Source organism: Pseudonocardia kujensis, from assembly GCF_021283305.1.
Taxonomy (GTDB): Bacteria; Actinomycetota; Actinomycetes; order Mycobacteriales; family Pseudonocardiaceae; genus Pseudonocardia; species Pseudonocardia kujensis.
This window is the reverse complement of the sequence record NZ_JAJSOK010000006.1, coordinates 1-55,890: the sequence shown is the minus strand read 5'-3', so window position 1 is coordinate 55,890 and position 55,890 is coordinate 1. Positions and strand designations below refer to the sequence as shown.

60 protein-coding genes (1 of these 60 only partly in view) are annotated in these 55,890 nt (G+C 71.3%); 54 read left to right on the top strand and 6 right to left on the bottom strand.

Translation table 11 applies throughout. The annotated features are described in order from the left end of the window. The 10 genes from LWC35_RS06555 to rplL form a co-directional block, all read left to right on the top strand. Positions 1 to 731, top strand: partial view of an MCE family protein gene (locus LWC35_RS06555; protein ID WP_232868984.1) — the 3' portion only. 661 nt of this gene lie to the left of the window's left edge; the window shows 731 of its 1,392 coding nt (coding positions 662-1,392); its start codon lies off the left edge, out of view; the stop codon is at positions 729 to 731. Continuing rightward, positions 728 to 1,909 carry an MCE family protein gene (locus LWC35_RS06550; RefSeq protein WP_232868983.1) on the top strand — a complete coding sequence of 394 codons (1,182 nt, stop codon included), beginning with the start codon at positions 728 to 730 and terminating at the stop codon, positions 1,907 to 1,909. The genes LWC35_RS06555 and LWC35_RS06550 overlap by 4 nt, the downstream gene beginning before the upstream one ends. Further along, positions 1,909 to 2,880: an MCE family protein gene (locus tag LWC35_RS06545; RefSeq protein ID WP_232868982.1), complete on the top strand. Its 972-nt coding sequence runs from the start codon at positions 1,909 to 1,911 to the stop codon at positions 2,878 to 2,880. Before LWC35_RS06550 ends, LWC35_RS06545 begins: the two co-directional genes overlap by 1 nt. Then, positions 2,880 to 4,223, top strand: a complete 1,344-nt coding sequence (locus LWC35_RS06540; protein WP_232868981.1) for an MCE family protein — start codon at positions 2,880 to 2,882, stop codon at positions 4,221 to 4,223. Before LWC35_RS06545 ends, LWC35_RS06540 begins: the two co-directional genes overlap by 1 nt. Beyond that, entirely contained in the window at positions 4,220 to 5,524 is a 1,305-nt protein-coding gene (locus LWC35_RS06535) for an MCE family protein (RefSeq protein WP_232868980.1), read from the top strand. Before LWC35_RS06540 ends, LWC35_RS06535 begins: the two co-directional genes overlap by 4 nt. After that, the gene (locus LWC35_RS06530) at positions 5,521 to 6,762 is read left to right on the top strand and encodes an MCE family protein (RefSeq protein ID WP_232868979.1); all 1,242 of its coding nucleotides are present in this window, start codon (positions 5,521 to 5,523) and stop codon (positions 6,760 to 6,762) included. Before LWC35_RS06535 ends, LWC35_RS06530 begins: the two co-directional genes overlap by 4 nt. Before the next feature lie 63 nt (positions 6,763 to 6,825). Next, a complete protein-coding gene (locus LWC35_RS06525; protein ID WP_232868978.1) occupies positions 6,826 to 7,416 on the top strand; it encodes an Rv1363c family protein in 591 nt (196 codons plus the stop codon). A gap of 136 nt (positions 7,417 to 7,552) precedes the next feature. After that, positions 7,553 to 8,569: a hypothetical protein gene (locus LWC35_RS06520; RefSeq protein ID WP_232868977.1), complete on the top strand. Its 1,017-nt coding sequence runs from the start codon at positions 7,553 to 7,555 to the stop codon at positions 8,567 to 8,569. 384 nt (positions 8,570 to 8,953) lie between these two features. After that, positions 8,954 to 9,508 (top strand): 50S ribosomal protein L10, encoded by a 555-nt coding sequence (gene rplJ / locus LWC35_RS06515; protein ID WP_232868976.1) that lies wholly within the window; start codon positions 8,954 to 8,956, stop codon positions 9,506 to 9,508. Between the two features lie 48 nt (positions 9,509 to 9,556). Further along, complete coding sequence (rplL, locus tag LWC35_RS06510; RefSeq protein WP_232868975.1) at positions 9,557 to 9,952, top strand: 50S ribosomal protein L7/L12; 396 nt, start codon at positions 9,557 to 9,559, stop codon at positions 9,950 to 9,952. 109 nt (positions 9,953 to 10,061) lie between these two features. Here the strand turns inward: rplL and LWC35_RS06505 are convergent, their stop codons facing one another. Then, a complete protein-coding gene (locus LWC35_RS06505) occupies positions 10,062 to 11,726 on the bottom strand; it encodes a class I adenylate-forming enzyme family protein (RefSeq protein ID WP_232868974.1) in 1,665 nt (554 codons plus the stop codon). Between the two features lie 8 nt (positions 11,727 to 11,734). Continuing rightward, positions 11,735 to 12,709, bottom strand: a complete 975-nt coding sequence (locus LWC35_RS06500) for a cyclase family protein (protein WP_232868973.1) — start codon at positions 12,707 to 12,709, stop codon at positions 11,735 to 11,737. 662 nt (positions 12,710 to 13,371) lie between these two features. Between LWC35_RS06500 and rpoB the strand changes: the two genes are divergently transcribed. Both rpoB and LWC35_RS06490 read left to right on the top strand, forming a co-directional pair. Next, positions 13,372 to 16,881 (top strand): DNA-directed RNA polymerase subunit beta, encoded by a 3,510-nt coding sequence (gene rpoB, locus LWC35_RS06495; protein ID WP_232868972.1) that lies wholly within the window; start codon positions 13,372 to 13,374, stop codon positions 16,879 to 16,881. A gap of 87 nt (positions 16,882 to 16,968) precedes the next feature. Further along, a complete protein-coding gene (locus tag LWC35_RS06490; protein WP_232868971.1) occupies positions 16,969 to 20,871 on the top strand; it encodes a DNA-directed RNA polymerase subunit beta' in 3,903 nt (1,300 codons plus the stop codon). Positions 20,872 to 21,497: 626 nt separating this feature from the next. On the opposite strand, the gene LWC35_RS06485 is transcribed toward LWC35_RS06490, so the two are convergent. Next, positions 21,498 to 23,831, bottom strand: coding sequence for an alpha/beta hydrolase fold domain-containing protein (locus LWC35_RS06485; protein ID WP_232868970.1), 2,334 nt, complete (start codon positions 23,829 to 23,831; stop codon positions 21,498 to 21,500). A gap of 511 nt (positions 23,832 to 24,342) precedes the next feature. On the opposite strand from LWC35_RS06485, the gene rpsL reads away from it, so the two are divergent. The 39 genes from rpsL to truA all read left to right on the top strand — a co-directional run bounded on the left by rpsL (position 24,343) and on the right by truA (position 49,856). Then, on the top strand, positions 24,343 to 24,717 hold the full coding sequence (gene rpsL / locus LWC35_RS06480; RefSeq protein ID WP_037046087.1) for a 30S ribosomal protein S12: 375 nt from the start codon (positions 24,343 to 24,345) through the stop codon (positions 24,715 to 24,717). Further along, positions 24,717 to 25,187, top strand: a complete 471-nt coding sequence (gene rpsG / locus LWC35_RS06475) for a 30S ribosomal protein S7 (RefSeq protein ID WP_037046089.1) — start codon at positions 24,717 to 24,719, stop codon at positions 25,185 to 25,187. The genes rpsL and rpsG overlap by 1 nt, the downstream gene beginning before the upstream one ends. 48 nt (positions 25,188 to 25,235) lie before the next feature. Further along, positions 25,236 to 27,335: an elongation factor G gene (gene fusA, locus LWC35_RS06470; protein ID WP_232868969.1), complete on the top strand. Its 2,100-nt coding sequence runs from the start codon at positions 25,236 to 25,238 to the stop codon at positions 27,333 to 27,335. Positions 27,336 to 27,464: 129 nt separating this feature from the next. Beyond that, a complete protein-coding gene (gene tuf, locus LWC35_RS06465; RefSeq protein WP_232868968.1) occupies positions 27,465 to 28,658 on the top strand; it encodes an elongation factor Tu in 1,194 nt (397 codons plus the stop codon). 430 nt (positions 28,659 to 29,088) lie between these two features. After that, positions 29,089 to 29,394, top strand: a complete 306-nt coding sequence (gene rpsJ / locus LWC35_RS06460; RefSeq protein ID WP_003938093.1) for a 30S ribosomal protein S10 — start codon at positions 29,089 to 29,091, stop codon at positions 29,392 to 29,394. 7 nt (positions 29,395 to 29,401) lie between these two features. Then, positions 29,402 to 30,055: a 50S ribosomal protein L3 gene (rplC, locus tag LWC35_RS06455; RefSeq protein WP_232868967.1), complete on the top strand. Its 654-nt coding sequence runs from the start codon at positions 29,402 to 29,404 to the stop codon at positions 30,053 to 30,055. After that, the gene (gene rplD / locus LWC35_RS06450; protein WP_232868966.1) at positions 30,052 to 30,717 is read left to right on the top strand and encodes a 50S ribosomal protein L4; all 666 of its coding nucleotides are present in this window, start codon (positions 30,052 to 30,054) and stop codon (positions 30,715 to 30,717) included. Before rplC ends, rplD begins: the two co-directional genes overlap by 4 nt. Continuing rightward, positions 30,714 to 31,013, top strand: coding sequence for a 50S ribosomal protein L23 (rplW, locus tag LWC35_RS06445; RefSeq protein ID WP_232868965.1), 300 nt, complete (start codon positions 30,714 to 30,716; stop codon positions 31,011 to 31,013). The genes rplD and rplW overlap by 4 nt, the downstream gene beginning before the upstream one ends. 16 nt (positions 31,014 to 31,029) lie before the next feature. Beyond that, the gene (gene rplB, locus LWC35_RS06440) at positions 31,030 to 31,863 is read left to right on the top strand and encodes a 50S ribosomal protein L2 (protein WP_232868964.1); all 834 of its coding nucleotides are present in this window, start codon (positions 31,030 to 31,032) and stop codon (positions 31,861 to 31,863) included. Between the two features lie 15 nt (positions 31,864 to 31,878). Next, positions 31,879 to 32,160 carry a 30S ribosomal protein S19 gene (gene rpsS, locus LWC35_RS06435; RefSeq protein ID WP_020622935.1) on the top strand — a complete coding sequence of 94 codons (282 nt, stop codon included), beginning with the start codon at positions 31,879 to 31,881 and terminating at the stop codon, positions 32,158 to 32,160. Between the two features lie 37 nt (positions 32,161 to 32,197). Further along, complete coding sequence (gene rplV / locus LWC35_RS06430; protein WP_232868963.1) at positions 32,198 to 32,614, top strand: 50S ribosomal protein L22; 417 nt, start codon at positions 32,198 to 32,200, stop codon at positions 32,612 to 32,614. Next, positions 32,614 to 33,438, top strand: a complete 825-nt coding sequence (gene rpsC, locus LWC35_RS06425) for a 30S ribosomal protein S3 (RefSeq protein WP_232868962.1) — start codon at positions 32,614 to 32,616, stop codon at positions 33,436 to 33,438. Before rplV ends, rpsC begins: the two co-directional genes overlap by 1 nt. A gap of 3 nt (positions 33,439 to 33,441) precedes the next feature. Then, positions 33,442 to 33,861, top strand: coding sequence for a 50S ribosomal protein L16 (rplP, locus tag LWC35_RS06420; RefSeq protein ID WP_037046105.1), 420 nt, complete (start codon positions 33,442 to 33,444; stop codon positions 33,859 to 33,861). Then, positions 33,861 to 34,097, top strand: a complete 237-nt coding sequence (gene rpmC / locus LWC35_RS06415) for a 50S ribosomal protein L29 (RefSeq protein ID WP_037046106.1) — start codon at positions 33,861 to 33,863, stop codon at positions 34,095 to 34,097. Before rplP ends, rpmC begins: the two co-directional genes overlap by 1 nt. Beyond that, the gene (gene rpsQ / locus LWC35_RS06410; protein WP_269803701.1) at positions 34,094 to 34,366 is read left to right on the top strand and encodes a 30S ribosomal protein S17; all 273 of its coding nucleotides are present in this window, start codon (positions 34,094 to 34,096) and stop codon (positions 34,364 to 34,366) included. The genes rpmC and rpsQ overlap by 4 nt, the downstream gene beginning before the upstream one ends. Continuing rightward, a complete protein-coding gene (gene rplN / locus LWC35_RS06405) occupies positions 34,363 to 34,731 on the top strand; it encodes a 50S ribosomal protein L14 (RefSeq protein ID WP_232868961.1) in 369 nt (122 codons plus the stop codon). Before rpsQ ends, rplN begins: the two co-directional genes overlap by 4 nt. Before the next feature lie 3 nt (positions 34,732 to 34,734). Then, positions 34,735 to 35,064: a 50S ribosomal protein L24 gene (rplX, locus tag LWC35_RS06400; protein ID WP_232868960.1), complete on the top strand. Its 330-nt coding sequence runs from the start codon at positions 34,735 to 34,737 to the stop codon at positions 35,062 to 35,064. Next, positions 35,064 to 35,627 carry a 50S ribosomal protein L5 gene (rplE, locus tag LWC35_RS06395; RefSeq protein ID WP_232868959.1) on the top strand — a complete coding sequence of 188 codons (564 nt, stop codon included), beginning with the start codon at positions 35,064 to 35,066 and terminating at the stop codon, positions 35,625 to 35,627. The genes rplX and rplE overlap by 1 nt, the downstream gene beginning before the upstream one ends. 3 nt (positions 35,628 to 35,630) lie before the next feature. Then, positions 35,631 to 35,816 (top strand): type Z 30S ribosomal protein S14, encoded by a 186-nt coding sequence (locus LWC35_RS06390; RefSeq protein ID WP_037046117.1) that lies wholly within the window; start codon positions 35,631 to 35,633, stop codon positions 35,814 to 35,816. Positions 35,817 to 35,909: 93 nt separating this feature from the next. Then, positions 35,910 to 36,308, top strand: a complete 399-nt coding sequence (gene rpsH / locus LWC35_RS06385; RefSeq protein ID WP_232868958.1) for a 30S ribosomal protein S8 — start codon at positions 35,910 to 35,912, stop codon at positions 36,306 to 36,308. Positions 36,309 to 36,323: 15 nt separating this feature from the next. Further along, positions 36,324 to 36,863, top strand: a complete 540-nt coding sequence (rplF, locus tag LWC35_RS06380) for a 50S ribosomal protein L6 (protein WP_232868957.1) — start codon at positions 36,324 to 36,326, stop codon at positions 36,861 to 36,863. A gap of 3 nt (positions 36,864 to 36,866) precedes the next feature. Next, positions 36,867 to 37,271, top strand: coding sequence for a 50S ribosomal protein L18 (gene rplR, locus LWC35_RS06375; RefSeq protein ID WP_232868956.1), 405 nt, complete (start codon positions 36,867 to 36,869; stop codon positions 37,269 to 37,271). A 31-nt stretch (positions 37,272 to 37,302) separates the two neighbouring features. Next, positions 37,303 to 37,923 (top strand): 30S ribosomal protein S5, encoded by a 621-nt coding sequence (gene rpsE, locus LWC35_RS06370; RefSeq protein WP_232868955.1) that lies wholly within the window; start codon positions 37,303 to 37,305, stop codon positions 37,921 to 37,923. Further along, complete coding sequence (gene rpmD / locus LWC35_RS06365; protein WP_232868954.1) at positions 37,923 to 38,126, top strand: 50S ribosomal protein L30; 204 nt, start codon at positions 37,923 to 37,925, stop codon at positions 38,124 to 38,126. Before rpsE ends, rpmD begins: the two co-directional genes overlap by 1 nt. Then, complete coding sequence (rplO, locus tag LWC35_RS06360; RefSeq protein WP_232868953.1) at positions 38,126 to 38,575, top strand: 50S ribosomal protein L15; 450 nt, start codon at positions 38,126 to 38,128, stop codon at positions 38,573 to 38,575. The genes rpmD and rplO overlap by 1 nt, the downstream gene beginning before the upstream one ends. Before the next feature lie 160 nt (positions 38,576 to 38,735). Continuing rightward, positions 38,736 to 40,046, top strand: coding sequence for a preprotein translocase subunit SecY (secY, locus tag LWC35_RS06355; RefSeq protein WP_232868952.1), 1,311 nt, complete (start codon positions 38,736 to 38,738; stop codon positions 40,044 to 40,046). 153 nt (positions 40,047 to 40,199) lie between these two features. Continuing rightward, positions 40,200 to 40,751: an adenylate kinase gene (locus tag LWC35_RS06350; RefSeq protein WP_232868951.1), complete on the top strand. Its 552-nt coding sequence runs from the start codon at positions 40,200 to 40,202 to the stop codon at positions 40,749 to 40,751. 22 nt (positions 40,752 to 40,773) lie between these two features. Further along, positions 40,774 to 41,598 (top strand): type I methionyl aminopeptidase, encoded by an 825-nt coding sequence (gene map / locus LWC35_RS06345; RefSeq protein ID WP_232868950.1) that lies wholly within the window; start codon positions 40,774 to 40,776, stop codon positions 41,596 to 41,598. A 126-nt stretch (positions 41,599 to 41,724) separates the two neighbouring features. Then, a complete protein-coding gene (locus LWC35_RS06340; RefSeq protein WP_232868949.1) occupies positions 41,725 to 42,846 on the top strand; it encodes a Re/Si-specific NAD(P)(+) transhydrogenase subunit alpha in 1,122 nt (373 codons plus the stop codon). After that, positions 42,846 to 43,217 (top strand): NAD(P) transhydrogenase subunit alpha part 2, encoded by a 372-nt coding sequence (locus tag LWC35_RS06335; RefSeq protein WP_232868948.1) that lies wholly within the window; start codon positions 42,846 to 42,848, stop codon positions 43,215 to 43,217. Before LWC35_RS06340 ends, LWC35_RS06335 begins: the two co-directional genes overlap by 1 nt. Beyond that, positions 43,217 to 44,611, top strand: coding sequence for an NAD(P)(+) transhydrogenase (Re/Si-specific) subunit beta (locus LWC35_RS06330; RefSeq protein WP_372463005.1), 1,395 nt, complete (start codon positions 43,217 to 43,219; stop codon positions 44,609 to 44,611). The genes LWC35_RS06335 and LWC35_RS06330 overlap by 1 nt, the downstream gene beginning before the upstream one ends. Before the next feature lie 509 nt (positions 44,612 to 45,120). Next, positions 45,121 to 45,342: a translation initiation factor IF-1 gene (infA, locus tag LWC35_RS06325; RefSeq protein WP_010228514.1), complete on the top strand. Its 222-nt coding sequence runs from the start codon at positions 45,121 to 45,123 to the stop codon at positions 45,340 to 45,342. Between the two features lie 24 nt (positions 45,343 to 45,366). Next, entirely contained in the window at positions 45,367 to 45,480 is a 114-nt protein-coding gene (gene rpmJ, locus LWC35_RS06320; RefSeq protein ID WP_015883600.1) for a 50S ribosomal protein L36, read from the top strand. Positions 45,481 to 45,679: 199 nt separating this feature from the next. Next, positions 45,680 to 46,060: a 30S ribosomal protein S13 gene (gene rpsM, locus LWC35_RS06315; RefSeq protein ID WP_232868947.1), complete on the top strand. Its 381-nt coding sequence runs from the start codon at positions 45,680 to 45,682 to the stop codon at positions 46,058 to 46,060. Then, a complete protein-coding gene (gene rpsK, locus LWC35_RS06310) occupies positions 46,060 to 46,467 on the top strand; it encodes a 30S ribosomal protein S11 (protein WP_098958562.1) in 408 nt (135 codons plus the stop codon). Before rpsM ends, rpsK begins: the two co-directional genes overlap by 1 nt. A 20-nt stretch (positions 46,468 to 46,487) precedes the next feature. Further along, positions 46,488 to 47,093, top strand: a complete 606-nt coding sequence (gene rpsD, locus LWC35_RS06305) for a 30S ribosomal protein S4 (RefSeq protein ID WP_232868946.1) — start codon at positions 46,488 to 46,490, stop codon at positions 47,091 to 47,093. A gap of 102 nt (positions 47,094 to 47,195) precedes the next feature. Beyond that, complete coding sequence (locus LWC35_RS06300) at positions 47,196 to 48,245, top strand: DNA-directed RNA polymerase subunit alpha (RefSeq protein ID WP_037046151.1); 1,050 nt, start codon at positions 47,196 to 47,198, stop codon at positions 48,243 to 48,245. 2 nt (positions 48,246 to 48,247) lie between these two features. Further along, a complete protein-coding gene (gene rplQ / locus LWC35_RS06295; protein ID WP_372463003.1) occupies positions 48,248 to 48,994 on the top strand; it encodes a 50S ribosomal protein L17, sunset domain variant in 747 nt (248 codons plus the stop codon). A 7-nt stretch (positions 48,995 to 49,001) separates the two neighbouring features. After that, positions 49,002 to 49,856, top strand: coding sequence for a tRNA pseudouridine(38-40) synthase TruA (gene truA / locus LWC35_RS06290; RefSeq protein WP_269803706.1), 855 nt, complete (start codon positions 49,002 to 49,004; stop codon positions 49,854 to 49,856). Here the strand turns inward: truA and LWC35_RS06285 are convergent. Continuing rightward, the gene (locus tag LWC35_RS06285) at positions 49,834 to 51,663 is read right to left on the bottom strand and encodes a YwiC-like family protein (protein ID WP_232868944.1); all 1,830 of its coding nucleotides are present in this window, start codon (positions 51,661 to 51,663) and stop codon (positions 49,834 to 49,836) included. The genes truA and LWC35_RS06285 overlap by 23 nt on opposite strands. Before the next feature lie 85 nt (positions 51,664 to 51,748). On the opposite strand from LWC35_RS06285, the gene LWC35_RS06280 reads away from it, so the two are divergent. Both LWC35_RS06280 and eccB read left to right on the top strand, forming a co-directional pair. Next, on the top strand, positions 51,749 to 52,198 hold the full coding sequence (locus tag LWC35_RS06280) for a nucleoside deaminase (protein WP_232868943.1): 450 nt from the start codon (positions 51,749 to 51,751) through the stop codon (positions 52,196 to 52,198). A gap of 173 nt (positions 52,199 to 52,371) precedes the next feature. Next, positions 52,372 to 53,700 carry a type VII secretion protein EccB gene (gene eccB / locus LWC35_RS06275; RefSeq protein ID WP_232868942.1) on the top strand — a complete coding sequence of 443 codons (1,329 nt, stop codon included), beginning with the start codon at positions 52,372 to 52,374 and terminating at the stop codon, positions 53,698 to 53,700. On the opposite strand, the gene LWC35_RS06270 is transcribed toward eccB, so the two are convergent. Further along, entirely contained in the window at positions 53,697 to 54,569 is an 873-nt protein-coding gene (locus tag LWC35_RS06270; protein WP_232868941.1) for a LysR family transcriptional regulator, read from the bottom strand. The two genes, eccB and LWC35_RS06270, sit on opposite strands and share 4 nt — an antisense overlap. Before the next feature lie 89 nt (positions 54,570 to 54,658). Here LWC35_RS06270 and LWC35_RS06265 point away from each other — a divergent pair, with 89 nt between their 5' ends. Further along, positions 54,659 to 55,270 (top strand): hypothetical protein, encoded by a 612-nt coding sequence (locus tag LWC35_RS06265; protein ID WP_232868940.1) that lies wholly within the window; start codon positions 54,659 to 54,661, stop codon positions 55,268 to 55,270. On the opposite strand, the gene LWC35_RS06260 is transcribed toward LWC35_RS06265, so the two are convergent. Next, the coding region (locus LWC35_RS06260; protein ID WP_232868939.1) for a S8 family serine peptidase at positions 55,209 to 55,890 on the bottom strand (682 nt) is incomplete at its 5' end. The genes LWC35_RS06265 and LWC35_RS06260 overlap by 62 nt on opposite strands.

Genomic DNA, 55,890 nt, shown 5'->3' with positions numbered 1-55,890 from the left:
CGCTCGACGACCTGACGACCACGAGCCGCACGGTCGTGGAGGAGTCGCAGAACCTGCGCGACCTGTACCGGTCGGTGACCGGGGCGTCGGACGACCTGCGGGCCTTCCTCGACGCCAACAAGGACAACCTGATCGGCCTGGCGGGAGCCGGCCGGCCCACGCTGGAGACGTTGGCGCGCTACGCGCCGGAGTTCCCCTGCTTCTTCCAGCAGGCCAGCCGGCTGGTCCCGTACCTGGACCAGGTGTTCGGCAAGGGGACGGACGAGCCCGGCGTGCACATCACGCTGGAGATCGTCACGAGCAACGGCAAGTACATCCCGAACCAGGACGAGCCGGAGTACTCCGACGACCGCGGCCCGCGGTGCTACCCGATCATCCAGCCGGGCCCGCAGTACCCGCCGGACGGCCCGTTCCGCGACGGCTCGGTTCCCCCGGCGCCGCCCGCGGGGCAGCCGATCGGGCCACCCCCGAAGTTCGGGGTGAACGACTACGACTCCTTCGACGGCACCTACTCGTGGGACCTGGTCCCCGGGTTCGACCGGAGCCCGAACACGAAGGCCGGGGCCAAGCCCGCGTCCTACGACATGGGCATCACCAACTCGCCGGGTGAGCAGCAGCAGGTCGCGGAGCTGGTCGCGGCGCGCACGGGCAGCACGCCCGCGGCCGTCCCCGGCTGGGGCAGCGTGCTGGTCGGCCCGCTCTACCGCGGGACGGAGGTTCGGATCGCATGAGCCGCGTCCCCCTCGGCCCGCTCACCAAGTTCCTGGCGTTCGCACTGGTCACCGCGCTGGCCACCACGGTGCTCGCGCTGACCATCGCGAACAGCCAAGGCGGCGACAAGACGACCTACTCGGCCCGGTTCACCGACGTCAACGGCCTGCTGAAGGGCGACGACGTCCGGATCGCCGGCGTCGTCGTCGGCTCCGTCGACAAGATCGAGGTCGTCGACCGGCGGCAGGCCCAGGTGGAGTTCAGCGTGGACTCCTCGCTGGCCGTCCCGGCCTCGGCCACCGCGTCGATCCTCTACAAGAACCTCATCGGGCAGCGCTTCCTGTCCCTCGGGCAGGGCACCGGGGGCGGCGGCCGGCTCGAGCCGGGCGGCACCCTGCCGGTGCAGCAGACCCGCCCGCCGCTCGACCTCACCACGCTGTTCAACGGCTTCAAGCCGCTGTTCCAGGGCCTCGACCCGGAGCAGGTGAACAAGCTGTCCCAGGAGATCGTCTCGACCCTGCAGGGCGAGGGCGGCACCGTCGACAGTCTGCTCGCGAGCACGGCCTCGCTGACCAGCACCATCGCCGACCGGGACCAGGTCATCGGACAGGTCATCGACAACCTCGACGGCGTGCTGCAGACCGTGAACAGCCACGACGAGAACCTCAACCAGCTGATCACCTCGCTGCAGCAGCTCGTGTCCGGGCTGGCACAGGACCGCAAGCCGATCGGCGACGCGATCTCCTCGATCGCCGACCTCACCCAGGTCACCGGCGGCTTCGTCGAGGAGGCCCGGCCGCCGCTGCAGGCGGACATCCGCGCGCTCGGGGACCTCGCCGGGCAGCTCGACGAGGCCCGCCCGACGCTGGAGCACCTGCTGGAGTTCTCCCCGTACAAGCTGAACAAGATCAGCCGCGCGGCGAGCTACGGCAGCTGGTTCCAGTTCTACCTGTGCGGGCTCTCGGGCTCGGTCGGGCTGGGCGACCTGATCCCGCGCCAGGAGATCCAGGCGTTCAAGTCGGGGGCCGGGCGCTGCGGCGCCGACCCCGACGGCCAACCGGACCAGCTGGGCACGCCGAAGGGCGCCCCGCTGCCGGGCGTCGACCAGCTGGTGAACGGTGTGCTGCCGAACGGCGTGCCGGAGAACGCGCCCGCGCTCCCGATCTTCGACACGCGCACGACCGGAGGTGACCACTGATGGCCGCCAGCGGAGCGCGCCGCCCGGTCCCGCTCGCGATCGCGGGGCTGGTGCTGATCGCCGTCCTCGCGGTCGTGGCCTTCCAGGCCCCGTCGATCTTCGGCGGCCCGACCTACCACGCCGAGTTCGGCGAGGCCGCGGGCCTGCAGTCCGACGACCGGGTCACCGTGGCCGGCGTCGAGGTCGGCCGGGTGACGGCGGTGAAGCTCGCCGGCGACCACGTCGACGTCGCCTTCCGGGTCGACGACGCCTGGGTCGGCGACCGGACGTCGGCCTCGATCGAGATCGCCACCCTGCTCGGCTCGAAGTACCTGGCCCTGGACCCGCAGGGCGACCAGGAGCTCGACCCGGGCACGCCGATCCCGCGGGAGCGGACCCTCTCGCCCTTCGACGTCGTCGAGGCGTTCAACGGGCTGACCGGGACGATCGACCAGCTCGACACGAACCAGCTGGCCGACAGCCTGCGCACGCTGGCCGACACGTTCTCCGACACCCCGGACGACGTCCGCGGCACCCTCGACGGCCTGTCCCGGCTCTCGACCACGATCTCCAGCCGCGACCAGCAGATCCGCCAGCTCCTCGCCGGGGCGCGGAACCTGTCGTCGATCCTCGCGGACCGCCGGGGCGACTTCGACAAGCTGCTCTCGGACGGCAACCTGCTCCTCTCGGAGCTGCAGCAGCGCAAGGACGCCATCGACCGGCTGCTCGACGGCACCCGGCTGCTCTCCCAGCAGCTGTCGGGCCTCGTCGCGGACAACGCCGACCAGCTCCGACCGACGCTCGAGACGCTCGACCGGGTCACCGAGGTGCTGCAGCGCCACCAGGACGACCTGGCGGCCACGCTGAAGAACGAGGCGGTGTTCGTGCGGCTGTTCACCAACGCCGTCGGCAACGGCCGCTGGTTCGACAACTACATCTGCGGGCTGCTCCCGATCCCGACGATCGGCCCGCTGAACCCCGGAGGCTGCTGATGGTCGGCTCCTGGGCGAACGACCGCCGCGCGCTGCAGATCACGGCGCTGGTCGCGATCGTCGCCGTGCTCGTCGCGACCGGGGTCTGGCTGATCGGCAACGGGGGCGGCCGGAAGATCACGGCCTACTTCACCAACGCCTCGGCGCTGTTCGAGGACAACGACGTGCGCGTGCTGGGCGTGCCGGTGGGCCAGATCGACTCGATCACCCCGCAGGGCACGCAGGTGAAGGTCGACATGACCATCACCGACCCGGACGTGCACCTCGCGCCCGACGCCAAGGCCGCGGTCGTCTCGCCGAGCCTCGTCACCGGCCGCTACGTGCAGCTGTTCCCGACGGTGGCCGAGAACGCGCCGGAGCTCGAGACCGGCGCGACGATCCCGCTCGAGCGGACCGCCGTCCCGCTCGGCGTCGACGACCTGGCCAAGGCCGCCACGGACCTCTCGCAGGCCCTCGGCCCGCAGGGCGCCAACTCCACCGGTGCGGTGTCGCAGGCCCTCGACGTCGGCGCGCAGAACCTGGCCGGCAACGGCCAGGCGTTCAACGACACCCTCCGCGGCCTCGGCAACCTCTCGAACACGCTCGCCGGGTCCAGCGACGACCTCTTCGGCACCGTCACGGAGCTGCAGAAGTTCACCCAGACCCTGGCCCAGGACGACGCGAAGGTGCGTGAGTTCAACGGCCGGCTCGCCGACGTCACCGGCTTCCTCGCGAGCGAGCGGGGGGACCTCGCCGGGGCGATCAGGGACCTGTCGGTGGCACTCGGCGACGTGGCCGGGTTCGTCCGGGACAACCGGGACACCATCCACTCGAACGTCGACCGGCTCGCCGACGTCACGCAGGTGCTGGTGGACCAGCAGCGGGCGCTCACCGAGATCCTCGACGTCGCGCCGCTGGGCATCTCGAACCTGGCCAACACCTACAACGGCTCGTCGGGCACGCTCGACACCCGGGCGAACATCAACGAGCTCAGCCGGCCGCCGATCTACTTCCTCTGCGACCTGATCAAGGACGGCGCGCCGGACCCGCTCAAGCCCCTCCTGCCCGCCTGCCAGCAGCTGCCGGACGTGAACTCGCTCCCGACGCCGGCGCAGATCCTGAGCTCGGTGACCAGCGGGCAGGCCCCGCCCGTCCCGGGCCTGGCGATCCCGTCCGTGCCGCTCGTGCCGCAGGACCCCGCGGCGCCGCAGGCCGGACAGCCGGCCCCCGCGGTCCCGGGGCAGGAGTCCCCCGCACCGGCCGCGCCGACCACCCCCGCCCCGGCCACACCGGCCCCGCAGCAGCCGGAGGCGGGCGGCGGCGTCGGCGGGTTCTTCTCGAAGCTCTTCGGAGGTGGGTCGTGAGGCGCACGAGGCTCGCGGCCAGGCTGGCGGTCCTGGTGACCGTCGCGTCGGTCGCGCTGAGCGGCTGCGGGGTGTTCTCCGGCGGGCTGCGCGGGGTGGAGCTCCCCGGTGGCGCCGACCTCGGCGACGACCCGTACGCCGTGACGATCGAGTTCCCCGACGTCGTCGACCTGGTGCCGCAGTCCCTGGTCAAGGTGGCCGACGTGAGCGTCGGGACCGTGCGGTCCATCGACGTGGACCCGGCGACCTGGAACGCGCGGGTCACCGTGGCGGTGAACCGGGGCGTCACGCTGCCGGCCGACGCCGAGGCCCGGGTGCGCACCACGAGCCTCCTGGGCGAGAAGTTCGTGGAGCTGGCCGCCCCCGCCCAGGGCGGCACCGGCACCCTGTCCGACGGCGCCACCATCCCGATCCAGCGCGCGGGCCGCGCGGTCGAGGTCGAGGAGGTCTTCGGCGCGCTGTCCATGCTGCTCAACGGCGGCGGCGTCGCGCAGATCAAGACGATCTCGACCGAGCTGAACAAGGCCCTCGACGGCCGCGAGCCGCAGATCCGCGGGCTGCTGGACAACCTGAACACGCTGGTCGGCGCCCTCGACGACCGCAAGGGCGAGATCACCCGCGCCCTCGACGGGCTCAACCGGCTGTCCGCCACCCTCGACGACCGGCGGCCGCAGATCGCGAACGCCCTCGACAACCTCGGCCCGGGCCTGGCCGAGCTGGAGCGCCAGCGCGGTCAGCTGGTCGACATGCTCCAGGCGCTCGACCGGCTCTCCGGCACCGCGACCGACACGATCAACCGCAGCCGGGACGACACCCTCGCCGACCTGCGGGCGCTGCAGCCCACGCTGTCCAAGCTCGCCGAGTCGGGGCAGGACCTGCCGAACTCGCTGGAGCTGATCGGCAGCTTCCCGTTCACCGACGCCGCGACGGACGCGTTCGCCGGGGACTACGCGAACCTGTACGTCCGGGCGGACCTGGACGCGAAGTCCCTGCTGGACAACCTGCTGCGGGCGCGGCAGCCGTTCCCGACGCCGGACACGCCGCTGTTCAACCAGCTCCCGCCCGTCGGGCAGCTGCTGTCGCCGCTGCTCGGCGGCAACCCGGACCAGCCGTCGCTGCCGCTGCTCGGCCCGTCGCCGACCCCGCTCGGCCAGGCCGACCCGAACAACCCGCCGCCCACCACCGCGCCGACCACGAGCGCGGTGCCGACCCCGCCGACGGACGGCACCACCGGCGGCTCGGGCGACCCGGGCGGCTCCGGCGGCGGTCTCCTCGGCGGACTCCTCGGAGGTGGCCGGTGATCACCCGGACCATGAAGTGGCAGCTCCTGGCGCTGCTGCTGGTGACCGTGCTCGGCGTCGGCTTCGTCGGCTTCCGGTACGCGAACTTCGGCGCGCTCTTCGGCGCCACGACCTACCCGGTCACGATGAAGCTTGCCGACTCCGGCGGCATCTTCACCGGCGCCGACGTCACCTACCGCGGTGTCAGCGTCGGCCGGGTCGGCCCGCTGACCCTGACCGCCGACGGCGTCGACGCCCAGCTCGACCTGGAGCGCGGCGGCCCGGAGATCCCCGCCGACGTGACGGCCGCCGTGCGCAACCTGTCCGCGATCGGCGAGCAGTACGTCGACCTGCAGCCGGCGAGCGACTCCGGGCCGGAGCTGGGGTCCGGCTCGGTCATCCCGGTGTCGCGGGTGAGCACCCCGGTGCAGGTGGACCAGGTCGTGTCGAGCCTCGACGGGTTCGTGCGGTCGGTGCCGCTGGACAGCCTGCGCACCGTCGTCGACGAGCTGGGCAAGGGCTTCGCGAACAGCGGCGTCCCGCTGCAGAAGCTGCTCGACACCACCAGCGAGTTCACCAAGGCGGCCACCGACGCGCTGCCGCAGACCACCGCACTGCTGAGGGACGGCCGCACGGTGCTGACCACGCAGAACGAGGTGGCCGGCCAGTTCGCCGACTTCAGCTCGAGCCTCGAGCTGCTGGCCGAGCAGCTCAAGGAGTCCGACCCGGACCTGCGCCGGCTCATCCACACCGCACCGGAGGCCGCCGACCAGATCCGCGGGCTGCTCCGGGAGAGCGGCGCCGGGCTGTCCACCACGATCGCCAACCTGCTCACGGTCTCCCGGATCGCCGAGCCCCGGCAGTCCAACCTCCAGCAGCTGCTCGTGACCTACCCCGGTGCGATGGCCAACGCGTACACGGCGGCGCCCAACGACGGCACGGCGCACCTCGGCCTGGTGCTCAACTTCTTCGACCCCTTCCCGTGCGTGTACGGCTACCAGGGCACCGAGCACCGGGCCGGGGACGACACCACGGAGATCCCGGTCAACAAGAAGGCGTACTGTGCCGAGCCACAGGGGAGTCCGACGAGTGTGCGCGGTGCCCAGAACGCTCCCCCGGCGCCGCACTCGACGACCCCCCGCGCCAAGCCCGGCACGACCGGCAACCCGTCCGCGGGGCTCCCGCTTCCGGCCGGCTCCGACGACCCGCAACCGCTGACCCCGCTCCCCCTCGGAACACCGGCCGGGATCCTGGCCTGACGGCCGGCCCCGCCCGCCACACCCCCGATGGCCGACGCCCCCACGGCCGGATGGAGTCCCGCAATGACTGCGAGCACGACCGAGAGCACGGCGAACACGACGCCCGCCGACGAGCCCGACCTCGGGCCGTCGGGCGGCAGGAGGCGGTTCGGCGGGCCGCGGGCGCTGCAGGTCGCGGCCGCCGTCGCGGTCGTCGCGGCGCTGGTGTTCGGCGTGCTGTGGCTGACCACACTGCTGAGCGGCGAGCGCACGCTCGCCGAGGAGCGCGACGACGTGCTCGTCGCGGCCCGGCAGTCCGCGATCAGCCTCAACACGCTGGACTGGCACGACGTCGACGGCGGGCTCGACCGGTGGGAGCAGACCTCCACCGGCGCGGTCCTCGACGAGTTCCGCACCAACCGGGCGCAGTACGCGCAGTTCGTGGCCCAGTCCAAGCGGACCACCACGGCGACCGTGTCCGACGCGGCGGTGAGCGAGCTCGACGACCGCGCCGGCGTCGCCCGGGTACTCGTGGGCGTCGACGTCACGGTGACCCCGGACGGGCAGCAGCCCATCCCGACCCGGCAGCGCCTGCAGCTCGAGATGAGCCGCACGGACGACGGATGGAAGGTCAGCAAGCTCGCGCCGGTGCGCGCCCCCGGTCAGAGCGGCTGAGGCTCGCTCCGCACGCTCCGCTGGGTATCGATGCTCGCTCCGCACGCTCCGCTCGGTATCGATGCTCGCTCCGCACGCTCCGCTCGGTATCGATGCTCGCTCCGCTCGGTCGACCGACGGCCCCCAGGAGGTCACCATGTCCCCCCAGCCCCGCAAGCCCGCCCCCACCCCCGCGTCCCGGCGCCGCACCGCCGGCATCCGGCGCCCGCGCGTCGCCGGCCGCCCGGACACGGGCCGGCCCGACACCGGCCGTCCGGACGCCCCGGCCGAGGCCGGCGAGAGCGAGGTCCGCCCGGACGTGACGCGGGCCGACAGCCGGCACGCGCTCTTCGAGCCGGAGACGGCGGAGCTCGCAACCCCGGAGGTCGACGGCGAGGCGGAGACCGCCGCCGTGCCCGCCACGGACGGCACGGGCGGCACGGACGGCATGGCCGGCACGGACGCCGGCGAGGACGTCGGGCACCCCGGAGGCCCAGAGGTCGACGGGGCCGCCGAGGCGGGGGAGCGGCCGGCCGGGGCCCGGGCCCGGCGCGCCCGCCGGGCTCGACGCGAGCGCGACGAGGCGTTCGGCCGCGTCGAGGAGCCGGCACGGCGGTCGCGGCGCGGGCCGAAGGACCTGCTCCGCCTTCCCGCCCCGCCCCGGACGAAGCGGGGCACCACGATCCTCGCGGGCGTCACGGTCGTCGCGCTGGCGCTCGCGGTGCTGGCCGGGGTGAGCTGGTGGAGCATGAACCACACGCCCGCGGCGCGGAACACCGCGCTGGTCGACGTCGCGGCGACCACGCAGGTCAGCCAGCAGCTCGGCGACGCGGTGAAGACCGTCTACTCGTACGACTACACCCGGCTCGACCAGAACGAGGCCGCCGCCCGCCAGGTCATCACCCCGGAGTTCGGCCAGCAGTTCGACCAGCTCTTCGGCGAGGTCCGCAAGCTGGCGCCGCAGCAGCAGGCCGTGGTCACCGCGACGATCTCGCAGGCCGCCGTCGAGTCGATCACCGGCGACCGGGCCGTGCTCATGGTCTTCCTCGACCAGCAGGCCACCCGGGCGGCGAACGACCAGGCGGGCCAGCAGGTGGCCGCGGCGGGCCGGCTCACGGTGACCGGGCAGCGCGTGGACGGGACCTGGAAGATCGCGGACGTCGCCGTCGCGTAGCGGCGCATCGACACCGTCGCGTAGCGGCGCATCGACACCGTCGCGTAGCGGCGCATCGTCACCGTCGCGTAGCGGCGCATCGACACCGTCGCGTAGCGGCGCAGGGACGCCGTCGCGCGAGAACCGGCACCCCGGCGGCGCGGCCGTCGCCGGGGTGCGTATGCTGGACGTCGGTTCCACCGAAGACCGCAGGTCTGTCCACCGGCCCCGCCGGAGGACACGAAGGCCCCGCAGCCGCGGGCGGCCCGCGCAGGAGGACGAGGCAAGCAGCCCGGGTGCGCACGCGCGCCCGCACTCCACGCCCCGTGCCCTGCGCACGGGGCGTTCGTCGTCTCCGGGCCTCGGGAAGCGGTGGCACACCGACACCCCGAGAGGAGGCATCACATGGCACGACCCGACAAGGTCGAGGCGGTCGAGGAGATCGCCGACCGGTTCCGGGGCGCGTCCGCCTCGGTGGTCACGGAGTACAGCGGTCTCACCGTGGCTCAGCTGAGTCAGCTGCGCCGCGCCCTGGGCGCGGACGCCAGCTTCCGCGTCGCCAAGAACACCCTGGTGAAGCGGGCGGCTGCAAACGCCGGCGTCGACGGTCTGGACGAGCTCCTGACCGGCCCGACGGCGATCGCGTTCGTCACCGGCGAGGCGGTCGACGCCGCCAAGGCGCTGAAGAACTTCGCCAGGGACAACAAGGGCCTGGTGATCAAGGGCGGCTACATGGACGGCCGCGCCCTGTCGGGCGCCGAGGTCGAGCGCCTGGCCGATCTCGAGTCCCGCGAGGTCCTGCTGGCCAAGCTGGCCGGCGCCATGAAGGGCAACCTGGCGAAGGCCGCGGGCCTGTTCAACGCCCCGGCGTCGCAGGTCGCGCGTCTGGCCCAGGCCCTGGCCGACAAGCGGGCCGCCGAGGGCGGCCAGGACGACACCGCCGCCCCCACCGAGAGCTGATCCGGCTCCACCCCAGATACACCCCAGACACACGAGAAGGAGCCAGAGATGGCGAAGCTGTCCAGCGACGAGCTGCTCGACGCGTTCAAGGAGCTCACCCTCATCGAGCTCGCCGAGTTCGTGAAGAAGTTCGAGGAGACCTTCGAGGTCACCGCGGCCGCCCCGGTCGCCGTCGCCGCCGCGGGTGCGCCCGCCGCCGGTGGTGCCCCGGCCGAAGCCGAGGCCGAGAAGGACGAGTTCAACGTGGTCCTCGAGGCCGCCGGCGACAAGAAGATCCAGGTCATCAAGGTCGTCCGCGAGCTGGTCTCGGGCCTCGGCCTGAAGGAGGCCAAGGACCTCGTCGAGTCGGCCCCGAAGCCGGTTCTCGAGGGTGTCGCCAAGGACGCGGCCGACGCCGCCAAGGCGAAGCTCGAGGAGGCCGGCGCGAAGGTCTCGCTGGTCTGACCAGCGTTCGATCAGCGCCGCCTGATCCCCGCCGCGACGCCGCCCACGGGCGGCACGGCGGGTCCACGAACGGCCCTCCCGCTCGCGCGGAAGGGCCGTTCGTGCGTTCTCAGGAGTTCTCGCGGTCCCGCAGCTCGCGGCGCAGGAGCTTGCCGCTGACCGTCTTCGGGATCTCGTCGAGGAACTCGACCTGCCGGGGGTACTTGTAGGCCGCCATCCGCTCCTTGGCGAAGGCGATCAGCTCCTCGGCGGTGACCTGCTTGCCCGCGCGCAGGCTCACGAAGGCCTTCACGGTCTCGCCGCGGTACTGGTCGGGCACGCCGACCACGGCCGCCTCGCGCACCGCCTCGTGCTCGTAGAGGACGTCCTCGACCTCGCGCGGCCAGACCTTGTAGCCGCCCGCGTTGATCTGGTCCTTCTTGCGGTCGACGATGTAGAACCAGCCCTGGTCGTCCATGTACCCGACGTCGCCGGTGTGCAGGGACCCGCCCGGGATCGCCCGCTCGGTCTCCTCCGGCTTGTTCCAGTACCCCTTCACCACCTGCGGCCCGGTGGTGACGATCTCGCCGACCTCGCCCGGCGGCAGGTCCCGCCCGTCCTCGCCGACGATCCGCACGATCGTGTCGTAGACCGGCACCCCCACCGACAGCGCCCCGGAGGCCTCGTCGACCGGCGCCTCGGCGTGCCGCGGCGTGCAGTGGCTGGGCGAGGTGGTCTCGGTGAGCCCGTAGATGTTGTGGATGTACTGGCCGAAGGCCTGCTGGAAGGCCTTCACCGTCGACGGCGGGATGGGCGCCCCGCCGGACCAGATCTTGGTGAGCGTGCGCAGCGCGCCCTGGTCGGCGTTGGGGGCGTTCATCAGCGCGATGAACACCGTGATCGAGCCGACCGTGAAGGTGGGCCGCTCCTCGCGGATGATGTCGATCGCCGCCGACGGCTCGAAGCGGTGGAACAGCACGAGCGGCGCCCCGAGCAGCATGGCGATCGTGACGTGCCCGATGAGCCCGGTGATGTGGAACAGCGGTGCCACGCCGAGCACCACGTCGTCCGGGCCGAGCTCGCAGAAGCCGCGGTAGGTCTGCGAGTTGAACACCAGGTTGGCGTGGGTGTTCATGGCACCCTTGGGCGGGCCCGTCGTGCCCGAGGTGTAGGTGAGCACCGCGGTGTCCTGCGGGTCGAACGACACCGCCGGCGGCCGCTGCCCGCGGAACCGCTCCACGAGCTCGGCGAGGTCCACGGTGCCGTCGACGGCGCCGATCCGCTCGACGCCGCCGAGGATGCGCTCGTCGCCGCGCGTCTGGTGGTCGAGCTCGCTCGTGGTGAGCACGGTGCGCACGGCGGTGTCGCCGACGACCTTCGAGGCGACGTCCCGGTAGAGGCTCTCGAGGGTGACCAGCACGCTCGCCCCGGAGTCGGTGAGCAGCAGGTGCAGCTCGCGCTCGCGGTTCATCGGGTTGACGTTGACGGCGATGCCGCCCGCCTTCCACGCACCGAGCAGCGCGATCACGTACTGCGGGTCGTTCTGCAGGAACAGCGCCACCCGCTCGCCGGCGGAGAACCCGCCGTCGAGCAGGCCGGCGGCGACGGCGTCGGACAGCTCGTCGAGCTCGCGGTAGGTGATCCGGCCGTCGAAGTAGCGGAGGGCGTCGCGGTCGCCGTGCTGCTCCACGGTGGCCCGGAACAGCGCGAGCATGTCCGGGAACTCGGGGGTGATCGTGGTGGGCTGGCCCTGGTCGTAGCGGGCGAGCCAGGGCTTGTCGTCGTAGACGGACACCGGGTCTCCTAGCGGATGGCGATGGGGTTGACGGGGGCTCCGGTGCCGTGGACGACCTTGAGCGGGGCGGCGGCGTAGAGGAAGGACCAGCGGTTGTCGGCGGCGCAGGCGTCGGCGAGGTCGTCGAGCCAGGCGATCTCGGTGAGGGTGACGCCGAGGTTGCGCATCAGCGCACAGTGCAGGGGCAGCGCGACCCCGGAGTTCGGGTCGGCGGTGACCTCGTTGGCGATGGTGTCGGTGACCAGGTTGGGGATCTCGCGCTCCTGGAACCACTCGACGAGCTCGCGGGAGTAGGTCAGGCCCGGCTCGACGAAGCCGTCGTAGAAGCTCTCGGGGTCGTTGAGCTCGTACCAGTACTTCATCCAGCCGGTCCGGATGACAAGGATGTCGTGCTTCTCGATCTCGACACCCTGGTTCTTCGCGGCGGCCTCGAGGTCGGTGTGGTCGAAGGTCTCGCCCTTGTCGAGCCAGGGCTTGCCGCGGTGGCGGGCCATGTCGATGAGCACCCCGCGGCCGACGACGCCCTTCTCGGCGATGGGCAGCACCGAGGCCTTGTCCATGGCGTCGATGGTGGTGCGGGCGTCGTAGCCGTTCCAGAGCTGGCCGTCGTACCAGACGTGCCCGAGGGCGTCGTACTGGGTGGAGCCCTGCAGGAAGAGGTGCGCGGTGTCGTCGGCGTAGTGCAGGCCACCGGGGAAGGCGGGGGCGTTCTCGCCGTCCCAGGTGCCCTCGTCGAGCTCGTTCTGCCGGGTCATGCCCTTGCGGCCGGGCCAGATGGGGTCGCCGGGGCTCTCGGTGCGGCCCATGTGGATCTGCAGGGTGAAGACCTGGCCGGACCGGACGTGTTGCACGCCGCGCAGGACCTCGCCGGCGTCGAGGTAGTTCAGGCAGCCCAGCTCGTCGTCGGGCCCCCACTTGCCCCAGTTCCTGGGGGCGTCGTCGCCCAGCAGCTCGGCCATCGTCGGCACGGTGTTCTCGGCCATTCGTCGACCCCTTCGTCAACGGGTGTGAGACAGGTGCATGATCGCGCGCCCCGATCCTTCTGGCGGCGCTCTCCGGGCGTCAAGGCCGGTGGGCGAGGCGGCCTGACCGGAGGATCGGGCCGGGGCGTAGGCTGGAACCAGAACCCACCCCTGTTGCTCCGGACGAGTGAAATTCGTGCGGCGCGACGGACGGCAGGTCGGGTCCCGCGGGCCCGCCGACGAACGGTCCACCGGGGGCCGGGAGCCCTGAGCTGCCGGTCGTCCTTCGGGAAGGACCACTTACCGACGCGTACGGTCTTGACTCGGTGCGCCTGCCGGGTCACTCTTACGTCACGGTGCTTGGCTCCGGTGGTGAGCTGAGCGACGTGTCTCGACAGCGGCTGCCTTCGCGGCTAGACTGACTCTTTGCGCTGCCTCCGCCCAGGTTCGGCGTGCACGCTGTCGGAAGTCCGCCGGTCGAAAGGCCGGGTCGGGAAGGTTCGCCAGGGTGCTCGGCGGACCTGGTCGGAGCGTGGCGCCCTGACAACGAACGGCGAGTTCAGCTCCCTGGCCACCCGACACGTCGCAGACCGCCGGACCGGTACCGGTGCGGTGACGCCGAACGGTAGCGCCTCGGGGGCAGTGCCCGCCAGACGAGAGCGTAGTTCTCGGAAGGACGCATCTTGGCTGTCTCCCGCGCCACCGTGACCACTGCGAACCCGGGGAGCGTCGTCTCGGCGAACCCCAACTTCCCTGGCGCACCCACCCGAGTTTCGTTCGCGAAGATCGCCGAGCCGCTCGAGGTGCCGGACCTCCTCGACCTGCAGATCCAGTCCTTCCAGTGGCTGGTCGGGGACGAGGCGTGGTTCCAGCGCCGCATCGACGCGGGGGACGAGAACCCGGTCGGGGGTCTCGAGGAGATCCTCACGGAGATCTCTCCCATCGAGGACTTCTCGGGCTCCATGTCGCTGTCCTTCTCGGACCCGCGCTTCGACGAGGTCAAGGCCTCCGTCGAGGAGTGCCGGGACAAGGACATGACCTACGGTGCCCCGCTCTTCGTCACCGCGGAGTTCACCAACAACACCACCGGCGAGATCAAGAGCCAGACGGTGTTCATGGGTGACTTCCCCGTGATGACGGACAAGGGCACGTTCATCATCAACGGCACCGAGCGCGTCGTCGTGTCGCAGCTCGTCCGTTCGCCCGGCGTGTACTTCGACCACGCCATCGACAAGACCACCGAGAAGGACGTCTACTCGGTCAAGGTCATCCCCAGCCGCGGGGCGTGGCTGGAGTTCGACGTCGACAAGCGCGACACCGTCGGCGTCCGCATCGACCGCAAGCGCCGCCAGCCGGTCACCGTGCTGCTCAAGGCGCTGGGCTGGACGACCGAGCAGATCCAGGAGCGCTTCGGCTTCTCCGAGACGATCCTCGCCACCCTGGAGAAGGACCACACCGCCGGCCAGGACGAGGCGCTGCTCGACATCTACCGCAAGCTGCGCCCGGGCGAGCCGCCGACGCGCGAGAGCGCCCAGACGCTGCTCGAGAACCTGTTCTTCAAGGACAAGCGCTACGACCTGGCGAAGGTCGGCCGCTACAAGGTCAACAAGAAGCTGGGCCTGGCGGAGCCCACCGAGGTCGGCACGCTGACCGAGGAGGACATCGCCACCACCATCGAGTACCTCGTCCGCCTGCACGCCGGTGAGACCTCGATGAAGGCCAAGGACGGCGAGACCGAGATCCCGGTCGAGACGGACGACATCGACCACTTCGGCAACCGTCGCCTGCGCACGGTCGGCGAGCTCATCCAGAACCAGGTCCGCGTCGGCCTGTCCCGGATGGAGCGCGTCGTCCGCGAGCGGATGACGACGCAGGACGTCGAGGCCATCACGCCGCAGACCCTGATCAACATCCGGCCCGTCGTGGCCGCGATCAAGGAGTTCTTCGGCACCTCGCAGCTGTCGCAGTTCATGGACCAGCACAACCCGCTGGCCGGCCTGACCCACAAGCGGCGCCTGTCCGCGCTGGGTCCGGGCGGTCTGTCGCGGGAGCGCGCGGGCTTCGAGGTCCGCGACGTGCACCCGTCGCACTACGGCCGCATGTGCCCGATCGAGACCCCTGAGGGCCCGAACATCGGCCTGATCGGCTCGCTGTCCACGTTCGCGCAGGTCAACCCGTTCGGCTTCATCCAGACGCCGTACCGCAAGGTCGTCGACGGCGTCGTCACGGAGCAGATCGACTACCTGACCGCGGACGAGGAGGACCGCTTCGTCATCGCGCAGGCCAACGCGCCGCTGAACGAGGACGGCTCCTTCACCGAGGACCGCGTCCTGGTCCGCCGCAAGGGCGGCGAGGTCGACCTGATCCCGCCGACGGGCGTCGAGTACATCGACGTCTCGCCGCGGCAGATGGTGTCGGTCGCGACCGCGCTCATCCCGTTCCTCGAGCACGACGACGCGAACCGCGCCCTGATGGGCGCGAACATGCAGCGCCAGTCCGTGCCGCTGCTCCGTTCCGAGGCGCCGCTGGTCGGCACCGGCATGGAGCTGCGCGCCGCGGTCGACGCCGGCGACGTCGTCGTCACCGAGAAGGCGGGTGTGGTCGAGGAGCTCTGCGCCGACTACATCACCGTCATGGCCGACGAGGGCACCCGCCAGACGTACCGGCTGAACAAGTTCCGGCGCTCCAACCAGGGCACCTGCAACAACCAGAAGCCGATCGTCGACGAGGGCCAGCGGGTCGAGGTGGGCCAGGTGCTCGCCGACGGGCCGTGCACCGAGAACGGTGAGATGGCGCTGGGCAAGAACCTGCTCGTGGCGATCATGCCGTGGGAGGGCCACAACTACGAGGACGCGATCATCCTGTCGCAGCGCCTCGTGCAGGACGACGTGCTCACCTCGATCCACATCGAGGAGCACGAGATCGACGCCCGGGACACCAAGCTCGGCGCCGAGGAGATCACCCGGGACATCCCGAACGTCTCCGAGGAGGTCCTCGCGGACCTGGACGAGCGCGGCATCATCCGGATCGGCGCCGAGGTCCAGCCCGGCGACATCCTGGTCGGCAAGGTCACCCCGAAGGGCGAGACCGAGCTGACCCCGGAGGAGCGCCTGCTCCGCGCGATCTTCGGCGAGAAGGCGCGCGAGGTCCGCGACACCTCGCTGAAGGTGCCGCACGGCGAGAACGGCAAGGTCATCGGCATCCGGGTCTTCTCCCGGGACGACGACGACGAGCTGCCCCCCGGCGTGAACGAGCTGGTCCGCGTCTACGTGGCCCAGAAGCGCAAGATCTCCGACGGCGACAAGCTCGCCGGCCGCCACGGCAACAAGGGCGTCATCGGCAAGATCCTGCCCGCCGAGGACATGCCGTTCCTGCCGGACGGCACGCCGGTCGACATCATCCTGAACACGCACGGCGTGCCGCGACGCATGAACATCGGCCAGGTCCTGGAGACCCACCTCGGGTGGATCGCCAAGTCCGGCTGGGAGATCGACGGCAACCCGGACTGGGCGAAGATGATGCCCGAGGAGCTCTACTCCGTGCCGCCGAACACGAACACCGCGGTGCCGGTGTTCGACGGCGCCAAGGAGCACGAGATCACCGGGCTGCTCGGGTCCACGCGCCCGAACCGCGACGGCGACCGCATGGTCGGCCCGGACGGCAAGGCGCAGCTGTTCGACGGGCGCTCCGGCGAGCCGTACCCGTTCCCGGTGGCCGTCGGCTACATGTACATCCTGAAGCTGGCGCACCTGGTGGACGACAAGATCCACGCGCGGTCGACCGGCCCGTACTCGATGATCACCCAGCAGCCGCTCGGCGGTAAGGCCCAGTTCGGCGGCCAGCGCTTCGGCGAGATGGAGTGCTGGGCGATGCAGGCGTACGGCGCGGCCTACACGCTGCAGGAGCTGCTCACCATCAAGTCGGACGACGTGGTGGGCCGGGTCAAGGTCTACGAGGCCATCGTCAAGGGGGAGAACATCCCCGAGCCGGGCATCCCGGAGTCGTTCAAGGTGCTCCTCAAGGAGCTCCAGTCGCTGTGCCTGAACGTCGAGGTGCTCTCCAGCGACGGCGCGGCGATCGAGATGCGCGACACGGACGACGAGGACCTCGAGCGCGCGGCGGCGAACCTGGGCATCAACCTGTCCAGCCGCCCGGGCTCGGACTCGATGTCCGTCGACGACGTCGTCAACTGACAGTTGGGGGGGCTCTGATCAGTACAGCCCCCCCAACAACCCCCCCAACTGCAGCGCTAGTGCACTAACGACGATTGAGGACACATCTTGCTCGACGTCAACTTCTTCGACGAGCTGCGCATCGGCCTGGCCACCGCCGAGGACATCCGCCAGTGGTCGCACGGTGAGGTCAAGAAGCCGGAGACCATCAACTACCGCACCCTCAAGCCCGAGAAGGACGGCCTCTTCTGCGAGAAGATCTTCGGGCCGACCCGGGACTGGGAGTGCTACTGCGGCAAGTACAAGCGCGTCCGGTTCAAGGGCATCATCTGCGAGCGCTGCGGCGTGGAGGTCACCCGCGCCAAGGTGCGGCGTGAGCGCATGGGCCACATCGAGCTGGCCGCCCCCGTCACGCACATCTGGTACTTCAAGGGTGTGCCGAGCCGGCTGGGCTACCTGCTCGACCTGGCGCCGAAGGATCTCGAGAAGATCATCTACTTCGCCGCCTACGTGATCACGTCGGTCAACAGCGAACTGCGCCACCAGGACCTGTCCACGCTCGAGAACGAGATGAGCGTGGAGCGCAAGCGGGTCGAGCAGCGCCGCGACGGCGACCTCGAGGCCCGGGCCCAGAAGCTCGAGGCCGACCTCGCCGAGCTCGAGGCCGAGGGCGCCAAGAGCGACGTCCGCCGGAAGGTCAAGGAGGGTGGCGAGCGCGAGATGCGCCAGCTCCGTGACCGCGCCCAGCGCGAGCTGGACCGGCTCGACGAGATCTGGACGACCTTCGCCAAGCTGGACACCCAGCAGCTGATCCCGGACGAGGGGCTCTACCGCGAGCTCTACGACCGGTACGGCGACTACTTCACCGGCGCCATGGGTGCCGAGGCGATCCAGAAGCTGCTGGAGAACTTCGACATCGAGGCCGAGGCCGAGAAGCTGCGCGAGATCATCCGCAGCGGCAAGGGGCAGAAGAAGCTCCGCGCCCTCAAGCGCCTCAAGGTCGTCGCCGCCTTCCAGTCCACCGGCAACTCGCCGATGGGCATGGTGCTCGACTGCGTCCCGGTCATCCCGCCGGACCTGCGCCCGATGGTGCAGCTCGACGGTGGCCGCTTCGCCACGAGCGACCTGAACGACCTGTACCGCCGGGTCATCAACCGGAACAACCGCCTCAAGCGACTGATCGACCTCGGCGCGCCCGAGATCATCGTCAACAACGAGAAGCGGATGCTGCAGGAGGCCGTCGACGCGCTGTTCGACAACGGCCGCCGCGGCCGTCCGGTCACGGGCCCGGGCAACCGGCCGCTCAAGTCGCTGTCCGACCTGCTCAAGGGCAAGCAGGGCCGGTTCCGCCAGAACCTGCTCGGCAAGCGCGTCGACTACTCCGGCCGTTCGGTCATCGTCGTCGGCCCCCAGCTGAAGCTGCACCAGTGCGGTCTGCCCAAGCAGATGGCGCTGGAGCTGTTCAAGCCGTTCGTGATGAAGCGCCTGGTCGACCTGAACCACGCGCAGAACATCAAGTCCGCCAAGCGGATGGTCGAGCGCGGCCGCTCGCAGGTGTGGGACGTGCTCGAGGAGGTCATCTCCGAGCACCCCGTGCTGCTCAACCGCGCGCCGACGCTGCACCGCCTCGGCATCCAGGCCTTCGAGCCGCAGCTGGTGGAGGGCAAGGCCATCCAGCTGCACCCGCTGGTCTGCGAGGCGTTCAACGCGGACTTCGACGGCGACCAGATGGCGGTCCACCTGCCGCTGTCGGCCGAGGCCCAGGCCGAGGCCCGGGTGCTGATGCTCTCGAGCAACAACATCCTCTCGCCGGCGTCGGGCCGCCCGCTCGCCATGCCGCGTCTGGACATGGTCACGGGTCTGTTCCACCTGACCCGCGAGCGCCCGGACGCCCCGGGTGCGGGCCAGTCGTTCAGCTCCGAGGCCGAGGCCGTCATGGCCTACGACCGCAAGACGCTGCACCTGCAGGCCCCGATCAAGATCCGGCTGCCCGGCGTCACGCCGACTCCGGGCACCGTGCTCGAGGAGGGGGACGTCTGGCGCGCCGAGACGACCCTCGGCCGGGTCATGTTCAACGAGCTGCTGCCGGCGGACTACCCGTTCGTCAACGAGCCGCTGCCGAAGAAGCGTCAGGCCGCGATCATCAACGACCTGGCCGAGCGCTACTCGATGACCGAGGTCGCGCAGGTGCTCGACCGCCTCAAGGACGCCGGCTTCTACTGGGCCACCCGGTCCGGTGTCACGCTGGCGATCGACGACGTCGTGGTCCCGCCGAACAAGCAGGAGATCCTCGACGGCTACGAGGCCAAGGCCGACCAGGTCAACAAGCGGTACCAGCGCGGTGCGCTCTCCCACCAGGAGCGCAACGACGAGATGGTCAAGATCTGGACCCAGGCGTCCGAAGAGGTCGCCAAGGCCATGGAGGACAACTTCCCCGAGGACAACCCGATCCCCACGATCGTGAAGTCCGGGGCGGCGGGCAACATGACGCAGGTCCGGCAGCTGGCCGGTATGCGTGGTCTGGTCGCCAACCCGAAGGGTGAGTACATCCCCCGCCCGATCAAGGCGAACTTCCGCGAGGGCCTGTCCGTGCTGGAGTACTTCATCTCCACGCACGGCACCCGGAAGGGTCTGGCGGACACCGCGCTGCGGACCGCCGACTCGGGCTACCTGACCCGTCGTCTGGTCGACGTCTCGCAGGACGTCATCGTCCGCGAGGTCGACTGCGGCACCTCCCGCGCGGTCACCATGCCGGTCACGGAGGAGACGGCCGACGGCCGCCTCATCCCGCACCGCTACATCCGCACGTCGGTGTACGCGCGGAGCTCGGCCGAGGAGGTCACGGACGCCGACGGCAACGTGATCGTGGCCAAGGGCGGCGACCTCGGCGACCCGGCGCTCGACGCGCTGGTCGCGGCGGGCGTCCGGCAGATCCGCGTGCGCAGCGCGCTGACCTGCGAGTCGGCCACCGGCATCTGCGCGACCTGCTACGGCCGCTCCATGGCGACCGGCAAGCTGGTCGACGTCGGCGAGGCGGTCGGCATCGTCGCGGCCCAGTCCATCGGTGAGCCGGGCACGCAGCTGACGATGCGTACCTTCCACCAGGGCGGTGTCGCGGGCGACGACATCACGACCGGTCTGCCGCGTGTCACGGAGCTCTTCGAGGCCCGTGTCCCGCGCGGCAAGGCGCCGATCGCGGACGTCGACGGCCGCATCCGCATCGAGGACGGCGACCGCTTCTGGAAGATCACCCTCATCCCGGACGACGGGGGCGAGGAGATCGTCTACGAGAAGCTGTCGAAGCGGCAGTGGCTCGCCATGACGGTGGCCGACGGCGAGGAGCGCCCGCTCCGCGACGGCGACCACGTCGAGGTCGGCCAGCTGCTCCTCGAGGGCACGGCGGACCCGCACGAGGTGCTGCGCGTCATGGGCCCGCGCGAGGTGCAGCTGCACCTGGTGCGTGAGGTGCAGAAGGTGTACCGCACGCAGAGCGTGGACATCCACGACAAGCACATCGAGGTGATCGTCCGGCAGATGCTCCGCCGGGTCACGATCATCGACTCGGGTGCCACCGAGTTCCTGCCCGGCGCGCTCGCCGAGCGGGGCGAGTTCGAGTCGGAGAACCGGCGCGTGGTCGCCGAGGGCAACGAGCCGGCCTCCGGCCGCCCGGTGCTCATGGGCATCACGAAGGCCTCGCTGGCGACGGAGTCGTGGCTGTCCGCGGCCTCGTTCCAGGAGACCACCCGGATCCTCACCGACGCCGCGATCAACGGGAAGCGCGACAAGCTCGTCGGGCTGAAGGAGAACGTGATCATCGGTAAGCTGATCCCCGCCGGAACGGGGATCGGCCGGTACCGCAACATCCAGGTGCAGCCCACGGAGGAGGCCCGCGCGGCCGCCTACGCGCTGCCGAGCTACGACGACGGCTACTACAGCCCCGACGTGTTCGGCACGGGCACCGGTGCCGCGGTTCCGCTGGACGACTACGACTTCGGTCGCGACTACCGCTAGTCGCCGCCGCGGTCAGCGACGGGGCCGGCGCCTTCGGGCGCCGGCCCCGTCGCCGTTCTCAGGGCCCGACCGACAGGCATGCCCACGGGTTCCGGGGTGTGCCGCCACCTTGCGGTGCACGAGGCCCGTGCGGGGTGCGCGACACCCGCCGAGGTGTCGGACGCCGCGTCGCACACCCGGTCGACGGCCTGTGCGAGTACCGCCGAGGGGGTGCCGACGGGGCCTCAGGGGTGTGCGGCGCTCCACGACGTGTGCGAGCAAACCAGGACCGGGTCGAGCCGGCGCAAGCTCCAGCCGGCACGGGTCGAGCCGGCACCCGGGTCGAACGAGCCCCGACCGGAACCAGCACCCGGCTGAGCAGCACGCGAGCGGACCGGGGCGGAGAACGACGCACCCCTCCTGCGGGCACCTGCCGGAGGGGTGCGAAGCGTTATGGAGCCATAACGTGCTCTGACGGCCGCTTCGGGCGCACTATGGAGCCATAACGCGTTCTAGCGGCGGCTTCGGGCGCGTTGTGGAGCCATAACGCGTTCTGACCGGCCGCTTCCGGCGCACTATGGAGCCATAACGCGTTCTGGCGGCCGCTTCGGGCGCGTTGTGGAGCCATGACGCGTTCTGGCGGTCGCTCAGGTCGTGACGTACTCGCCCTCGTCGAGGGCGGAGGTGCGGCGGCGGTACTCCAGCATGGTGCCGGGCCAGTTGTTGGTGATCCGGCCGGAGTCCGTGCGGTACCAGCTCACGCATTCCGTCCACACGCTGTCCGTGAGCCGTGACTGCATCTCGGTGTCGTAGGCCGTGGCGGCGTCGGGCCGCACCTCCAGCGAGCGCGTCCCGGTGGCGAGCCGCCGGATGCCCTCGCGGGCGTAGCGGATCTGGCACTCGAGCATGTGCACGATGGAGCCCGAACCGACGTTGGTGTTCGGGCCGTAGAGCAGGAACAGGTTGGGGAAGCCCGGCACGGTGATGCCCAGGTGCGCCCGCGCCCCCTCCCGCCACTCCGCGGACAGCTCGCGGCCCTCCCGGCCCACGACCTGCATCGGTGCCAGGAAGTCCTGGGTGCGGAAGCCCGTGCCGAAGATGATGACGTCCGCCCGGTGCAGCGTCCCGTCGGCGGCGACCACGCCCTCCTCGGTCACCTCCGAGATCTTCTCGGTGACGACGTCGACGTTCGGCCGGGCGAGCGCGCGGAACCAGTCCGAGGAGATCAGCACCCGCTTGCAGCCGACGGGGTAGTCGGGCGCGATGCGCTCCCGCAGCCCCGCGTCCGGGATCTGCAGGCGCAGCTGCGCGCGGTGCAGCAGGCCGAACGCCGACGCGAAGGGCCGGATCGCGGTGAAGCCGAGCGCGCCGAACTCGAAGAACCCGGCCCAGAAGGTGCGCGCGGTGCGGTGCCAGGCGCGAAACCGCAGGGAGAACGCCCGCGGGCCGTACGGGCGGTCCGGCTTGGGGATGACGTACGGCGCCGAGCGCTGGAAGACGGTGACCTGCTCGGCGTCGGGCGCGATCGCCGGCACGAACTGGATGGCGCTCGCCCCCGTCCCGACGACGGCGATCCGCTTGCCCTTCAGGTCGACCGTGTCGTCCCAGCGCGCGGAGTGGAACACCGGGCCCGGGAACCGCTCGACGCCGGGCAGGTCGGGCGTCGCGGGGTGCGAGAGCTGCCCGCACGCCGCGACGAGGGCCTCGGCCTCCAGGTCGCCGCCGCTGGTCCGGATCCGCCAGACGGCGGCGTCGTCGTCCCAGGTGGCGCCGGTGACCTCGGTGCAGAGCCTGATGTCCCGCTCCAGGTCGTGGTCCGCCGCGACGGTGCGCAGGTAGCGCAGGATGTCCGGCTGCGGAGCGAAGCGGCGGCTCCAGTCGCCGGGGGCGAAGGAGTACGAGTACAGGTTCGACGGGACGTCGCAGGCCGCCCCCGGGTAGGTGTTGTCCCGCCAGACCCCGCCGACCTGCGGCGCCTTCTCGAGGACGGTGACGTCGGCGAGGTCGTCCTCGCGCAGTGCGACGCCCATCCCGATCCCGCCGAACCCGGCGCCGACGACCGCGACCCGCACCCGCCGCTCCGCCTGGTCGTGGCGGATCGCCGCCCCGAGCTCGCGCAGGTCGGCGTGCGCCCGGCCGAGCAGCCCGGCCTCGAGCACGTGGTCGTGCCACATGCCCTCGGCGCGGGTGTAGGTGACCGCGCCGCCGGCCGCGCGCACCCGCTCGACCAGCCGGTCCGCGTCGCCCACCAGGACCTCGTCCGCTCCGGCGACGACGTGCAGCGGCGGCAGGCCGGACAGGTCGGCCTCCAGCGGCCGCAGCTCCGGGTCGACGGCCTCGCCACCGCGCAGGTACGACCGCTTGCCCGCGCGCAGCAGGCCGGGCCCCAGCATCGCGTCCCGCCCGGTGTTGCGGGCGATGGCCGGGTCGGTGAGGTCGAGGTCGAGCCAGGGCGAGATCAGCCCGACGCTCCCGGGCAGCGGGAGGCCGGCCGCGCGCAGCCGCAGCAGCAGTGCCACGGCCAGTCCGCCGCCCGCGGAATCTCCGGCGAGGGCGATGCGTTGAGGGGAGTATCCGGCGTCGAGGAGTGCCCGGAACGCGCGCTCGGCGTCGTCGAGCCCCGCGGGGTACGGGTGTTCGGGCGCCAGCCGGTAGTCCAGCAGGTGCACGGTCCCGCCGGTCGCCTCGGCCAGCCACGCCCCGAGCGAACGGTGCGAGGCGGGGGAGCCGACCACGTAGCCGCCGCCGTGCAGGAAGAGCACGGGGCGGTCGTCGCGGCTGCCGGGGACCGACACGCGGACCGACGGCCGGCCGCCGAGCGACGAGGAGGTGGAGCGGGTGCCACGGGGGACGGGGAGCAGTCGGCCCTGGAGGTCGACGAGCGCCCGTGAGACCGGGGTCGGCAGCCGGGGCGAGAGTGCGGGGGCCACGAGCAACCGGGTGGCGGCCCGGACGGCGGCGCACGGCAGTGTGAGGCGCATGATCGAACCGTAGGGCCGCGTCACGGGCCCGCGGAGCGGGGCGACCGGGGCAACGGCGGCCCGCGCGGGCCAGGCCGGTGACCGGGCGTCCGCAGGTCGTCGACGTGCGACGAGCGCGAGTCGATCTGCGACGAGCGGGTGAGCCTGCTTGCATCGCGGGTCCCGCTGGGGCAGCCTCCCAGGCGACGCGAGAGTGGCCCGGAGATGGCCGGCGGAAGGCCCGCAGGCCCCGCCACTGCCCTGGGCGGACCCGTTTTGACCCTCGTCAGACCGGCCGCGTACCCTTGGGACTTGCGCGCGATCACGCGTGCCCTCGTCCGTCCTGGACACCTCCGCGGAGTTCCCCGACTCCGGGGCGGTCGCGCCGGGCGCGACACGCCCGACCTCGCGGTCCGGCGGGCCGGGGTGGAAGCGGCCCGTGACCACGATCGGGCGGCGCACGACCGCCCGCCCGGGCAGCCGCACGGGCGAGACACCTGAGCATCACGAGTAGGGAAGAAGCAGAGGGTTCATGCCCACGATCCAGCAGTTGGTCCGCAAGGGCCGCGAGGACAAGGTCGCGAAGACCAAGACCGCCGCGCTCAAGGGCTCGCCCCAGCGCCGCGGGGTCTGCACGCGCGTCTACACGACGACCCCGAAGAAGCCGAACTCCGCGCTGCGGAAGGTCGCGCGCGTCAAGCTGAGCAGCGGCATCGAGGTCACCGCGTACATCCCCGGCGAGGGTCACAACCTGCAGGAGCACAGCATCGTGCTCGTCCGCGGTGGCCGTGTGAAGGACCTGCCGGGTGTCCGGTACAAGGTCATCCGCGGGTCGCTGGACACCCAGGGTGTGAAGAACCGGAAGCAGTCCCGTAGCCGCTACGGCGCCAAGAAGGAGAAGAGCTGATGCCTCGCAAGGGCCCCGCCCCGAAGCGGCCGCTGGTCTCCGACCCGGTCTACAGCTCGCCGCTCGTGACGCAGTTGATCAACAAGGTGCTGAAGGACGGCAAGCGTTCGCTCGCCGAGCGGATCGTGTACGCCGCGCTCGAGGGCACCCGCGAGAAGACCGGCACCGACCCGGTCGTCACGCTGAAGCGCGCGCTGGACAACGTCAAGCCGGCCCTCGAGGTCCGCAGCCGCCGTGTCGGTGGCGCGACCTACCAGGTCCCGGTCGAGGTCCGCGCCGTCCGGCAGACCACCCTCGGCCTGCGCTGGCTGGTGAGCTACGCCGGGCAGCGCCGCGAGAAGACCATGGTCGAGCGCCTCATGAACGAGCTGCTCGACGCGAGCAACGGCCTCGGCGCCAGCGTGAAGCGGCGCGAGGACATGCACAAGATGGCGGAGTCCAACAAGGCCTTCGCCCACTACCGCTGGTGACGGGCCGACCGTCCGCGCCAACCTTTTCCCAGGGGAAGTGAGCTGAACGTGGCACGGGACGTGCTGACGGACCTGACGAAGGTCCGCAACATCGGCATCATGGCGCACATCGACGCCGGCAAGACCACCACCACCGAGCGGATCCTGTACTACACCGGGATCAACTACAAGATCGGTGAGGTCCACGACGGCGCCGCCACGATGGACTGGATGGAGGAGGAGCAGAAGCGCGGCATCACGATCACGTCCGCCGCGACGACCTGCTTCTGGAAAGACCACCAGATCAACATCATCGACACGCCCGGCCACGTCGACTTCACCGTCGAGGTGGAGCGCTCGCTGCGCGTGCTCGACGGCGCGGTCGCGGTCTTCGACGGCAAGGAGGGGGTCGAGCCGCAGTCCGAGCAGGTCTGGCGGCAGGCCACCAAGTACGACGTCCCCCGCATCTGCTTCGTCAACAAGATGGACAAGCTGGGCGCGGACTTCTACTTCACCGTCGGCACCATCAAGGACCGGCTCGCGGCCACGCCCCTGCCGCTCCAGCTGCCGATCGGCTCGGAGAGCGACTTCATCGGCGTCGTCGACCTGGTCGAGATGCGCGCGCTGACCTGGCGCGGTGACGTCCAGAAGGGCGAGGACTACACCGTCGAGGAGATCCCGGCCGACCTGGTCGAGAAGGCGGAGGAGTACCGCACCGCCCTCCTCGAGGCGGTCGCCGAGACCGACGACGAGCTCATGGAGCTCTACCTCGGCGGCGAGGAGCTCACCGTCGAGCAGATCAAGGCCGGCGTCCGGCAGATCGTGAAGGACCGCTCCGCCTACCCGGTGCTGTGCGGCTCCGCGTTCAAGAACAAGGGCGTCCAGCCCATGCTCGACGCGGTGATCGACTACCTGCCGTCGCCGTACGACGTGCCGCCGGTCGAGGGCACGCTGCCGGACGGGGAGACCCCCGCCAGCCGCAAGCCCTCGAAGGAGGAGCCCTTCTCGGCGCTCGCCTTCAAGATCGCCGCGCACCCGTTCTTCGGCAAGCTGACCTACGTCCGGGTGTACTCGGGCCGGGTCGCCGCGGGCTCCCAGGTCATCAACTCGACCAAGGACCGCAAGGAGCGCATCGGGAAGCTCTTCCAGATGCACGCCAACAAGGAGAACCCGGTCGACGAGGCCCTGGCCGGCCACATCTACGCGGTCATCGGCCTCAAGGACACGACCACCGGCGACACGCTCAGCGACCCGCAGGCGCCGATCGTGCTCGAGTCGATGACGTTCCCGGACCCGGTCATCCAGGTCGCGGTCGAGCCGAAGACCAAGGCGGACCAGGAGAAGCTCTCCACGGCGATCCAGAAGCTCGCCGAGGAGGACCCGACCTTCCAGGTCTCGCTGGACGACGAGACCGGGCAGACGATCATCGCCGGCATGGGCGAGCTCCACCTCGAGGTGCTCGTCAACCGGATGAAGAGCGACTTCAAGGTCGAGGCGAACATCGGTAAGCCCCAGGTGGCCTACCGGGAGACGATCCGCAAGACCGTCGACAAGTACGAGTACACGCACAAGAAGCAGACCGGTGGGTCGGGGCAGTTCGCCCGGGTCATCATCAAGCTCGAGCCGCTCGACACGGCCGACGGTGCGCTGTACGAGTTCGAGAACAAGGTCACCGGTGGTCGCGTGCCGCGGGAGTACATCCCGTCCGTCGACGCCGGCGCGCAGGACGCCATGCAGTACGGCGTGCTCGCGGGCTACCCCCTCACGGGGATCAAGCTGACCCTGCTCGACGGCCAGTACCACGAGGTCGACTCGTCCGAGATGGCGTTCAAGGTCGCCGGCTCGATGGCCCTCAAGGAGGCCGCGCGCCAGGCGTCGCCCGCCATCCTCGAGCCGATGATGGCGGTCGAGGTCACCACGCCCGAGGACTACATGGGCGACGTGATCGGCGACCTCAACTCCCGCCGCGGCCAGATCCAGGCCATGGAGGAGCGGGCGGGCGCCCGCGTCGTCAAGGCGCTGGTCCCGCTCTCGGAGATGTTCGGCTACGTCGGCGACCTGCGGTCGCGGACCCAGGGCCGGGCCAACTACACGATGGTCTTCGACTCGTACGCGGAGGTCCCGACCAACGTGGCGAAGGAGATCATCGCGAAGGCGACCGGCGAGTAGTCCGGGCCCCTCGCGAGGCGCGGTCCGCGGGCGGGTAGGGTCACCCGCCTGTTCGCGGCCCGCACCTCGAACCCCCAAGACCTGCCGTCAGCACGGCGGAGACAAGAACAAGTCCAGGAGGACACTGCAGTGGCGAAGGCGAAGTTCGAGCGGACCAAGCCGCACGTCAACATCGGCACCATCGGTCACATCGACCACGGCAAGACCACGCTGACGGCGGCCATCACCAAGGTTCTGCACGACAAGTACCCGGACCTCAACGAGGCCTCGGCGTTCGAGAACATCGACAAGGCGCCCGAGGAGCGCCAGCGCGGTATCACCATCTCCATCGCGCACGTCGAGTACCAGACCGAGAAGCGGCACTACGCGCACGTGGACTGCCCCGGTCACGCCGACTACATCAAGAACATGATCACCGGTGCGGCGCAGATGGACGGCGCCATCCTGGTGGTCGCCGCGACGGACGGCCCGATGCCGCAGACGCGTGAGCACGTGCTGCTCGCCCGCCAGGTCGGCGTGCCCTACATCGTGGTCGCGCTGAACAAGGCCGACATGGTCGACGACGAGGAGATCCTCGAGCTCGTCGAGCTCGAGGTCCGCGAGCTCCTGTCCTCGCAGGAGTACCCGGGCGACGACCTCCCGATCGTCCGCGTCTCGGCGCTCAAGGCCCTCGAGGGCGACGCCGAGTGGGGCGCCAAGCTCCTCGAACTGATGGACGCCGTCGACGAGGCGATCCCGGAGCCGGAGCGCGACACCGACAAGCCGTTCCTGATGCCGGTCGAGGACGTCTTCACGATCACCGGTCGCGGCACGGTCGTCACCGGCCGTATCGAGCGCGGCATCGTGAAGGTCAACGAGACCGTCGAGATCGTCGGCATCCGCGAGAAGTCGACCTCGACCACCGTCACCGGTGTCGAGATGTTCCGCAAGATCCTCGACGAGGGTCGCGCGGGCGAGAACGTCGGCCTCCTGCTCCGCGGCATCAAGCGCGAGGACGTCGAGCGCGGCCAGGTCGTCGTGAAGCCGGGCTCGATCACCCCGCACACCGAGTTCGAGGGCCAGGTCTACATCCTGGGCAAGGACGAGGGCGGCCGCCACACGCCGTTCTTCAACAACTACCGTCCGCAGTTCTACTTCCGGACGACGGACGTGACCGGCGTGGTGACCCTTCCGCAGGGCACCGAGATGGTCATGCCGGGTGACAACACCACCATGAGCGTTCAGCTGATCCAGCCGATCGCCATGGAGGAGGGCCTGCAGTTCGCCATCCGCGAGGGTGGTCGGACCGTCGGCGCCGGCCAGGTCACCAAGATCAACAAGTAAGACCGTTCCGCGGCCCGTGTCCCCTCGTGGGGCACGGGCCGCACCCCGGTTGAGGGGCCCACTTTGCGGTGTGGCATCCTTGACGGGTTGCGCGCGAAGGGCGGGCGCACGGAAGTCGGATCTCTCCGATACTCCGTGAGTCGTCCGAGGCGCCGACCCCGGATTGAAGCGACCCCCCCTGGGGGAAGCGGTGACCCGGGGACCGGTATGCGAGCAGTAGGGCGACACGCCCGACCTCGTGGACCGGAGCCCAGAGGGTGAGACCTGAACAGAGCGCGGACGCCCGGTCCGCATCGGATGCCCGAGTCGGCCGAGACTCGCGCGCGTCGGTGCCGGTGGTGCGACGTAGTACTGGTCGGGGCTCCCCTCGGGGTGGGACACCCGGAGACACCGTGAAGCAGCGGCAGGAAGAAGAGGACGACCCACGACCATGGCGGGACAGAAGATCCGCATCAGGCTCAAGGCCTACGACCACGAGGCAATCGACGCGTCTGCTCGCAAGATCGTGGAGACGGTGACGCGTACCGGTGCTCGTGTCGTCGGTCCTGTGCCGCTGCCGACCGAGAAGAACGTGTACTGCGTCATCCGCTCGCCGCACAAGTACAAGGACTCGCGCGAGCACTTCGAGATGCGCACGCACAAGCGGCTGATCGACATCCTCGACCCGACGCCGAAGACGGTCGACGCGCTCATGCGCATCGACCTGCCGGCCAGCGTCGACGTCAACATCCAGTAGGGCACCGATGAGCGACAGGCAGATCACCGGGATCCTGGGGCGCAAGCTCGGGATGACCCAGGTATTCGACGAGAACAACCGCGTGGTTCCGGTCACCGTGGTCCAGGCCGGGCCGAACGTCGTGACCCAGATCCGCTCGCAGGAGAAGGACGGGTACGAGGCGGTCCAGCTCGCCTTCGGTGCCATCGACCCGCGCAAGGTCAACAAGCCCGAGACCGGGCACTTCGCCAAGGCCGGCGTGACCCCTCGCCGCTACTCCGTCGAGCTGCGCACCACGGACGCCGCGACGTACGAGCTCGGCCAGGAGATCACCGCCGAGGCCTTCGAGACCGGCTCGATCGTCGACGTGGTCGGCACGACCAAGGGCAAGGGCACCGCGGGTGTCATGAAGCGGCACGGCTTCGCCGGTCTGGGCGCCTCGCACGGTACCCAGCGCAAGCACCGCTCCCCGGGCTCCATCGGTGGCTGCGCCACCCCGGGCCGCGTGTTCAAGGGCCTGCGCATGGCCGGCCGCATGGGCGTCGCCCGTCAGACCACGCAGAACCTGAAGATCCACCGCGTCGACGCCGAGCGCGGCCTGCTGCTGATCAAGGGCGCCGTCCCCGGGCCCCGCGGCGGCCTCGTCGTGGTGAAGAGCGCCGCGAAGGGTGGTGCGAAGTGAGCACCGTCGACGTCAAGGACGCCGCGGGCACCAAGGCCGGCAGCGTCGAGCTCCCGGCCCACGTCTTCGACGTGACCGCGAACGTGCCGCTGATGCACCAGGTCGTCGTGGCCCAGCAGGCCGCGGCCCGCCAGGGCACGCACGACACGAAGACCCGCGGCGAGGTCCGTGGTGGCGGCAAGAAGCCGTACCGCCAGAAGGGCACCGGCCGCGCCCGCCAGGGCTCGACCCGCGCGCCGCAGTTCGCCGGCGGTGGCACGGTCCACGGCCCGACGCCGCGCGACTACAGCCAGCGGACCCCGAAGAAGATGAAGGCCGCCGCCCTGCGCGGCGCGCTGTCGGACCGGGCCCGCGCCGGCCTCGTCCACGTCGTCTCCGGGCTCGTCGACGGGGACACCCCCTCGACGAAGTCCGCCCGCCAGGCCATCGAGGCCGTCGCCGGCGCCGACACCCGCGTGCTCGCGGTGGTCGACCGGGACGACACGGTGAACCTGCTGAGCCTGCGCAACCTGCCGCAGGTGCACCTCATCGCGCCCGACCAGCTGAACACCTACGACGTGCTGGTCAACGACGCGGTCGTGTTCACGCAGGCCTCGCTCGACGCGTTCCTCGCCGGCCCCATCGCCGTCAAGACGAAGCGTGCCGAGGAGGCTGCGAAGTGATCCCCGACCCGCGCGACATCCTGCTCGCGCCGGTGGTGTCCGAGAAGAGCTACTCGCTGCTCGACGAGAAGCAGTACACCTTCCTGGTCCACCCCGACGCGAACAAGACCCAGATCAAGATCGCCGTGGAGCAGGTGTTCGGGGTCAAGGTGACCAGCGTCAACACGCTGAACCGCCCCGGGAAGCGCAAGCGCTCCCGCACCGGCTACGGCAAGCGCAAGGACACCAAGCGCGCGATCGTCACGCTCTCGGCCGAGAGCAAGGACATCGACGTCTTCGGTGCCCGGGCGAGCTGAGGGAGCGAGCTGACCCATGGGTATCCGTAAGTACAAGCCGACGACTCCCGGCCGCCGCGGTTCCAGCGTCTCCGACTTCGCGGAGATCACCCGGTCCACGCCGGAGAAGTCGCTGATCCGTCCATTGCACAGCAAGGGCGGCCGGAACGCGCACGGCAAGATCACCACCCGCCACCAGGGCGGCGGCCACAAGCGTGCGTACCGCCTGATCGACTTCCGGCGGAACGACAAGGACGGCATCCCGGCCAAGGTCGCGCACATCGAGTACGACCCCAACCGGACGTCCCGCATCGCGCTGCTGCACTACGCCGACGGCGAGAAGCGCTACATCCTCGCGCCGGCACGGCTCAAGCAGGGCGACAAGGTCGAGGCCGGCCCGAAGGCCGACATCAAGGTCGGCAACAACCTGCCGCTGCGCAACATCCCGACCGGCACCGTGGTGCACGCGATCGAGCTCCGCCCCGGCGGCGGCGCGAAGATCGCGCGCTCGGCCGGCTCGAGCGTGCAGCTGGTGGCGAAGGACGGTCCGTACGCGCAGCTGCGCATGCCGTCCGGCGAGATCCGCAACGTCGACGTGCGCTGCCGCGCCACCGTCGGCGAGGTGGGCAACGCCGAGCACTCCAACATCAACTGGGGCAAGGCCGGCCGTATGCGGTGGAAGGGCAAGCGCCCGACCGTCCGTGGTGTCGCCATGAACCCGGTCGACCACCCGCACGGTGGTGGTGAGGGCAAGACCTCGGGTGGCCGCCACCCGGTCAACCCCGCGGGCAAGCCCGAGGGCCGCACCCGCCGCACCAAGCCGTCCGACAAGTTGATCGTCCGCCGGCGCCGTACCGGCAAGAAGCGCTGAGCAGGGAGGTAAGAGATGCCGCGCAGCCTGAAGAAGGGCCCCTTCGTGGACGACCACCTGCTCAAGAAGGTGGACGCCCTCAACGAGTCCGGCAAGAAGACCGTCATCCGCACGTGGAGCCGACGGTCCACCATCATCCCGGACATGATCGGCCACACGATCGCGGTGCACGACGGCCGCAAGCACGTGCCGGTCTTCGTGTCCGACTCGATGGTCGGCCACAAGCTGGGGGAGTTCGCTCCCACCCGCACGTTCCGTGGCCACATCAAGGACGACCGCAAGGCGCGCAGGCGCTGAGGCGGACCGAGTAGCGACAAAGGAGAGGTGGGAGTAGATGGCTGACGCAGCCAGCACCGCCGACGCCGCGCTCGAGCCCGCTCGAGCGCTGGCGAAGGCCCGGTTCGTGCGCATGTCGCCGACCAAGTGCCGTCGTGTCGTGGACCTGGTCCGCGGCCTGCCGGTGAACGAGGCCCTGGCGATCCTGCGGTACTCGCCGCAGGCCGCCGCCGAGCCGGTGGCGAAGGTCGTGGCGAGCGCCGCGGCCAACGCCGAGAACAACTTCGACATGGACCCGGAGACCCTCGTGGTCGCCGTCGCCATGGTCGACGAGGGGCCGACGCTCAAGCGCATCCGGCCGCGGGCCCAGGGCCGCGCATACCGGATCCGCAAGCGGACGAGCCACATCACCATCGAGGTCGAGTCCGCGCCCGCGAAGGCCGGCCGTCGTGGTGCGAAGGGGAGGGCCCGCTGATGGGGCAGAAGATCAACCCGCACGGCTTCCGCCTGGGCATCACCACGGACTGGAAGTCGCGCTGGTACGCCGACAAGCAGTACGCGGAGTACGTGAAGGAGGATGTCGAGATCCGCCGCATGCTCTCGAAGGGCATGGAGCGGGCCGGCATCTCCAAGGTCGAGATCGAGCGGACCCGGGACCGCGTGCGGGTGGACATCCACACCGCCCGTCCGGGCATCGTGATCGGCCGCCGTGGCGCCGAGGCGGACCGCATCCGCGGCAACCTCGAGAAGCTGACCAAGAAGCAGGTCCAGCTCAACATCCTCGAGGTCAAGAACTCCGAGTCGGACGCGCAGCTCGTGGCGCAGGGCGTCGCCGAGCAGCTGTCCAACCGCGTGGCCTTCCGCCGCGCGATGCGCAAGGCCATCCAGTCGGCCATGCGCTCGCCGCAGGTGAAGGGCATCCGGGTGCAGTGCTCCGGCCGCCTCGGCGGCGCGGAGATGTCGCGCTCGGAGTTCTACCGCGAGGGTCGCGTCCCGCTGCACACGCTGCGCGCGGACATCGACTACGGCCTGTTCGAGGCCCGGACGACCTTCGGCCGCATCGGCGTGAAGGTCTGGATCTACAAGGGCGACGTCGTCGGCGGCCGCCGGGAGAACGCCCCCGCCGCCGAGGCGCCGGGCCGCGGCCCGCGCCGCGAGCGTCCGGCCCGCCGTCGTTCCGGTGCCTCGGGCACGACCGCGACCAGCACCGACGCCGGGCGTGCCGCCGCCGAGCAGTCGGGTGGCACGGCCACCGCGACCGCCGAGGCGCCGGCGCCGAGCAGCAACGGGGAGAACTGAGTCATGCTGATCCCCCGCAAGGTGAAGCACCGCAAGCAGCACCGTCCGCACCGGACGGGGATGTCGACCGGTGGCACCCGGGTCACGTTCGGCGAGTTCGGGATCCAGGCGCTGGAGCCCGCCTACGTCACCAACCGCCAGATCGAGTCGGCGCGTATCGCGATCAACCGGCACATCAAGCGTGGTGGCAAGGTCTGGATCAACGTCTTCCCGGACCGTCCGCTGACCAAGAAGCCCGCCGAGACCCGCATGGGTTCCGGCAAGGGCTCCCCCGAGAAGTGGGTGACGAACGTGAAGCCCGGCCGGGTGCTCTTCGAGATGAGCTACCCGAACGAGGCTCTCGCGCGGGAGGCCCTGCGCCGCGCCATCCACAAGCTGCCCATGAAGTGCCGGATCGTGACCCGTGAGGGTGGTGACATCTGATGGCGGCCACCACTGCTGCCGAGCTGCGTGAGCTGACCGACGAGGAGCTCGTGCTGCGGGTCAAGGAGGCCAAGGAGGAGCTGTTCAACCTCCGCTTCCAGATGGCGACCGGGCAGCTGGACAACAACCGGCGGCTGCGTACCGTCCGGCACGACATCGCGCGGATCTACACGGTCATGCGCGAGCGCGAGCTGGGCCTCTCGGCCGCCCCGAGCGACAACGAGGGCGCGGCATGAGCGAGAGCACGCAGAGCACGCGCGGGGAGCGGAAGGTCCGTGAGGGCCTGGTCGTGTCCGACAAGATGGACAAGACGATCGTGGTCACCCTCGAGGACCGCGTGAAGCACCCGCTGTACGGCAAGGTCATCCGGCGGACCAGCAAGGTCAAGGCGCACGACGAGGCCAACACGGCCGGCGTCGGCGACCGCGTCCGGCTGATGGAGACCCGGCCGCTGTCCGCCACCAAGCGGTGGCGGCTGGTCGAGATCCTGGAGAAGGCGAAGTGATCCAGCAGGAGTCGCGGCTGCGCGTCGCCGACAACACCGGTGCCAAGGAGATCCTGTGCATCCGGGTGCTGGGCGGTTCGGCGCGGCGCTACGCGGGGATCGGCGACACCATCGTCGCCACCGTCAAGGAGGCCATCCCCGCGGCCGGCGTGAAGCGCGGTGACGTCGTCAAGGCGGTCGTCGTGCGCACGGTCAAGGAGAAGCGCCGCCCGGACGGCAGCTACATCCGGTTCGACGAGAACGCCGCCGTCCTGATCAAGGACAACGGCGAGCCGCGGGGGACCCGCATCTTCGGCCCGGTCGGTCGCGAGCTCCGCGACCGCCGGTTCATGAAGATCATCTCCCTCGCTCCGGAGGTGCTGTAGGACATGAAGGTCAAGAAGGGCGACACGGTTCTCGTCATCGCCGGCAAGGACAAGGGCGCGAAGGGCAAGGTCATCCAGGCCTACCCGGAGCGTGACCGGGTCCTCGTCGAGGGCGTGAACCGCATCAAGAAGCACACGCGGGTGAGCCAGAACCAGCGGGGCGCGCAGTCCGGCGGGATCGTCACCCAGGAGGCGCCCATCCACGTCTCGAACGTGATGGTCGTCGACTCCGACGGCAAGCCGACCCGCGTCGGCAAGAAGCTGGTCGAGGCCGAGGACGGCGGCAAGGCCCGTCGGGTCCGGATCTCCCGCAAGTCCGGGAAGGAGATCTGATGACCACCGCGGAGAAGGCCAACCCGCGCCTCAAGCAGCGCTACGTCGACGAGATCAAGGGCGAGCTGCAGAAGCAGTTCTCCTACGGCAACGTCATGCAGATCCCCGGCGTCGTGAAGGTCGTCGTGAACATGGGCGTCGGCGACGCCGCCCGTGACTCGAAGCTGATCGACGGCGCGGTCCGCGACCTGGCCACCATCACCGGCCAGAAGCCGCAGGTCCGCCGGGCCACCAAGTCCATCGCGCAGTTCAAGCTGCGCGAGGGCATGCCGATCGGCGCGAAGGTCACCCTGCGCAACGACCGGATGTGGGAGTTCCTGGACCGGCTGCTGACGATCGCGCTGCCGCGTATCCGCGACTTCCGCGGCCTCTCGCCGAACCAGTTCGACGGGCGGGGCAACTACACGTTCGGTCTCACGGAGCAGTCCATGTTCCACGAGATCGACCCGGACTCGATCGACCGGCCGCGTGGCATGGACATCACCGTCGTGACCACCGCGACCACGGACGAGGAAGGCCGGGCGCTCCTGCGCCAGCTCGGCTTCCCCTTCAAGGAGAACTGAGAGATGGCGAAGAAGGCGCTTCGCATCAAGGCGGAGAAGACCCCCAAGTTCAAGGTCCGCGGCTACACCCGCTGCCAGAAGTGCGGGCGTCCGCGCGCGGTCCTGCGCAAGTTCGGCCTCTGCCGCGTGTGCGTCCGCGAGATGGCGCACGCAGGCGAGCTGCCGGGCGTCAGCAAGAGCAGCTGGTAAAGACTCCAGCTGTCGTTTCGTTCGCCGCAGGCCCCCCACAGTGCCCGAGCACCGGGCCAGGGGGGAACCACGGCGGGAAAGAGACACCACACCATGACGATGACCGATCCGATCGCAGACATGCTCACGCGTCTGCGGAACGCGAACTCGGCCTATCACGACCAGGTCGTGATGCCGCACTCCAAGCTGAAGGTCGCCATTGCGGAGATCCTGCAGAAGGAGGGCTACATCGCGAGCCACCACACCGAGGACGCCGAGGTCGGCAAGTCCCTGGTTGTCGAGCTGAAGTACGGGCGCAACCGTGAGCGGAGCATCGCCGGTCTGCGCCGGGTCTCGAAGCCGGGCCTGCGGGTCTACGCGAAGTCGACCAACCTGCCGCGCGTCCTCGGCGGCCTGGGCATCGCGGTCATCTCGACCAGCCAGGGCCTCCTGACGGACAAGCAGGCCTACCGGAGCGGCGTGGGCGGGGAAGTCCTCGCCTACGTCTGGTGAGAAGGGAGTAGAGCGATGTCCCGCATCGGGAAGCTGCCGATCACCGTTCCGTCCGGCGTCGACGTGACCATCGAGGGCCGCACGGTCACCGTCAAGGGCCCGAAGGGCACCCTGTCGCACACCGTCATCGCGCCGATCACCGTCGAGCGCGGTGACGACGGCGAGGTCCTGGTCAAGCGACCGGACGACGAGCGGAAGACCAAGGCCTACCACGGCCTGTCGCGGACCCTGGTGAGCAACCTCGTCGAGGGCGTCACCAAGGGCTACGAGAAGAAGCTCGAGATCGTCGGCGTCGGTTACCGCGTCGCGCTCAAGGGCTCGAACCTGGAGTTCGCCCTCGGGTTCAGCCACCCCGTCGTCGTCCAGCCGCCGGAGGGCATCACCTTCGCCGTCGAGACGCCCACCAGGTTCTCGGTGAGCGGCATCGACAAGCAGCTGGTCGGCGAGACCGCGGCGAACATCCGCAAGATCCGCAAGCCGGAGCCCTACAAGGGCAAGGGCGTGCGGTACGCCGGCGAGAACGTCCGCCGCAAGGTCGGGAAGACGGGTAAGTAAGCCATGGCCGACACGATTTCTGCGAACGCCAAGAAGCGCACCGCGTCGCGGGTGTCCGCCACCCGCCGCAAGGGGCTGACCCGCCGGCACGCCCGGCTGCGCAAGAAGATCAGCGGGACGCCGGCGCGTCCGCGGCTGGCCGTCAAGCGCTCCTCGCGCCACGTGCACGTGCAGCTGATCGACGACGTCGCGGGCCACACGCTGGCCGCCGCCTCGTCGCTCGACGCCGACGTGCGCTCGCTCGAGGGCGACAAGAAGGCCAAGGCCGCCAAGGTCGGCGCGCTCATCGCCGACCGGGCCAAGGCCGCCGGTGTCGAGGCCGTCGTCTTCGACCACGGTGGCTTCGGCTACCACGGGCGGATCGCGGCGCTGGCCGACGCCGCCCGCGAGGGAGGCCTGAACTTCTGATGGACACCAACATGATGGAAGGGACCGTCTGATGCCGGGACGTACGCGGCGCGAAGGCGGTGGCCCGGGCGGTAACGACCGCCGGGACCGCCGCGACGGTGGCCGTGGCGGGGCGGCCCAGGACAAGACCCCGTACATCGAGCGGCTCGTCACGATCAACCGTGTGGCCAAGGTCGTGAAGGGTGGTCGTCGCTTCAGCTTCACCGCCCTCATGATCGTCGGCGACGGCGACGGCCTGGTCGGCGTGGGCTACGGCAAGGCCAAGGAGGTGCCGGCCGCGATCGCCAAGGGTGTCGAGGAGGCGAAGAAGAACTTCTTCCGCGTCCCCCGCATCGGCGGCACGATCGTGCACCGCGTCCAGGGTGAGGCGGCTGCGGGCGTGGTCCTGCTCCGCCCGGCCAGCCCCGGTACCGGTGTCATCGCCGGTGGCCCGGTGCGCGCCGTCCTGGAGTGCGCCGGCATCCACGACATCCTGTCGAAGTCGCTGGGCAGCGACAACGCGATCAACATCGTGCACGCCACGGTGGACGCGCTGAAGCAGATCCAGCGGCCCGAGGAGGTCGCGGCGCGCCGCGGCCTGCCGCTCGAGGACGTCGCGCCGGCGCAGATGCTGCGTGCCCGCGCCGAGGCCGCCCAGGCTGCGAGGGTCTGATGGCTGAGTCGACGAACGACGCGAAGAAGCTGATCGTCACGCAGGTGCGCTCCGCCATCGGCGGGCAGCGCAACCAGCGTGAGTCCCTGAAGGCGCTCGGCCTGCGCAAGATCCGCCAGTCCCAGGAGTGGCCGGACACGCGGCAGGTCCGCGGCCTGATCAACACCGTGCGTCACCTCGTGACGGTGGAGGAGGTGTCCTGATGAGCGAGACGATCAAGGTTCACCACCTGCGCCCGGCTCCCGGGGCCAAGACCGCCAAGACCCGCGTGGGTCGTGGTGAGGGCTCGAAGGGCAAGACCGCCGGTCGCGGTACCAAGGGCACCAAGGCCCGCAAGACCGTGTCCCCGGCCTTCGAGGGCGGGCAGATGCCTCTGCACATGCGGCTGCCCAAGCTCAAGGGCTTCAAGAACCGGTTCCGGACCGAGTACCAGGTCGTGAACGTCGGCGACCTGGCGACCCTGTTCCCGCAGGGCGGCGAGATCGGCCCGGCCGAGCTCGCCGAGGCCGGTGCGGTCCGCAAGGGCCAGCCGGTGAAGGTCCTCGGCAACGGGGACCTGGACGGTGTCACGCTCACCGTCAGCGCCCACGCCTTCTCCGGCTCCGCCAAGGAGAAGATCGCGGCCGCGGGTGGCACCGCCACCGAGCTCTGACCTGTCCACGACAGGGCTTCACCCGGCGACGCCGTCCGAGCGGCCCGTCCCCGACGAGGGGCGGCCGAGCGGGCGGCGTCGTCGCTGTTAGAGTCGTCTTCCGCCCGAGTGCGTCGCGACGCGCGGACCGTGCGGGCAGCAGACCAGGAGGATCACCGAGGTGCTCAGCGCTTTCCGGGCGGCCCTCACGACCCCGGATCTCCGGAAGAAGATCCTCTTCACCCTCGGGGTCGTGGCCGTCTACCGGCTCGGGGCGAACATCCCGTCGCCCGGCGTGTCCTACGTGAACGTGCAGGAGTGCATCCGGCAGGTCGAGGGCAGCGACAACGCCGGTATCTACTCGCTCATCAACCTGTTCTCCGGCGGCGCGCTCCTGCAGCTGTCGATCCTGGCCCTCGGGATCATGCCGTACATCACGGCGTCGATCATCATCCAGCTGCTCACGGTGGTCATCCCGCGGTTCGAGGTGCTGAAGAAGGAGGGCCAGTCCGGGCAGAACAAGCTCACGCAGTACACCCGGTACCTCACGATCGCCCTGGCGATCCTGCAGGCCACCGGGATCGTGGCGCTGGCGGACCGCGGCGCGTTGCTCGGCAACTGCGACCGGCCGATCATCCCGAACTCCGACGTCTTCTCGCTGGCGATCATCGTCATCGTCATGACGGCGGGCACGTCGGTCGTCATGTGGCTGGGTGAGCAGGTCACGGAGAAGGGCATCGGCAACGGCATGTCGTTGCTGATCTTCGCCTCGATCGCGCACCGGATCCCCGCCGAGGGCAAGAACATCCTCGACAACGCCGGCCCGCTGGTCTTCGCGGGCGTCTGCGTGTTCGGCCTGGCCATCATCGTCAGCGTCGTGTTCGTCGAGCAGGGCCAGCGTCGGATCCCGGTGCAGTACGCCAAGCGGATGGTCGGGCGCCGGATGTACGGCGGCACCTCGACGTACCTGCCGCTGAAGGTGAACCAGGCCGGTGTCATCCCGGTGATCTTCGGCAGCTCGCTGCTGTACCTGCCCGACCTGGTCTCCCGGCTGCTCGGCAACACCAGCGGCGGCTTCCAGCAGTTCGTGCAGACCTACCTGGTCGACCAGTCCAACTGGCTGCACATCACCCTGTACGTCGCGCTCATCATCTTCTTCACGTACTTCTACGTCGGCATCACCTTCAACCCGGAGGAACGGGCCGACGAGATGAAGAAGTTCGGCGGGTTCATCCCGGGCATCCGGCCGGGCCGACCGACCGCCGAGTACCTGAACTTCGTGCTCAGCCGCATCACCCTGCCGGGATCGCTCTACCTGGGCATCATCGCCGTCCTGCCGAACTTCTTCCTCGGCGTCACCGGCGGCGGGCAGAACCAGAACTTCCCCTTCGGCGGCACCGCCGTACTGATCATGGTCGGGGTCGGGCTGGACACCGTGAAGCAGATCGAGAGCCAGCTGATGCAGCGGAACTACGAAGGCTTCCTGCGTTAGAGTCGGGGTAGAGGGCCTTGTTCGACGGGCCGTCGAAGATGCAGTATCGACGCCTCGGCGACCGGGCCCGGAGCCCGTCGGCCCGCCGGGGTCACCCCGTTCGCCGCCAGAGCAGGCGGCAGAGCAGAACACAGCAGGGAGGTCGGGTTCCAAGTGCGACTCGTTCTTGTCGGACCGCCGGGCGCGGGTAAGGGGACGCAGGCGGAGCGCCTGGCCCAGCAGCTGGACGTCCCCCACATCTCCACCGGGGACCTCTTCCGCGCGAACCTGAAGGACGAGACGCCGCTCGGCATCGAGGCGCGGTCGTACATGGACGCCGGCAACCTCGTGCCGGACTCGGTCACCGTCGCGATGGTGAAGGACCGCCTCGCGCACCCCGACGCGGCGAAGGGCTTCATCCTCGACGGCTTCCCGCGGACCGTCCCGCAGGCGGACGCGCTGGCCGAGATCCTGGCCGAGTACGGTGTCGACCTCGACGCCGTCGTCGAGTTCCAGGTGGACGACGAGGTCGTCGTGCAGCGGCTGCTCGGCCGCGGCCGGTCGGACGACAACGAAGAGGTCATCCGCAACCGGCAGCAGGTCTACCGGGACGAGACGGCGCCGCTGCTGCGGTACTACGCCGACAAGCTCGTCACGGTCGACGCGGTCGGCGAGGTCCCGGAGATCACGGACCGGGTGACCACCGCGCTCGAGGCACGTCAGTAGGACCCGGCGACAGGAGGCCCGCATGACCGGCAGGAAGGGCGGCGTGCGCGGCGCGATCGCACGGCTGAGGGGGCGCGACATCGAGCTCAAGAACCCCGCCGAGATCGAGGCCATGCGGGCGGCGGGAGCCGTGGTGGCCGCGGCGCTGGCGGCCGTCGCCGACCTGGCGAAGCCCGGGGTCTCCACCGCCGACCTCGACGCGCTGGCGGAGCAGGTCATCCGCGACGCCGGCGCCGTCCCTTCCTTCAAGGGCTACCACGGGTTCCCGGCGAGCATCTGCGCGTCGGTGAACGAGCAGATCGTCCACGGCATCCCGTCCTCCGCCCAGGTGCTGGGCGACGGGGACCTGGTCTCCGTGGACTGCGGCGCCATCCTCGACGGCTGGCACGGCGACTCCGCCGTCACGCTGGCCGTCGGGGAGGTGTCGCCCGCGGACCTCGCGCTGTCGAAGGCGTGCGAGGGCGCGATGTGGGCCGGGATCGAGGCCGTGCGGCCCGGGGCACGGCTCACCGACATCTCGTACGCGATCCAGGAGGCCTGCCGCGCGGCCGCGATGGCGGACCGGGCTGACTACGGGATCGTCGCCGAGTACGGCGGCCACGGCATCGGCACGTCGATGCACATGGACCCGTTCCTCCCCAATCACGGCGAGCCGGGGCACGGCCCGAAGCTGCGTGCCGGCATGGCCCTGGCGATCGAGCCGATGCTCACCGCCGGCGACCCGGAGACCCGCGAGCTCGAGGACGGCTGGACCGTCGTCACGGAGACGGGCGGGCGGGCCGTGCACTGGGAGCACACGGTCGCGGTCACCGAGGACGGGCACTCCGTCCTCACCCTCCCCGCCTGACCCCCTGTCCTCACCCTCCCCGCCTGACGGCGCCGCACCGGGCGGGCGGGGAACGGCCCGGTCGGGCAGGGTCTCCCTCTGATTCGGACGGGGCCTGCCGGCGCTCCGCTGCACTACGTTCCTCGCATGAGTGCTGATGCCGCAGCGCAGCGGCCTCCGGGAGCGACCGTGGGGGTGCCCCGCGAGTCCGGTCCCGGTGAGCGTCGGGTCGCGCTGGTGCCGAAGGTCGTGGAACGACTCCGCGCGAAGAACGTGGCGGTGGTCGTGGAGTCGGGCGCCGGGTTGGGTGCCCTCATCCCGGACGAGCTGTACGTCGAGGCGGGCGCGACGATCGGCGACCCGTGGTCGTGCGACGTGGTGGTGAAGGTGGCCCCGCCCACCGCGGAGGAGATCGGCCGGCTCCGGTCGGGCTCGACGTCGATCGGCTTCCTGGCCCCGCTGACCGCGCCGGAGACGACCGCGGCGCTGCGCGAGGCCGGCGTCACGGCGTTCGCGATGGAGTCGATCCCGCGGATCTCGCGGGCGCAGTCGATGGACGCGCTGTCCTCGCAGGCGAACGTGGCCGGCTACAAGGCGGTTCTGCTGGCGGCGGAGCGCTCGACGCGGTTCTTCCCGATGCTGACGACGGCGGCCGGCACGGTGAAGCCGGCGACGGCCCTGGTCCTGGGTGTGGGTGTGGCGGGGCTGCAGGCGCTGGCCACCGCGAAGCGGCTCGGCGCCCGCACCACCGGCTACGACGTGCGTCCCGAGGTGGCCGACCAGGTCCGCTCGCTGGGCGCGCAGTGGCTGGACCTGGGCATCGACGCGGCCGGCGAGGGCGGCTACGCCCGTGAGCTGACCGACGAGGAGCGTGCCGAGCAGCAGAAGCGCCTCGAGGAGGCCATCACCGGGTTCGACGTCGTGATCACCACCGCGCTGGTGCCGGGGCGCAGGGCACCGACCCTGGTCACCGCGAAGGCGGTGGAGGGGATGAGGCCGGGCAGCGTCGTGGTGGACCTGGCGGGGGAGACCGGCGGCAACTGCGAGCTCACCGAGCCCGGCGAGGTCGTCGTCAAGCACGACGTCACCATCGCCTCGCCGCTGAACCTGCCGGCGGGCATGCCCGAGCACGCGTCGGAGCTCTACGCCCGCAACGTCTCGGCCCTGCTCGAACTCATGCTCGACGACGGCGGCGCGGTCGCGCCGGACTGGTCTGACGAGGTCCTGGCGAGGTCCTGCGTGACGCGGGTCGAGGGGGAGGCGGAGTGATGCAGAGCGGGTCGCTGCTGGCGAACATCGCGATCCTGGTGCTGGCCGGGTTCGTCGGGTTCGCGGTCATCTCGAAGGTGCCGAACACGCTCCACACGCCGCTGATGTCGGGCACGAACGCGATCCACGGGATCGTGCTGCTCGGCGGGCTGATCGTGCTCGGCGAGCTGGAGAACCCGTCGGTGCTCGACGCGATCATCCTGATCGTCGCGATCGCGTTCGGCACGATCAACGTCGTCGGCGGGTTCCTGGTCACCGACCGCATGCTGGGCATGTTCAAGGCCAAGCCGCCCGAGAAGGTGAGCGCCGAGAAGGTGTCGGCCGACACGGGCGACGGGGCGCAGAGCACGGACGGCCAGGTGAAGCGCTGATGGACACGGGCGCGCTGGACGTCGTCGTCCCGATCCTCTACATCATCGCGTTCGCCCTGTTCATCTACGGCCTGATGGGCCTGACGGGGCCCAAGACGGCGGTGCGCGGCAACAAGATCGCCGCGGTCGGCATGCTGATCGCGGTCGTCGCGACGCTGCTGCGGGTGCAGCACAACTGGATCCTGATCGTGATCGGCCTGGTCGTCGGGGCGGCGCTGGGTGTGCCGTCGGCGCGGCAGGTGAAGATGACCGCGATGCCGCAGATGGTGGCACTGTTCAACGGTGTCGGCGGCGGGGCGGTCGCGCTGATCGCCTGGTCGGAGTTCCGCACGTCGGGCGGCTTCCTCGACACCGCGACCTACGTCGTCGTCGCCTCGCTGTTCGCGGCGATCGTGGGGTCGGTGTCGTTCTGGGGCTCGCTGATCGCCTTCGGCAAGCTGCAGGAGATCCTGCCGGGCCGCCCGATGGGGCTCGGTCGGGCGCAGCAGGCGGTCAACGCGCTGTTGCTGCTCGCGGCGGTGGCCTGCGCGGTGGTCGCCGGGTCGGGCGGGGCCTCGCAGCTCTGGATCATCCTCGTGCTGCTGCTCGCGGCCGCGCTCGGCGTGATGGTGGTGCTGCCGATCGGCGGCGCCGACATGCCCGTCGTGATCTCGCTGCTCAACGCCCTGACCGGGCTCTCCGCGGCGGCCGCCGGCCTGGCGCTGGACAACACGGCGATGATCGTCGCCGGCATGATCGTCGGCGCCTCCGGTTCGATCCTGACCAACCAGATGGCCGTGGCGATGAACCGGACCATCCCCGCCATCGTCGCCGGCGGGTTCGGCGGCACGGGCGTGGCGGCGTCGGACGACGGCGTGGAGCGGACCGTGAGGTCCACCTCGGCGTCGGACGCGGCGATCCAGATGGCCTACGCCTCGCAGGTCATCGTGGTCCCGGGCTACGGGATGGCGGTCGCGCAGGCGCAGCACGCGGTCAAGGACATGGCCAAGCTGCTCGAGGCCAAGGGCGTGGAGGTCAAGTACGCCATCCACCCCGTCGCCGGACGCATGCCCGGGCACATGAACGTGCTGCTGGCCGAGGCCGACGTCGCCTACGACGCGCTCAAGGAGATGGACGAGATCAACGACGAGTTCGCCCGCACGGACGTCACGCTCGTCATCGGGGCCAACGACGTCACCAACCCGGCGGCGCGCAACGACCCCAGCTCGCCCATCCACGGGATGCCGATCCTCAACGTCGACGAGTCCCGGAACGTCATCGTGCTCAAGCGCTCGATGAACAGCGGCTTCGCCGGCATCGACAACCCGCTGTTCTACGCGGAGCGCACGAGCATGCTCTTCGGCGACGCGAAGCAGTCCGTCATGGAGGTGACGGAGGAGCTGAAGTCCCTCTGACGCCCGGGACGAACGGCGCGATGACCTGGTAGACCAGCGCGACGATCCACAGCCCGCTCGCGAACGGCGACGCGCCCATCGAGACCGCGAGCAAGGTGTGGTCGCGGTGCCGGAAGGGCCGCCGCGGCCGGGGCAGGCGGCGCTGCGTGACGGGTGCCGCTCCGGTGCTCACGCGGCCTACCGGAGCACCTGCACCGGGGGGCGAGGTCAACCGGATCGCGGGCGAAGCGGACAGCGGCGCGGGGTGCCGGAGGCCGGGGTCGGTGGGGTCTCGTCGCGGTCGAGCGGGCGCCGGGTGGCCCCGCGCGCGTACCCCATGTGCCGGGGCCTGTAAAGCACACGTACACTGGTGACTCGGCGCGCCATCTGGCGCCGGTTCCGCTCGTGCGCACGCGCACCCTCCGGTCCCGTCCCCGCCCCCCGGCGCGCCCGCAGCAAGGCAGCAGTACCAGCAATACCTGCAGTACAGCACGACCGACAACAGTCACCTGTCACGGAACGCGGAGGACATGGCCAAGAAGGACGGGGCGATCGAGGTCGAGGGCCGGGTCGTCGAACCCCTGCCGAACGCGATGTTCCGCGTGGAGCTGGAGAACGGGCACCGGGTCCTCGCGCACATCAGCGGGAAGATGCGGCAGCACTACATCCGGATCCTCCCCGAGGACCGGGTGGTCGTGGAGCTCTCTCCCTACGACCTCTCCCGCGGCCGCATCGTCTACCGCTACAAGTGACGACCAACAGAAGGATCGCCTGACGTGAAGGTCAAGCCGAGCGTCAAGCCGATCTGCGACAAGTGCAAGGTGATCCGCCGTCACGGCCGGGTCATGGTGATCTGCGAGAACCTGCGCCACAAGCAGCGCCAGGGCTGATCACCCGCTTCACGCGGAGACGCTCACAGCTCAACAGCGGACCTGCTTGCAGGGTCCGACCACGAACACAGCGGAACCCGACGGACCTGCCGCGCCAGACGAGGCGCGGTGACACCTCCGGTACCGGGCCGGTGCCCTGGCCAGTCACCAGGGACGGCCGTCGGGAGTACCCGGCACGACCCAAGGAGACACCAGCCGCATGGCACGACTCTCTGGTGTCGACCTCCCCCGCGACAAGCGGATGGAGGTCGCACTGACCTACATCTACGGGATCGGGCGCTCGCGCTCGCTCGAGATCCTGGCCGCCACGGGCATCAGCGTGGACCTGCGCTCGAAGGACCTGACCGACGAGCAGCTCGCCGCCCTGCGCGAGTACATCGAGAACAACTTCCGCGTCGAGGGCGACCTGCGCCGTGAGGTGCAGGCCGACATCCGCCGGAAGATCGAGATCGGCTGCTACCAGGGCATCCGCCACCGTCGTGGGCTTCCGGTCCGCGGCCAGCGCACGAAGACCAACGCGCGCGGCCGCAAGGGCCCGAAGAAGACCGTGGCGGGCAAGAAGAAGGCAGGTAAGAAGTAATGCCGCCCCGCACCCGTGGCGCGGCCGGACCCAAGAAGGTCCGCCGCAAGGAGAAGAAGAACGTCGCGCACGGCCACGCGCACATCAAGAGCACCTTCAACAACACCATCGTGTCCATCACGGACCCGACCGGTGCCGTGATCGCGTGGGCCTCCGCCGGCCACGTGGGCTTCAAGGGCTCGCGCAAGTCGACGCCGTTCGCGGCGCAGATGGCCGCCGAGAGCGCCGCCCGCAAGGCCGCCGAGCACGGCATGAAGAAGGTCGACGTCTTCGTGAAGGGCCCGGGCTCGGGCCGCGAGACCGCGATCCGGTCGCTGCAGGCCGCCGGCCTCGAGGTCGGCACCATCTCCGACGTGACCCCCCAGCCGCACAACGGATGCCGCCCGCCCAAGCGGCGCCGGGTCTAAGGGAGAGGGAGTAACCAGACATGGCTCGTTACACCGGACCCATGACCCGCAAGTCCCGCCGGCTGAAGGTCGACCTCGTCGGCGGCGACCAGGCGTTCGAGCGCCGTCCCTACCCGCCCGGCCAGCACGGCCGGATCCGGATCAAGGAGACGGAGTACCTCCTGCAGATGCAGGAGAAGCAGAAGGCGCGCTTCGCCTACGGCGTGCTGGAGAAGCAGTTCCGCTCGTACTACGAGGAGGCGCACCGCCGTCCCGGCAAGACCGGTGACGAGCTGCTCCGGATCCTCGAGTCGCGCCTGGACAACGTCGTGTACCGCGCGGGCCTCGCGCGCACCCGGCGGATGGCCCGGCAGCTGGTGAACCACGGGCACTTCCTGGTCAACGGCCAGAAGGTGAACATCCCCAGCTTCCGCGTCTCGCAGTACGACATCATCGACGTCAGGCCGAAGAGCCTGAGCCTCGACCCGTTCGTCATCGCCAAGGAGACCCAGGGCGACCGCCCGGTCCCGGCGTGGCTGCAGGTCGTCCCGTCGACCCTGCGGATCCTCGTGCACCAGCTCCCGGAGCGGGCGCAGATCGACACGCAGGTCACCGAGCAGCTGATCGTCGAGCTCTACTCCAAGTAGTAGGCCTCACGGTCTCCCGCTCGTCCCCCCGCCCTGCAGTGGGGCGGGGGGCTCACTGCGACATCAAATAGTGGGTGTCGCGGCACACGAAGGAGACACACAGTGCTGATCTCTCAGCGCCCCACCCTGACCGAGGACTCGGTCACCGAGACCCGTTCCCGGTTCGTCATCGAGCCGCTCGAGCCGGGCTTCGGCTACACGCTGGGCAACTCGCTCCGGCGCACCCTGCTGTCCTCCATCCCGGGGGCGGCGGTGACCAGCATCCGCATCGACGGCGTGCTGCACGAGTTCACCACCGTGCCGGGGGTGAAGGAGGACGTCACCGACATCATCCTCAACCTCAAGGAGCTGGTCGTCAGCTCCGAGGAGGACGAGCCGGTGACGATGTACCTGCGCAAGCAGGGCCCGGGCGCGGTCACCGCGGGGGACATCGTCCCGCCGGCCGGTGTCACCGTGCACAACCCGGACCTGCACATCGCCACGCTCAACGACAAGGGCCGGCTCGAGGTCGAGCTCGTCGTCGAGCGGGGCCGCGGCTACGTGCCCGCCATGCAGAACAAGGCCACCGGCGCCGAGATCGGCCGCATCCCGGTCGACTCGATCTACTCGCCGGTCCTCAAGGTGACCTACAAGGTCGAGGCCACCCGTGTCGAGCAGCGCACGGACTTCGACAAGCTCGTGCTGGACGTCGAGACCAAGCCGAGCATCGGTCCGCGTGACGCCCTGGCGTCGGCGGGCAAGACCCTCGTCGAGCTGTTCGGCCTCGCCCGCGAGCTGAACGTCGACGCCGAGGGCATCGAGATCGGTCCGTCGCCGCAGGAGGCGGACACCATCGCCGCCTTCGCGATGCCGATCGAGGAGCTCGACCTCACCGTCCGCTCGTACAACTGCCTCAAGCGCGAGGGCATCCACACCGTGGGTGAGCTCGTCGGGCGCAGCGAGGCGGACCTGCTGGACATCCGCAACTTCGGCGCGAAGTCGATCGACGAGGTCAAGATGAAGCTCGTCGGCCTCGGCCTCGCGCTCAAGGACAGCCCGCCCGGGTTCGACCCGTCTGCGGCTGCCTCGGACTACGGGACCGACACCGGCGGCTACGACGCCGACCCGTTCTCCGACGACGGCCAGGACTACGCAGAAACGGAGCAGTTGTAGCCATGCCTCAGCCCACCAAGGGGCCCCGCCTCGGCGGTTCGCCCGCTCACCAGCGGCTGATCCTGGCCAACCTGGCGACCGCGCTGTTCCAGCACGGCCGGATCACCACGACGGAGGCCAAGGCCCGCCGGCTGCGGCCCTACGCCGAGCGGCTGATCACCAAGGCCAAGCGGGGCGACCTGCACAACCGTCGCGAGATCCTCAAGCTCATCCGCGACAAGGGTGTCGTCCACCGCCTCATCGAGGAGATCGGGCCGTTCTACGCGGACCGCAACGGTGGCTACACCCGGATCACCAAGACGCTGCCGCGCAAGGGCGACAACGCCCCCATGGCGGTGATCGAGCTGATCCAGCAGAAGACCGTGACGGACGAGGCCAACCGCGCCCGCCGCGCCGCGGCGTCGCAGGCCACCCAGTCCGCTCCGGCGGAGGAGGCCCCGGCCGAGACCACCGAGACCACCGAGACCACCGCCACCGCGGAGGCCACCGAGGTCGAGACGTCCACCTCGACCGACGAGGCGCCCTACGGCGAGGGCTCGCACGCCCCGCTCGAGGACGCCGCGGAGGCCCCCGAGGGCTTCCCGGTCAAGGGCAACGAGGACTCGAAGCTCTACCACGTCCCCGGTTCGTCGCACTACGACCGCACCGTGGCCGAGGTCTGGTTCGCGACCCCGGAGGCCGCCGAGGCCGCCGGGTTCTCCCTGCCCGCCTCGCAGCAGAAGGCCGCCGAGGACTCCGACGAGTCCTGACGTGGGCCTGCAGTACCCGGACGAGCCCGCCACCCGTGAGGGTGGCGGGCTCGCCCGCTTCCGCCTCGACATCACCTACGACGGGACGGACTTCTCGGGCTGGGCGGTGCAGCCGACGCGGCGCACGGTCTGCGGGGTGCTGACCGACGCCCTGAGCCGGATCCTGCGGACCGAGGTCGGGCTCACCGTCGCCGGGCGCACGGACGCCGGGGTGCACGCCACCGGTCAGGTCGCGCACGCCGACCTCGCGGCCGACGTCGACCCCGCGCGGCTCGTGCGCCGGCTCGCGCGGTTGCTGCCGCCCGACGTCCGGGTCCGGGCGGTCACGCCCGTCCCCGCGGCGTTCGACGCCCGGTTCGCGGCCCTGCGCCGCCACTACGTCTACCGCGTCGCCACGGCCCCCTACGGGGCCGAGCCGCTGCGCGCGCGGGACACCCTCTCCTGGCCGCACCCGATCGACCTCGACGCCGTGAACGCCGCCTCGGAGCGGTTGCTCGGCGAGCACGACTTCGCCGCCTTCTGCAAGCGGCGCGAGGGCGCGACGACCGTCCGGGCGTTGGAGCGGTTCTCGTGGACCCGCGACACCGACGGGGTGGTGTCGGCGGCCGTGTCGGCGGACGCGTTCTGCCACTCGATGGTGCGCAGCCTCGTCGGCGCCCTGCTCGACGTCGGGCGCGCGCGCCGCACGGTCGACTGGCCGGGCGCGCTGCTCGACCGGGCCGAACGGCAGGGCGTCTCGGTCGCGCCCGCGCACGGGCTCACGCTCGTCGGCGTGGACTACCCGGCCGACGCCGAGCTCGCCGCGCGGACCGAGGTGACCCGCAACCTCCGGGTGGGGCCTACCGCCCCCGCAGCTCCCTGACGTTCACCACGAGCAGCACCAGGGCCGCCAGCGCCAGCGACCCGGCCAGCACGATCTTCCAGCCGGAGACCAGTGCGATCACCCCGCTCGCGACGACCAGGGCGGTGATCGCGAGCCCGGCCATGCTGGCCGCGAACTCGATCGACCGGCGCCGCGCCACCGCTTCCACCACCGCGAACAGCACGAGGCCGACGGCGAACCACAGCAGCGTCGACAGGTGCGGCCAGAACAGCAGCGCGCCGAGCCCGCCGATGAGCACCGGGATCGACAGCGCCGCCCACACCCGCAGGAACCGCGACCGGAAGTCGGCCGGCACCACGTACGGCATGTGCGGCTGGCGCAGGTGGGCGTCGGGCGGGCCGGGCGGGCGCGGGCCCGCCAGCCGGTCCGCCTGGACGTCGATCTCCTCGGTCAGCCGCACCCGCTCGGCCACCATCCCGGCCAGCTGCTCCTCCCGGCGGTCCAGCTCCTCCAGATGGCCGGACCGGCCGGGCGCGGCGTCGGAGCGATCGGCGAGGAACCGGAGCTCCGCGTGCAGGCCGCGGACACCGATCCGTTCGGCCTCGATCTCGGCCTCCAGCTCGTCGACCCGGGTCTGCAGGACCTTCATCCGCTCCTGCAGCGCCGCGGCCTCCTCCTCGGCGGTCGGCGCCACCTTGTCCAGGCCCGCCCAGCCCAGCGGGTCCGCCCAGGAGCGGCGCACCGTCCCGTCGCGCTCGTAGCGGGGGCCGGCGGGGGCGCGCTCGCCGCCGAAGGAGTCGCGGGTGTCGAGCCCCCACAGGCCGCGGAAGTCGCGGATCCAGGCGGTGCTGTCGTCGACGAGCTCGGCCGTCCACGAGCGGCCACCGGGGCCGAGCCGGACACCGTCGCCACGGGCGTAGTCGATGAACGGGATGTCGAAGCCGCCGGTCCCGGGCTCGGGGGCGAAGGGCATCAGCCAGCGCCGCAGGCGCTGGATGGTGCGCAGCACCGCGCGGAGGGCGGGCAGGCCCACGCTGACGACGTAGTCCCCGGCCACGAACGCGTGCGAGTGCGACCCGGCGCCGGGGTAGAGCACCGGATGGGTGCCGTCCCGGTCGAGCAGCGGGTCGTCCCAGCGGCGGCGCAGGTCGTCGCCGTGGTCGTCGTGGGTGGAGGCGGCCACCCAGGCCGGGACGAGGCCGCCCGACCCGTCCGGCACCAGGTAGACCGCGACGGTCTCCCAGTCGGCCTCGTGGTCGTTGACGCCGTGGAAGGTCGAGCGCCAGTCGTTGAAGGCGTAGAAGAACCAGTACTGCAGCACCGTGTAGCCGGCGGTGCGCACCACCCGCCCGTAGTAGGTCGCGCCCTCGAGGTCGCGGGCGCGCTGGTGGGCGGCCGCGACCAGGCCGTTGGGCACCTTCCCGCGGACGAGCAGGGACAGCCGCAGCAGGACGTCGATCAGCCGGGCGATCACCCCGACCGCGGCGAACCGGCCGATGCCGCCCAGCCGGGGGCGCTCGGCGCGCCGCCACCGTTGCACCTCGCGGGCACCGAGCGACTCCTGCACGAACCGCAGGTGCAGCCGGCGCTCGCGGTAGCGGCGGGCGGCCTCTCCGAGGCCCTCCAGGGTGAGCTCGCCGGCGGGGACGAGCGGCTCGCCGGGACGCCTGCGGTCGCCCGCGGGCTCCTCCCAGAGGCTGCAGCGGCGGACGTAGTCCCGCGCGGTCACCGGCAGGAACAGCTCCCCGTTCGTGTAGCGCAGCACCGGCTCGTACCGCCGGAGCAACGTCAGGTCGTCGGCCGACTCCGGGGTGGACTCGCCGGGAGTCTCTCGGAGCGTGTCCACGCGTCCCACAGTAACCAGCGGGAAACCTGCGGCACGGGGTCCTTCGCGTGGCTCGGGCCGTTCCGGTCCTCCGTAGGCTGGGCCCGTGGACGCACACGCCGCCCTGGAGATCGCGCTCGAGGAGGCCCGGGCCGGGCTCGCGTCGGGAGGGATCCCGATCGGCGCCGCGCTGCTCGGGCCCGGTGGCGAGGTGCTCGGCCGCGGGCACAACCGCCGGGTCCAGGACGACGACCCGTCGGTCCACGGCGAGACCGCCGCCTTCCGCAACGCCGGCCGGCAGCGGGACTACCGGCGCACCACGATGGTCACGACGCTCTCGCCCTGCTGGTACTGCAGCGGGCTGATCCGGCAGTTCGGCATCGGCGCGGTGGTCATCGGCGAGAGCCGGACCTTCACCGGTGGGCACGACTGGCTCGCCGAGCACGGGGTCCGGGTGACCCTGCTCGACGACGAGCGCTGCGTCCGGCTCATGGAGGACTTCATCGCCGCCCGCCCCGAGCTGTGGAACGAGGACATCGGCGTGGCGGAGGAGTAGCGCTCCGGCGAGTCGGCGGTCCGAGCTTCCGCGAGTCGCGCTGTGGGCTCCCGCGAGTCGACAGGTCTGGTGCCGCGAGTCGGCAGTCCGGGGCGTTCGGGTGTGCGTTCCCGGGGGGCGAGACTTCTCCCGTTCCGCCTCGGGCGGGGCGGTCGCGGAGCTAGCGTCCGGGCGTGCCGTTCCCGGTCCTGCCGCCCGCGACCCGCGACCAGGCCGACGCCCACCGCTACGGGCTGCGGCGGCTGGAGGCCGCGCTCGTCCGGGCCGATCCGGTCCCGCAGCACGAGCAGCTGCGCGCGCAGCGCCGGGCCACGCTCGTCGGCGTCGTCCTGGCGCTGCTCGGGCTCGGCGCGGCGGCGGTACAGGCGGCGCTCGCACCCCGGCCGGACTGGAGCCGGCAGGCGCTGGTCGTCGGCACGCCGTCGGGCGCGGTGTACGCGGTGGCCCACGAACCGGACCGGCTCGTCCCCGTGCCCGACGCGGTCGCCGGCCGGCTCGTGCTCGCCGCCCTCGGCCTGCCGGCGGGCGCGCCGCGGATGGTGCGGGACACCGACCTCGCCGGTGCGGCGCGGACCCCGCCCGCGGACCTGCCGGGCGCCACGGGGGTCGTCCTGGACGGCCCGGCCGTGCCCGAGCGCTGGGCCGTGTGCGACGGCCCGGACGGCGCGACGGTGCTGGCGGGGACCCTCGACCCGCAGGCCACCCCGGCCCCAGCGCTGTTCGTCGAGACCCCGGGCGGGGAGCGGTTCGCGGTGCTCGACGGGCTCCGGCACGCCGTCGGCACCGATCCCGCCGTGCTGGTCGGCCTCGGCCTCGCCGCGACCACACCGAGGCGGATCGGCGCGTCGACGCTCTCCGCGATTCCCGAGGGGCCGGCCCTGACCCCGCCGCTCCTGCCCGACGGCCCGGGCCCGCGCGGTGTGCCCGGCCGGCCCGGCGACGTCCTCACCACCACCGGCCTCGACGGCGGCCGCACCTCTCTGGCGGTCGTGCCCGGCGGGGTCCAGCAGGTGCCGGCGAGCCTGGCGGAGGTGCTTCGGGCGCAGGGCGGCACGGGTCCGCGGGAGGTCGCGCCCGCAGTCGTCGCCGAGGCCCCACGGCGCACCGCGCTGGCGACCGCCGGGTGGCCGGACCGGGTGCCCGCGTGGTCGTCGGCCGAGGGTGTCGTGTGTGCGACGTCGATCGCCGGGCGGGCCGGCGTGAGCGTGACGCCGGCGCTGCCCGCGGTCCCGGAGGGCGTGCGGGTGCCGCTCACCGGCGGTGAGGCGGTCGCGGCCGTGCTGCGGGGCGGCGGCCCGGTGCGGGCGGTGTCGCCGACCGGGGGCGGGACGGTCTGGCTGGTGTCGGCGAGCGGGATCGCCCATGGCGTCGCCGACGCCGGAACCGCTGCCGCGCTCGGGCTGCCGGGGCCGGCACCGGCCGCGCCCGAGGCGGCGCTGCGGCTGCTCCCGCAGGGCGGGCGCCTCGACCTCGCCGACGCCCGGCGCGCGGTCGGGCGCTAACCCGACAGCTCGGTGCGGACGCGCTCGGCCAGGGCGCGGGCGGGCCGGCTGAGTCCGGCGAGGTCCCGGGTGGCGAGGAGGAGGTGGCGGTCGGCCCAGGCGTCGTCGAGGGAGACCCCGACGAGCCCGTCGGGGATGCTGCGCGCCGGCAGGACCGCGATCCCGATCCCGGCGGCGACCGCCCGGCAGACGGTCGCCGTGTCGGGGAAGCGGCCGCGGTGCCGCGGGTGCGCGCCGAGGGGGAGGGTGTGCCGGCGGAGGTGCTCCTCCAACGGGCTGCCCTCGGCGTAGCCGACGAAGGGCTGGTCGAGGACGTCGGCGAACGTGAGGCTGCGCGTTCGCACCAGCGGGTGGTCGGGGGCGCACGCGACCCGCAGCGGGTCCGGGCGGAGCCGGACCGTCTCGAGCCCGCCGAGGTCGACGGTGTCGGCGACGAGGCCGAACTCGGCGCGGCCCGCCGTCAGCCCGACGACGATCCGGTGGCTCGGCCGCTCGAGGACGTCGACGTCGGCGTCGGGGTGGTCGGCGAGGAAGCCGACGAGGACACCCGGGAGCAGCGTCGACGCGGCCGTGTTGGCCAGCACCGTGACGGTGGCGGGCCGGCCCGCGAGGTCGGCGAGCTCCAGGCGCATCCGGTCGTGGCGCTCGACGATCTCCCGCGCGTGCGCCAGCAGCAGGGTGCCGGGCCGGGTCGGGACGACCCCGCGGCGGTGCCGGTCGAGCAGCGGCGCCCCCGAGGCGGCCTCCATCGCGCGGATCCGGGCGCTCGCCGAGGCCAGCGACAGGTGCACGAGCTCGGCGGCGCGGGTGATGCTGCCGTGCTCGGCCACGGCGAGGAACAGCCGGAGGTCGAGCAGGTCGAACGCCATGGACGGACGGTACAGCCTTCGGCTGAGCTGAAGGCTGACCTGGGGAACGGCGCATTGTGGAAGCCTCCGGGCCGGGCGATCCTCGAGACGTGGAGCGCACCGGGATCGAGCGCACGGCCGCCGTGGTGCGGCGGGTCGCGCCGGTCGCCGCCCTCCTCGTGCTGGTCGTGGCGGTCCTCCTCGGCGAAGCGGCCGGGGCGCGGGCGGTGTCCCGCGCGGCCCCGGAGCTGCGGCGCACCGAGGCGACCACCGTCGAGCGGGCAGCGCTCGCGCCGGACGCGAACGCCCTGGTGCCTCAGGCCCTGGTGCAGGCGGTCTGGCTCGCCCCGGACGGCACGAGCCGCCTCGGGGCCCTGCCCGTCGCACCGGGCACCTCGGCGGGCCGGAGCGTGCCGATCTGGGTCGACGCCGCCGGCGGCCCGGTGCCGCCGCCGGCGACCGGCGCGACCGAGGCGCTCGTCGCGGGTGCCCTCGTCGCGCTGCTCGGCGGGGCGGTGGTCGCCGCGGCGCTCGGCCTGACCACCGTCGCCGCGGCCCGGCAGCGGGCGCGCAGGCTCGCCGCGGAATGGGCGGCGACGGAACCCTTCTGGAGCGGGCGCGCGGTCAGGGACGTCAGGGACGTCAGGGACGTCAGGGACGTCACGGACGGAGCCGACGGGCCAGGAGAGGGGAAGCGGCGGCGAGGGCGCAGAGAACCGTGACCGCGGCGAGCGGCACCCAGGCGGGAGTCGGGTGCGTGGGTGGACGGGCCGCCACCGGCGCGGGTGCCCGCCGTGGATCGGACCCGGCCCCGCTCAGCGTCGTCAGCGTCGTCAGCGCGGCCAGCGGATCGACGAGACCGGCGCCGAGCGCGTCGGAACGGCCACCCGGGACGCGCCGGGCCGTGGTGACCAGGCGCTGGGCGACCGCGGTCGCGTCGAGCCCGGGGAAGCGCTGCCGGACAAGGGCGGCGGCGCCCGCGACGATCGGCGCGGCCAGGCTCGTGCCCTGCAGGTCGGCGCCGGTCAGCCCCGAGCCCGGGGCGAGCGAGCGCAGGCCGGTGCCGCGGGCGGCGAGGTCGACCCACGGCCCGTGGACGCTGAACGCGGCGGGGGCGTCGTCCGGTGTGGTGGCGGCGACGGCGAGCACGCCGTCCGCGAGCACGTCCCCGACGGCGCCGTCGGCGTGGCCCGCGGCCGCGGGGAGCGGCACCTCGCCCGGCTCGCCGGTGCAGCCCCCGGAGCCGACGTTGCCGGCGGCGGCGACCACGAGCACGTCGGCGGCCTTCGCGGCCTGCAGCGCGGCCCGCAGCGGCCGCCCGACGACGGCGGCGCGGTCGGGC

Excerpts from the sequence above, each read along its gene's own strand:
- rplP (WP_037046105.1), top strand. The coding sequence starts at position 33,442 with ATGCTGATCCCCCGCAAGGTGAAGCACCGCAAGCAGCACCGTCCGCAC.
- rpsC (WP_232868962.1), top strand. The coding sequence starts at position 32,614 with ATGGGGCAGAAGATCAACCCGCACGGCTTCCGCCTGGGCATCACCACG.
- LWC35_RS06335 (WP_232868948.1), top strand. The coding sequence starts at position 42,846 with ATGCAGAGCGGGTCGCTGCTGGCGAACATCGCGATCCTGGTGCTGGCC.
- LWC35_RS06500 (WP_232868973.1), bottom strand. The coding sequence starts at position 12,709 with ATGGCCGAGAACACCGTGCCGACGATGGCCGAGCTGCTGGGCGACGAC.
- rpmC (WP_037046106.1), top strand. The coding sequence starts at position 33,861 with ATGGCGGCCACCACTGCTGCCGAGCTGCGTGAGCTGACCGACGAGGAG.
- rpsD (WP_232868946.1), top strand. The coding sequence starts at position 46,488 with ATGGCTCGTTACACCGGACCCATGACCCGCAAGTCCCGCCGGCTGAAG.
- rplO (WP_232868953.1), top strand. The coding sequence starts at position 38,126 with ATGAGCGAGACGATCAAGGTTCACCACCTGCGCCCGGCTCCCGGGGCC.
- infA (WP_010228514.1), top strand. The coding sequence starts at position 45,121 with ATGGCCAAGAAGGACGGGGCGATCGAGGTCGAGGGCCGGGTCGTCGAA.
- rpsK (WP_098958562.1), top strand. The coding sequence starts at position 46,060 with ATGCCGCCCCGCACCCGTGGCGCGGCCGGACCCAAGAAGGTCCGCCGC.
- LWC35_RS06390 (WP_037046117.1), top strand. The coding sequence starts at position 35,631 with ATGGCGAAGAAGGCGCTTCGCATCAAGGCGGAGAAGACCCCCAAGTTC.
- LWC35_RS06540 (WP_232868981.1), top strand. The coding sequence starts at position 2,880 with ATGGTCGGCTCCTGGGCGAACGACCGCCGCGCGCTGCAGATCACGGCG.
- rplV (WP_232868963.1), top strand. The coding sequence starts at position 32,198 with ATGGCTGACGCAGCCAGCACCGCCGACGCCGCGCTCGAGCCCGCTCGA.
- rpsH (WP_232868958.1), top strand. The coding sequence starts at position 35,910 with ATGACGATGACCGATCCGATCGCAGACATGCTCACGCGTCTGCGGAAC.
- rplQ (WP_372463003.1), top strand. The coding sequence starts at position 48,248 with ATGCCTCAGCCCACCAAGGGGCCCCGCCTCGGCGGTTCGCCCGCTCAC.
- rplF (WP_232868957.1), top strand. The coding sequence starts at position 36,324 with ATGTCCCGCATCGGGAAGCTGCCGATCACCGTTCCGTCCGGCGTCGAC.
- rpsM (WP_232868947.1), top strand. The coding sequence starts at position 45,680 with ATGGCACGACTCTCTGGTGTCGACCTCCCCCGCGACAAGCGGATGGAG.
- rpsL (WP_037046087.1), top strand. The coding sequence starts at position 24,343 with ATGCCCACGATCCAGCAGTTGGTCCGCAAGGGCCGCGAGGACAAGGTC.
- rplC (WP_232868967.1), top strand. The coding sequence starts at position 29,402 with ATGAGCGACAGGCAGATCACCGGGATCCTGGGGCGCAAGCTCGGGATG.
- rplL (WP_232868975.1), top strand. The coding sequence starts at position 9,557 with ATGGCGAAGCTGTCCAGCGACGAGCTGCTCGACGCGTTCAAGGAGCTC.
- rpsJ (WP_003938093.1), top strand. The coding sequence starts at position 29,089 with ATGGCGGGACAGAAGATCCGCATCAGGCTCAAGGCCTACGACCACGAG.
- rplX (WP_232868960.1), top strand. The coding sequence starts at position 34,735 with ATGAAGGTCAAGAAGGGCGACACGGTTCTCGTCATCGCCGGCAAGGAC.
- LWC35_RS06550 (WP_232868983.1), top strand. The coding sequence starts at position 728 with ATGAGCCGCGTCCCCCTCGGCCCGCTCACCAAGTTCCTGGCGTTCGCA.
- rpsS (WP_020622935.1), top strand. The coding sequence starts at position 31,879 with ATGCCGCGCAGCCTGAAGAAGGGCCCCTTCGTGGACGACCACCTGCTC.
- map (WP_232868950.1), top strand. The coding sequence starts at position 40,774 with ATGACCGGCAGGAAGGGCGGCGTGCGCGGCGCGATCGCACGGCTGAGG.
- rplR (WP_232868956.1), top strand. The coding sequence starts at position 36,867 with ATGGCCGACACGATTTCTGCGAACGCCAAGAAGCGCACCGCGTCGCGG.
- rplB (WP_232868964.1), top strand. The coding sequence starts at position 31,030 with ATGGGTATCCGTAAGTACAAGCCGACGACTCCCGGCCGCCGCGGTTCC.
- LWC35_RS06485 (WP_232868970.1), bottom strand. The coding sequence starts at position 23,831 with ATGCGCCTCACACTGCCGTGCGCCGCCGTCCGGGCCGCCACCCGGTTG.
- rpsQ (WP_269803701.1), top strand. The coding sequence starts at position 34,094 with ATGAGCGAGAGCACGCAGAGCACGCGCGGGGAGCGGAAGGTCCGTGAG.
- rpmD (WP_232868954.1), top strand. The coding sequence starts at position 37,923 with ATGGCTGAGTCGACGAACGACGCGAAGAAGCTGATCGTCACGCAGGTG.
- LWC35_RS06340 (WP_232868949.1), top strand. The coding sequence starts at position 41,725 with ATGAGTGCTGATGCCGCAGCGCAGCGGCCTCCGGGAGCGACCGTGGGG.
- LWC35_RS06525 (WP_232868978.1), top strand. The coding sequence starts at position 6,826 with ATGACTGCGAGCACGACCGAGAGCACGGCGAACACGACGCCCGCCGAC.
- rplE (WP_232868959.1), top strand. The coding sequence starts at position 35,064 with ATGACCACCGCGGAGAAGGCCAACCCGCGCCTCAAGCAGCGCTACGTC.
- rplJ (WP_232868976.1), top strand. The coding sequence starts at position 8,954 with ATGGCACGACCCGACAAGGTCGAGGCGGTCGAGGAGATCGCCGACCGG.
- LWC35_RS06520 (WP_232868977.1), top strand. The coding sequence starts at position 7,553 with ATGTCCCCCCAGCCCCGCAAGCCCGCCCCCACCCCCGCGTCCCGGCGC.
- LWC35_RS06270 (WP_232868941.1), bottom strand. The coding sequence starts at position 54,569 with ATGGCGTTCGACCTGCTCGACCTCCGGCTGTTCCTCGCCGTGGCCGAG.
- LWC35_RS06330 (WP_372463005.1), top strand. The coding sequence starts at position 43,217 with ATGGACACGGGCGCGCTGGACGTCGTCGTCCCGATCCTCTACATCATC.
- rpsG (WP_037046089.1), top strand. The coding sequence starts at position 24,717 with ATGCCTCGCAAGGGCCCCGCCCCGAAGCGGCCGCTGGTCTCCGACCCG.
- rpsE (WP_232868955.1), top strand. The coding sequence starts at position 37,303 with ATGCCGGGACGTACGCGGCGCGAAGGCGGTGGCCCGGGCGGTAACGAC.
- LWC35_RS06545 (WP_232868982.1), top strand. The coding sequence starts at position 1,909 with ATGGCCGCCAGCGGAGCGCGCCGCCCGGTCCCGCTCGCGATCGCGGGG.